The 50,059-nt window shown below is 62.0% G+C and carries 55 protein-coding genes and 1 other RNA gene (1 of these 56 cut by a window edge); 28 read left to right on the top strand and 28 right to left on the bottom strand.

Annotation, left to right across the window (positions count from 1 at the left end; genetic code table 11):
- Positions 1-215: 215 nt before the first annotated feature.
- The 6 genes from GVL52_RS21855 to GVL52_RS21830 all read right to left on the bottom strand — a co-directional run bounded on the left by GVL52_RS21855 (position 216) and on the right by GVL52_RS21830 (position 7,047).
- Positions 216-1,430 (bottom strand): alpha/beta hydrolase, encoded by a 1,215-nt coding sequence (locus GVL52_RS21855; protein ID WP_160011028.1) that lies wholly within the window; start codon positions 1,428-1,430, stop codon positions 216-218.
- Positions 1,431-1,596: 166 nt separating this feature from the next.
- Positions 1,597-2,580, bottom strand: coding sequence for an ABC transporter ATP-binding protein (locus GVL52_RS21850; protein ID WP_160011026.1), 984 nt, complete (start codon positions 2,578-2,580; stop codon positions 1,597-1,599).
- On the bottom strand, positions 2,573-3,580 hold the full coding sequence (locus tag GVL52_RS21845; RefSeq protein WP_160011024.1) for an ABC transporter ATP-binding protein: 1,008 nt from the start codon (positions 3,578-3,580) through the stop codon (positions 2,573-2,575). Before GVL52_RS21845 ends, GVL52_RS21850 begins: the two co-directional genes overlap by 8 nt.
- A 1-nt stretch (position 3,581) precedes the next feature.
- A complete protein-coding gene (locus GVL52_RS21840; RefSeq protein ID WP_160011022.1) occupies positions 3,582-4,499 on the bottom strand; it encodes an ABC transporter permease in 918 nt (305 codons plus the stop codon).
- Positions 4,496-5,419 (bottom strand): ABC transporter permease subunit, encoded by a 924-nt coding sequence (locus tag GVL52_RS21835; protein WP_160011020.1) that lies wholly within the window; start codon positions 5,417-5,419, stop codon positions 4,496-4,498. Before GVL52_RS21835 ends, GVL52_RS21840 begins: the two co-directional genes overlap by 4 nt.
- 47 nt (positions 5,420-5,466) lie before the next feature.
- Entirely contained in the window at positions 5,467-7,047 is a 1,581-nt protein-coding gene (locus GVL52_RS21830) for a peptide ABC transporter substrate-binding protein (protein ID WP_160011018.1), read from the bottom strand.
- Between the two features lie 489 nt (positions 7,048-7,536).
- Here GVL52_RS21830 and GVL52_RS21825 point away from each other — a divergent pair, with 489 nt between their 5' ends.
- Positions 7,537-7,992, top strand: coding sequence for a GFA family protein (locus GVL52_RS21825; protein ID WP_160011016.1), 456 nt, complete (start codon positions 7,537-7,539; stop codon positions 7,990-7,992).
- Here the strand turns inward: GVL52_RS21825 and GVL52_RS21820 are convergent.
- From GVL52_RS21820 to lepA, 3 genes are read right to left on the bottom strand one after another with little or no spacing between them, the layout of a single operon-like run.
- On the bottom strand, positions 7,989-8,282 hold the full coding sequence (locus GVL52_RS21820) for a CcdB family protein (RefSeq protein ID WP_160011014.1): 294 nt from the start codon (positions 8,280-8,282) through the stop codon (positions 7,989-7,991). The two genes, GVL52_RS21825 and GVL52_RS21820, sit on opposite strands and share 4 nt — an antisense overlap.
- Complete coding sequence (locus GVL52_RS21815; RefSeq protein ID WP_160011012.1) at positions 8,282-8,512, bottom strand: type II toxin-antitoxin system CcdA family antitoxin; 231 nt, start codon at positions 8,510-8,512, stop codon at positions 8,282-8,284. The genes GVL52_RS21820 and GVL52_RS21815 overlap by 1 nt, the downstream gene beginning before the upstream one ends.
- A 56-nt stretch (positions 8,513-8,568) precedes the next feature.
- Positions 8,569-10,404, bottom strand: coding sequence for a translation elongation factor 4 (lepA, locus tag GVL52_RS21810; RefSeq protein WP_160011010.1), 1,836 nt, complete (start codon positions 10,402-10,404; stop codon positions 8,569-8,571).
- A gap of 139 nt (positions 10,405-10,543) precedes the next feature.
- Here lepA and GVL52_RS21805 point away from each other — a divergent pair, with 139 nt between their 5' ends.
- Positions 10,544-11,110 (top strand): helix-turn-helix domain-containing protein, encoded by a 567-nt coding sequence (locus GVL52_RS21805; protein ID WP_160011008.1) that lies wholly within the window; start codon positions 10,544-10,546, stop codon positions 11,108-11,110.
- Between the two features lie 19 nt (positions 11,111-11,129).
- The gene (locus GVL52_RS21795; RefSeq protein WP_160011006.1) at positions 11,130-11,648 is read left to right on the top strand and encodes a GNAT family N-acetyltransferase; all 519 of its coding nucleotides are present in this window, start codon (positions 11,130-11,132) and stop codon (positions 11,646-11,648) included.
- Positions 11,649-11,676: 28 nt separating this feature from the next.
- Here GVL52_RS21795 and GVL52_RS21790 read toward each other — a convergent pair whose 3' ends face one another.
- Positions 11,677-12,144, bottom strand: a complete 468-nt coding sequence (locus tag GVL52_RS21790; protein ID WP_160011004.1) for a group III truncated hemoglobin — start codon at positions 12,142-12,144, stop codon at positions 11,677-11,679.
- A 158-nt stretch (positions 12,145-12,302) separates the two neighbouring features.
- Here GVL52_RS21790 and GVL52_RS30460 point away from each other — a divergent pair, with 158 nt between their 5' ends.
- The 4 genes from GVL52_RS30460 to GVL52_RS21770 are packed head-to-tail and all read left to right on the top strand — an operon-like array spanning position 12,303 to position 15,005.
- The gene (locus GVL52_RS30460) at positions 12,303-12,563 is read left to right on the top strand and encodes a hypothetical protein (protein WP_200847876.1); all 261 of its coding nucleotides are present in this window, start codon (positions 12,303-12,305) and stop codon (positions 12,561-12,563) included.
- A gap of 29 nt (positions 12,564-12,592) precedes the next feature.
- Complete coding sequence (recF, locus tag GVL52_RS21780) at positions 12,593-13,717, top strand: DNA replication/repair protein RecF (protein ID WP_160011002.1); 1,125 nt, start codon at positions 12,593-12,595, stop codon at positions 13,715-13,717.
- Positions 13,714-14,535: a molybdopterin-synthase adenylyltransferase MoeB gene (locus tag GVL52_RS21775; RefSeq protein WP_160011000.1), complete on the top strand. Its 822-nt coding sequence runs from the start codon at positions 13,714-13,716 to the stop codon at positions 14,533-14,535. The genes recF and GVL52_RS21775 overlap by 4 nt, the downstream gene beginning before the upstream one ends.
- The gene (locus GVL52_RS21770; protein ID WP_160010998.1) at positions 14,532-15,005 is read left to right on the top strand and encodes a GNAT family N-acetyltransferase; all 474 of its coding nucleotides are present in this window, start codon (positions 14,532-14,534) and stop codon (positions 15,003-15,005) included. Before GVL52_RS21775 ends, GVL52_RS21770 begins: the two co-directional genes overlap by 4 nt.
- Here the strand turns inward: GVL52_RS21770 and GVL52_RS21765 are convergent.
- Positions 15,002-16,003, bottom strand: a complete 1,002-nt coding sequence (locus tag GVL52_RS21765) for a D-glycerate dehydrogenase (RefSeq protein ID WP_160010996.1) — start codon at positions 16,001-16,003, stop codon at positions 15,002-15,004. The genes GVL52_RS21770 and GVL52_RS21765 overlap by 4 nt on opposite strands.
- A 182-nt stretch (positions 16,004-16,185) precedes the next feature.
- Here GVL52_RS21765 and GVL52_RS21760 point away from each other — a divergent pair, with 182 nt between their 5' ends.
- Entirely contained in the window at positions 16,186-16,725 is a 540-nt protein-coding gene (locus GVL52_RS21760) for an SH3 domain-containing protein (protein WP_160010994.1), read from the top strand.
- Between the two features lie 25 nt (positions 16,726-16,750).
- Here the strand turns inward: GVL52_RS21760 and GVL52_RS21755 are convergent, their stop codons facing one another.
- Positions 16,751-17,743 carry an adenosine kinase gene (locus GVL52_RS21755; RefSeq protein WP_160010993.1) on the bottom strand — a complete coding sequence of 331 codons (993 nt, stop codon included), beginning with the start codon at positions 17,741-17,743 and terminating at the stop codon, positions 16,751-16,753.
- A 73-nt stretch (positions 17,744-17,816) separates the two neighbouring features.
- Here GVL52_RS21755 and GVL52_RS31210 point away from each other — a divergent pair, with 73 nt between their 5' ends.
- Both GVL52_RS31210 and GVL52_RS21750 read left to right on the top strand, forming a co-directional pair.
- Entirely contained in the window at positions 17,817-17,942 is a 126-nt protein-coding gene (locus tag GVL52_RS31210; RefSeq protein WP_280179114.1) for a hypothetical protein, read from the top strand.
- 217 nt (positions 17,943-18,159) lie between these two features.
- Positions 18,160-19,107: an AEC family transporter gene (locus GVL52_RS21750; RefSeq protein WP_160010991.1), complete on the top strand. Its 948-nt coding sequence runs from the start codon at positions 18,160-18,162 to the stop codon at positions 19,105-19,107.
- Between the two features lie 60 nt (positions 19,108-19,167).
- Here the strand turns inward: GVL52_RS21750 and GVL52_RS21745 are convergent, their stop codons facing one another.
- Positions 19,168-19,740, bottom strand: a complete 573-nt coding sequence (locus GVL52_RS21745) for a cytochrome c family protein (protein WP_160010989.1) — start codon at positions 19,738-19,740, stop codon at positions 19,168-19,170.
- A 156-nt stretch (positions 19,741-19,896) separates the two neighbouring features.
- Between GVL52_RS21745 and GVL52_RS21740 the strand changes: the two genes are divergently transcribed.
- Together GVL52_RS21740 and GVL52_RS21735 are read left to right on the top strand one after the other, a co-directional pair.
- On the top strand, positions 19,897-20,652 hold the full coding sequence (locus GVL52_RS21740) for a 3-deoxy-manno-octulosonate cytidylyltransferase (protein ID WP_160010987.1): 756 nt from the start codon (positions 19,897-19,899) through the stop codon (positions 20,650-20,652).
- A gap of 10 nt (positions 20,653-20,662) precedes the next feature.
- The gene (locus GVL52_RS21735) at positions 20,663-21,523 is read left to right on the top strand and encodes a prephenate dehydratase (RefSeq protein WP_160010985.1); all 861 of its coding nucleotides are present in this window, start codon (positions 20,663-20,665) and stop codon (positions 21,521-21,523) included.
- A 34-nt stretch (positions 21,524-21,557) separates the two neighbouring features.
- Here GVL52_RS21735 and GVL52_RS21730 read toward each other — a convergent pair whose 3' ends face one another.
- From GVL52_RS21730 to GVL52_RS21710, 5 genes are all read right to left on the bottom strand, one after another.
- Complete coding sequence (locus GVL52_RS21730) at positions 21,558-21,926, bottom strand: VOC family protein (protein ID WP_160010983.1); 369 nt, start codon at positions 21,924-21,926, stop codon at positions 21,558-21,560.
- Between the two features lie 104 nt (positions 21,927-22,030).
- The gene (locus tag GVL52_RS21725) at positions 22,031-22,255 is read right to left on the bottom strand and encodes a hypothetical protein (RefSeq protein WP_160010981.1); all 225 of its coding nucleotides are present in this window, start codon (positions 22,253-22,255) and stop codon (positions 22,031-22,033) included.
- Between the two features lie 52 nt (positions 22,256-22,307).
- Complete coding sequence (locus tag GVL52_RS21720; RefSeq protein WP_160010979.1) at positions 22,308-23,012, bottom strand: YafY family protein; 705 nt, start codon at positions 23,010-23,012, stop codon at positions 22,308-22,310.
- A 9-nt stretch (positions 23,013-23,021) separates the two neighbouring features.
- Positions 23,022-23,984: an NAD(+) diphosphatase gene (nudC, locus tag GVL52_RS21715; protein ID WP_160010977.1), complete on the bottom strand. Its 963-nt coding sequence runs from the start codon at positions 23,982-23,984 to the stop codon at positions 23,022-23,024.
- The gene (locus tag GVL52_RS21710; RefSeq protein WP_160010975.1) at positions 23,981-24,391 is read right to left on the bottom strand and encodes an HIT domain-containing protein; all 411 of its coding nucleotides are present in this window, start codon (positions 24,389-24,391) and stop codon (positions 23,981-23,983) included. The genes nudC and GVL52_RS21710 overlap by 4 nt, the downstream gene beginning before the upstream one ends.
- 89 nt (positions 24,392-24,480) lie before the next feature.
- On the opposite strand from GVL52_RS21710, the gene ffs reads away from it, so the two are divergent.
- The 3 genes from ffs to GVL52_RS21695 all read left to right on the top strand — a co-directional run bounded on the left by ffs (position 24,481) and on the right by GVL52_RS21695 (position 26,847).
- Positions 24,481-24,577, top strand: an RNA gene (gene ffs / locus GVL52_RS21705) — signal recognition particle sRNA small type.
- Positions 24,578-24,623: 46 nt separating this feature from the next.
- Positions 24,624-26,501 (top strand): DNA polymerase III subunit gamma/tau, encoded by a 1,878-nt coding sequence (locus GVL52_RS21700; RefSeq protein WP_160010973.1) that lies wholly within the window; start codon positions 24,624-24,626, stop codon positions 26,499-26,501.
- Positions 26,502-26,523: 22 nt separating this feature from the next.
- On the top strand, positions 26,524-26,847 hold the full coding sequence (locus tag GVL52_RS21695; protein WP_160010971.1) for a YbaB/EbfC family nucleoid-associated protein: 324 nt from the start codon (positions 26,524-26,526) through the stop codon (positions 26,845-26,847).
- Between the two features lie 67 nt (positions 26,848-26,914).
- Here GVL52_RS21695 and GVL52_RS21690 read toward each other — a convergent pair whose 3' ends face one another.
- Both GVL52_RS21690 and GVL52_RS21685 read right to left on the bottom strand, forming a co-directional pair.
- The gene (locus GVL52_RS21690) at positions 26,915-27,445 is read right to left on the bottom strand and encodes a DUF992 domain-containing protein (protein ID WP_160010969.1); all 531 of its coding nucleotides are present in this window, start codon (positions 27,443-27,445) and stop codon (positions 26,915-26,917) included.
- 83 nt (positions 27,446-27,528) lie between these two features.
- Entirely contained in the window at positions 27,529-28,011 is a 483-nt protein-coding gene (locus GVL52_RS21685) for an Lrp/AsnC family transcriptional regulator (RefSeq protein ID WP_160010968.1), read from the bottom strand.
- A gap of 113 nt (positions 28,012-28,124) precedes the next feature.
- Between GVL52_RS21685 and GVL52_RS21680 the strand changes: the two genes are divergently transcribed.
- Positions 28,125-28,661, top strand: a complete 537-nt coding sequence (locus tag GVL52_RS21680) for an alpha/beta hydrolase (RefSeq protein WP_160010967.1) — start codon at positions 28,125-28,127, stop codon at positions 28,659-28,661.
- Here GVL52_RS21680 and GVL52_RS21675 read toward each other — a convergent pair.
- Positions 28,658-29,275: an MOSC domain-containing protein gene (locus tag GVL52_RS21675; RefSeq protein WP_160010966.1), complete on the bottom strand. Its 618-nt coding sequence runs from the start codon at positions 29,273-29,275 to the stop codon at positions 28,658-28,660. The genes GVL52_RS21680 and GVL52_RS21675 overlap by 4 nt on opposite strands.
- 57 nt (positions 29,276-29,332) lie before the next feature.
- Here GVL52_RS21675 and recR point away from each other — a divergent pair, with 57 nt between their 5' ends.
- Together recR and GVL52_RS21665 are read left to right on the top strand one after the other, a co-directional pair.
- Positions 29,333-29,938, top strand: a complete 606-nt coding sequence (gene recR, locus GVL52_RS21670; RefSeq protein WP_160010965.1) for a recombination mediator RecR — start codon at positions 29,333-29,335, stop codon at positions 29,936-29,938.
- A 13-nt stretch (positions 29,939-29,951) separates the two neighbouring features.
- The gene (locus tag GVL52_RS21665; RefSeq protein ID WP_244619249.1) at positions 29,952-31,379 is read left to right on the top strand and encodes a lytic murein transglycosylase; all 1,428 of its coding nucleotides are present in this window, start codon (positions 29,952-29,954) and stop codon (positions 31,377-31,379) included.
- A gap of 22 nt (positions 31,380-31,401) precedes the next feature.
- Here GVL52_RS21665 and GVL52_RS21660 read toward each other — a convergent pair whose 3' ends face one another.
- A complete protein-coding gene (locus GVL52_RS21660) occupies positions 31,402-33,069 on the bottom strand; it encodes an MFS transporter (protein WP_200847875.1) in 1,668 nt (555 codons plus the stop codon).
- A gap of 200 nt (positions 33,070-33,269) precedes the next feature.
- Here GVL52_RS21660 and rimP point away from each other — a divergent pair, with 200 nt between their 5' ends.
- From rimP to GVL52_RS21615, 9 genes are all read left to right on the top strand, one after another.
- A complete protein-coding gene (gene rimP, locus GVL52_RS21655; protein WP_160010963.1) occupies positions 33,270-33,875 on the top strand; it encodes a ribosome maturation factor RimP in 606 nt (201 codons plus the stop codon).
- Between the two features lie 61 nt (positions 33,876-33,936).
- Positions 33,937-35,541 carry a transcription termination factor NusA gene (nusA, locus tag GVL52_RS21650; RefSeq protein WP_160010962.1) on the top strand — a complete coding sequence of 535 codons (1,605 nt, stop codon included), beginning with the start codon at positions 33,937-33,939 and terminating at the stop codon, positions 35,539-35,541.
- Entirely contained in the window at positions 35,541-36,230 is a 690-nt protein-coding gene (locus tag GVL52_RS21645) for an RNA-binding protein (RefSeq protein WP_160010961.1), read from the top strand. Before nusA ends, GVL52_RS21645 begins: the two co-directional genes overlap by 1 nt.
- A gap of 102 nt (positions 36,231-36,332) precedes the next feature.
- Positions 36,333-39,092, top strand: coding sequence for a translation initiation factor IF-2 (infB, locus tag GVL52_RS21640; RefSeq protein ID WP_160010960.1), 2,760 nt, complete (start codon positions 36,333-36,335; stop codon positions 39,090-39,092).
- 74 nt (positions 39,093-39,166) lie between these two features.
- The gene (gene rbfA, locus GVL52_RS21635; protein WP_160010958.1) at positions 39,167-39,577 is read left to right on the top strand and encodes a 30S ribosome-binding factor RbfA; all 411 of its coding nucleotides are present in this window, start codon (positions 39,167-39,169) and stop codon (positions 39,575-39,577) included.
- 9 nt (positions 39,578-39,586) lie between these two features.
- On the top strand, positions 39,587-40,519 hold the full coding sequence (truB, locus tag GVL52_RS21630; RefSeq protein WP_160010956.1) for a tRNA pseudouridine(55) synthase TruB: 933 nt from the start codon (positions 39,587-39,589) through the stop codon (positions 40,517-40,519).
- Between the two features lie 166 nt (positions 40,520-40,685).
- Positions 40,686-40,955 (top strand): 30S ribosomal protein S15, encoded by a 270-nt coding sequence (rpsO, locus tag GVL52_RS21625; protein ID WP_047454019.1) that lies wholly within the window; start codon positions 40,686-40,688, stop codon positions 40,953-40,955.
- A 334-nt stretch (positions 40,956-41,289) separates the two neighbouring features.
- Positions 41,290-43,428: a polyribonucleotide nucleotidyltransferase gene (gene pnp / locus GVL52_RS21620; RefSeq protein WP_160010954.1), complete on the top strand. Its 2,139-nt coding sequence runs from the start codon at positions 41,290-41,292 to the stop codon at positions 43,426-43,428.
- A gap of 75 nt (positions 43,429-43,503) precedes the next feature.
- Positions 43,504-44,520, top strand: coding sequence for a class I SAM-dependent methyltransferase (locus tag GVL52_RS21615; RefSeq protein WP_160010952.1), 1,017 nt, complete (start codon positions 43,504-43,506; stop codon positions 44,518-44,520).
- Between the two features lie 170 nt (positions 44,521-44,690).
- Here the strand turns inward: GVL52_RS21615 and GVL52_RS21610 are convergent, their stop codons facing one another.
- The 5 genes from GVL52_RS21610 to fabA form a co-directional block, all read right to left on the bottom strand.
- Positions 44,691-44,933, bottom strand: coding sequence for a hypothetical protein (locus tag GVL52_RS21610; RefSeq protein WP_160010950.1), 243 nt, complete (start codon positions 44,931-44,933; stop codon positions 44,691-44,693).
- Positions 44,934-44,993: 60 nt separating this feature from the next.
- A complete protein-coding gene (locus GVL52_RS21605; RefSeq protein ID WP_244619248.1) occupies positions 44,994-46,220 on the bottom strand; it encodes a S8 family serine peptidase in 1,227 nt (408 codons plus the stop codon).
- Between the two features lie 108 nt (positions 46,221-46,328).
- Complete coding sequence (fabI, locus tag GVL52_RS21600) at positions 46,329-47,135, bottom strand: enoyl-ACP reductase FabI (protein WP_160010948.1); 807 nt, start codon at positions 47,133-47,135, stop codon at positions 46,329-46,331.
- A 4-nt stretch (positions 47,136-47,139) separates the two neighbouring features.
- Positions 47,140-48,363 carry a beta-ketoacyl-ACP synthase I gene (gene fabB, locus GVL52_RS21595; protein WP_160010947.1) on the bottom strand — a complete coding sequence of 408 codons (1,224 nt, stop codon included), beginning with the start codon at positions 48,361-48,363 and terminating at the stop codon, positions 47,140-47,142.
- A 60-nt stretch (positions 48,364-48,423) separates the two neighbouring features.
- Complete coding sequence (fabA, locus tag GVL52_RS21590) at positions 48,424-48,939, bottom strand: 3-hydroxyacyl-[acyl-carrier-protein] dehydratase FabA (protein ID WP_160010945.1); 516 nt, start codon at positions 48,937-48,939, stop codon at positions 48,424-48,426.
- A 300-nt stretch (positions 48,940-49,239) separates the two neighbouring features.
- Here fabA and irrA point away from each other — a divergent pair, with 300 nt between their 5' ends.
- On the top strand, positions 49,240-49,659 hold the full coding sequence (irrA, locus tag GVL52_RS21585) for an iron response transcriptional regulator IrrA (protein WP_160010943.1): 420 nt from the start codon (positions 49,240-49,242) through the stop codon (positions 49,657-49,659).
- Between the two features lies 1 nt (position 49,660).
- Here the strand turns inward: irrA and GVL52_RS21580 are convergent, their stop codons facing one another.
- Positions 49,661-50,059, bottom strand: partial view of a trimeric intracellular cation channel family protein gene (locus tag GVL52_RS21580; RefSeq protein ID WP_160010941.1) — the 3' portion only. It continues 237 nt past the right edge of the window; 399 of the gene's 636 nt are visible here — the last part of the coding sequence; the start codon falls outside the window, past its right edge; it ends in the stop codon at positions 49,661-49,663.

The following is a 50,059-nucleotide window of genomic DNA, read 5'->3' as shown; positions in this document are numbered from 1 at the left end:
GGCCTGCACGGGAACCAACGCGATACACCCATGGCCGTGCTTCGGGGCGTGGGTATGACGAGACCAAAGTCGTTGGTCGTTGACACGGGGCGTTCGGTCGAAGTGGCTGCATCAGGTTCAGCGATTGGCAGACATCCTCCGACTTGAGGCAAGCTTTTCTCTCGCTCCTTACGCTCACGCACCGATCACAGGCGCAAGCCCAACCCGCCGCCCTGCTATTGCGTCAGCGATTGCTGCTTGAGGTCGCCCTGCAGCGTCGCGTCGGCCGCAACCGGCTTCTTGTGCTTGACCAGCGGCTGTTCGATGATCGTCGCAGGTGCGGCAACCGCTGTTGCGGCGACGGTACCGAGGGTGGTGACGGTGCCACCGACCACGGCGGTAATGCTCTGGCCAAGCGAAACATTCTGGTCCGTCAGCGGTTGGCCGGTCATCAGTCGCTGTCCTATCAACTGGACAATCTCCGGGCTTTCGGCGAATTTTCCGTGGTTGAGGCTGTCGTTGCTTTTGACTTTCGTCAGGTCGATCGCGGTGATCCCTGCCTCTTCGAGCTTGGTGCGATAGGGCTCGACCGTCGGATTGATTGCACCGAGGCGCGACACCTTGCCGGTGATGAAGCTGGAGAAGGCGAGCGCCCGGTCATCCTGCGACACGAAGATGGTGAACTTCGGTCGTGGCACTCCCATTTCGGCATATTGCTTGGCGAACACCTGGATGTCGATGTCGGGCGACGCCAGGATGACGTCGCGGATCTTGGGGTTCAGGTGCCCATCGCGGATGCCCATCTGCCTCAGCGATTCCATCGTCAGCCACGTTCCCATCGAGTGGGCAAGCACGGTGATGTCCTTGACGGCCGGATCGTCCACCAAAGTGCGCAACGTCTGTTCCAGCGCGGTGCGCGAATAGTTGGTGCTTTCCTTGTCGTATTCATAGGCGGTCAGCTGTGCCCGCGACGGCCAGGTGAACAGGATCGGCGTCGCGTCCATGCCGCTGTCGCTGACGATCTGCGCCAGCCGGAAGACGGAATCCTCGTATTTGTTGTTGAAGCCGTGGACGAAGACCAGCGCATGACCATCCTTCATGTGCTGGCGCAACCATGTGCGTCCCTCCGGCAGCTTCTCGATCTGCTGCACCTTGGTGACGGCAAAATCGGTCGCCGGGTTCGGTGGCAGCCGCTTCGGCCATTGCACGGTGCCTGATGCGCGATTCGGCGGAAGGGAAACCTCGACATGGGTGAGATAAGGTTTCGGGCTGCGTTCCCCGGTAAACAGCGTCGCGGCATCCCCCGATGGCTGCCGCGTCGTGGCGACCAGCATATCGACGCGCGTCGTCTTCGGCGTTGCCGCCGTCAGCGCCACTGGCGTCATCACCCCGCTCGGATGGCCGCAGCCTGTCAGAACCAACAGCACGGCAACGAGAAAACGTCTTTGCATGAAGGCTCCCAAGGCTTGATGAACGCACCATAGAGCAACTTCATGCGGTGTGAAGTCATATAATTACAGGCTAATGTTGTGGCCGCGAGAATCCTTGCGACGTGTGTCGCAGCCACAACCAATGTTTATGCGCGCACGATGAAAGTCCGTCGGTGCCTGTCGGCCGTCAGCTTTCGATGTGATAGCAGGCAGCACTTTGTCCCGGGCGCACCAGCTCTGTCGGCGGCATCTCGGTGCGACAGATATCGGTCGCCTTCCAGCAGCGCGGCGAGAACACGCAACCCTGCGGCGGGTTCAGCGGCGACGGCGGATCGCCCTGCAGCCGGATGCGCTGGCGGGTGCGCGCCAGTTTCGGGTCCGGGATCGGGGCCGCCGAAAACAGCGCCTGCGTATAGGGATGCGCCGGCTTGTCGAACACCGTGGCGCAGTCGCCCGCCTCGACCACCTTGCCGAGATAGAGCACCAGCACATCGTCGGAGATCAGCCGCACGACGGAGAGATCATGGCTGATGAAGATCAGCGTTAATCCGAACTCCTTGCGCAATTTCCGCAGCAGCGTGATCACCTGGCCCTGGATCGACACGTCGAGCGCCGACACCGGCTCGTCGCAGATGATCAGCTTTGGCCGGGTGATCACCGCCCGCGCAATGCCGATGCGCTGCGCCTGGCCGCCCGAGAACTCATGCGGATAGCGGTTGATCATCTCCGGCACCAGCCCGACCGCCGCCATGATTTCCTGAACGCGCTCGGTGCGCTGTTTGCGGTTGAGCTTCGGTTCGAACACCGTCAGCGGTTCGGCGATGATGTCGCCAACCGTCATGCGCGGATCGAGCGAGGCGATCGGGTCCTGGAAGATGATCTGCATGTCGCGCCGGGCTGCCCGCATCTCCTCGTCGGAGAGATCGAGCAGGTTGCGGCCCTGCCAGAGGATGCGGCCCTGCTGCGATTTCAGCAGCCGCAGGATCGAGCGTCCGAGCGTGGATTTGCCGCAGCCGCTCTCGCCGACGATGCCAAGCGTGCGGCCCTCGCTGAGATCGAAGCTGACATTGTTGACGGCCGTCAGCTTCAGCGGTGGCTTGAAGAAGCCCTTGGCGGGGATTTCGAACTGGGTCGTCAGGTTCTCGACCCGGAGAAGCGATCGATCAGCCATGGATCAAAACCTCCTCGAGGCGTGGGAATGCATGGAAACAGGCTGCCAGATGCCGCGGAGCCTGCATGTCGAGACGCGGAGCGGCGTCGATGCAGTCGTTCTGCACCAGCGGACAGCGCGGCGAAAAGCTGCAGCCTTTAGGCAGATGTTGCAGGTTCGGCGGTCGTCCGGGAATGACGGCGAGCTGATCGACGTCCTGGTCGGGGCGCGGGATCGAGGCGTGCAGCGCCGCGGTATAGGGGTGCGCCGGGCTTTCGAACAGCTCGTCGACAGGCGCCTCCTCGACGATCCGTCCGGCATACATCACTGCCACCCGGTCGGCGAGGCCGGCAACCACGCCGAGATCGTGGGTGATCATGACAAGTGCCGTGTTCATCTCCGCCGTCAGGTCGTTGAAGAGATCAAGGATCTGCGCCTGGATGGTGACGTCGAGCGCCGTCGTCGGCTCGTCGGCGATCAAGAGCTTCGGCTTGGTGAGCAGCGCCATGGCAATGACGATGCGCTGGCGCATGCCGCCGGAGAGCTCATGCGGGTAGAGATTGAAACGCCGCGTCGGGTCGGGAATGCCGACCCGCTTCAGCATGTCGAGCGCTTCGGCAGACGCGGCGCGGGCGGTAAAGCCGCGGTGCACCTCGAGCTGCTCGGTCAGCTGGCGGGAGATCCGGAGAGACGGGTTGAGCGCGGTCATCGGGTCCTGGAACACCATGGCCATGTCCTTGCCGCGCACCTGGTCGAGCGCGCGTGGTTTCAGCGCCAGCACGTCGCGGCCTTCGAGCAGCGCCTGGCCGCTGGTCTGGCCGTTCTTTGCCAGCAATCCCATCACCCCGAGAAAGGTCTGGCTCTTGCCGGAGCCGGATTCGCCGACGATGGCGATGCGTTCGCCGCGCTTGACGGTCAGGTTCATGTTGGACACCGCCTTCACCGCGCCATCGGGCGTGCGGAAGGTGATCGAATAGTCCCTCAATTCCAGAAGGGTGTCGTTCTTCGTGTCTGGGTTCATCTCAGCGATCCCTTGGGTCGAATGCATCGCGCAGGCCATCGCCGATGAACAACAGGCTCATCAGCAGGGCAACGAGGAAGCTGGCCGGGAAGATCAGCAGCCAGGGCATGTTTTCCATGGCGCTTGTCCCCTCGGCAATCAGCGTGCCGAGCGAGGTCAGCGGCTCCTGAACACCGAAGCCGAGATAGGAGAGGAAGCTCTCCGTGGCGATGATCTCAGGCACGGTGAGTGCTGCAAAGATCACCACCGGTCCGACGAGGTTCGGGATGATATGCTTGAGAATGATCTTGAACGGCCGCTGGCCGGAGGCCCGCGCCGCCTCGATGAATTCGCGCTGCTTGATCGACAGCGTCTGCCCGCGGACGATACGCGCCATCGTCAGCCATTCCAGCGCACCGATCGCCGCAAACAGCAGGTAGACGTTGCGGCCGAAGACCACCATCAGCAGGATGACGAACAGGATATAGGGAAGCGCATACATGATATCGACGAAGCGCATCATGATGGCATCCAGCTTGCCGCCGATATAGCCGGAGACGGCGCCATAGAGCACGCCGATGATCACCGAGACGAGCGTCGCGGTTGCAGCGACGGCGAGCGAGACGCGTGTGCCGTAGAGCACGCGGGCCAGCAGGTCGCGGCCGTTCGGATCTGTCCCGAAATAGTGGCCGCTGGCAAAGTCCGGCGGCGCCCGGAAGGCTTCCCAATCCGGTTCTTCATAGTCGAAGGGGATCAGGTAGGGGCCGATCACGGCGACGAGAATGAGCAGCACGAGCACGACGATGGCAACCACCGCCGCTTTGTTGCGCGACAGGCGGCGCAGCGCATCGCCGGTCAGCGACCGGCTCTTGTGCGACAGCCCTTCGGCTTCCAGAAGCTCGGCCGCCAGAAGCTCCCGTTTTGCAGGATTGAGGATCATCGGTTTCTCACTTTCGGATCGAGCCACGCATAGGCGATATCGACGAGAAGGTTCAGGAACACGATCAGCACCATGTAGAAGATGACCGTGCCGAGAACCATGCCGTAGTCGCGGTTCAGCGCTGCGTTGATGAAATAGCGGCCGATGCCGGGCAATCCGAAGATGCTCTCGACAACCAGCGAGCCGGTGAGAAGGTAGCTTGCTGCCGGTCCGAGATAGGAAACGACCGGCATCATCGCGGGCTTCAGCGCATGACGCATCACGGTCAGCCGCGGGCCGATGCCCTTGGCCTTGGCCGTGCGGATATAGTTCTGGCCCATCACCTCGATCATCGAGCCGCGGGTCATCCGCGAGATGCGGCCCGCATGTGGCAGCGCCAGCACCACCACCGGGATCACCAGATAACGGATCGATCCATCGCCCCATCCGCCGACGGGAAACCAGCCGAGATGAATGCCGAACACCAGCTGCAGGATCGGCGCGATCAGGAAGTTCGGCAGAACCAGACCGATCAGGATGAGGAAACCAAGGAGATAATCGGGCGCTTTATTCTGGTAAAGCGCCCCAAGACAGCCGACGGTCACGCCAATGATGATGGCCAGCAGGAAGGCCGCACCGCCGATCGTGAACGTGTAGGGCAGACCGAGCATGATCTGCTGGGTCACGTCGAAATCCTGGTTGGCGAAGGACGGGCCAAGGTCACCCTTCAGCACGTCGAACATGTAGATAAAATACTGTTCGATCAGCGGCTTGTCGAGATTGTAGTGGGCCGCAAGGTTCTTCAGGATCACCGGCGGCAATGGCCGTTCGCCATCGAAGGGGCCGCCGGGAGCAAGGCGCAAGACAAAAAAGCTGAGCGTCACGGCGATCCACAGAACGGGAATCGTCGAAAGCAGGCGACGGAGTGCATATTTGATCATGTTCGTGGACCAGCCCTTCCCTCAAGGCGAGGGAAGGGCCGATATCCCTATTCTTTGACCGACAGCCAGCGCGTGCGATGGATGTCCTGGATATTGTCCACGAAGCCCTGAACCTTCGGCGAAACCACGTTCTTGGAAACGTAGTAGTAGAGCGGGATCGCCGCACTGTCGTCGAGAGCCAGCTGCTCGGCCTTCTTGAAGATCTCGGCGCGCTTCTTCAGATCGGTCTCGGCATTGCCGTCCTTGATCATCTTGTCGTAGTCGGCATTGCTCCAGCGGCCGTAGTTCATCGATACGCCGGAGACCAGCAGACCGAGGAAGTTGTCGGGATCGTTATAGTCCGCGATCCAGCCGGCACGGCCGATTTCCACCTGTCCGCGCTGCATCTCGTCGTAATGCACCTTGGTTTCGGTGTTGTAGAGTTCGATCTGTACGCCAAGCGGCTTCCACATCGAGGCGATCGCCACGGCGACGCGCTTGTGGTTGTCGTTGGTGTTATAACGAAGCTGCGCCTTCAGCGGATGGTCAGGACCGAAACCGGCTTCCTTCAGAAGCTTCTTCGCCTCTTCGAGCTTTTCTTTGTAGGGCATGTCCTTCCAGCTGACATAGGCAGGATCGCCATAGTTCGCCGTGCCCGGCGGAACCCACGAATAGGCTGGCAGTTCGCCGGTGCCGAGGATCTTCGGACCGATAACCTCGCGGTTGACGGCCATGGAGAGCGCCTGGCGCACGCGCTTGTCGTTGAACGGCGGCTTCTGGGCGTTCAGCACGTAGTAGTAGCTGGCCAGGTACGGCGTGACGTGCGCCTGACCCGGCAGGTTGGTCTTCATCCATTCATACTGGTCGGTCGGGAAGTCCGTCATGATGTCGAACTCGCCGGCGCGGTAGCGCTTCAGCGCGGCTTCCTGGTCTTCCAGCGTGAAGAACTTGACGCCATCGATCTTCACATCCTTGGCGTCATAATACTGGTCGTTCTTGACTGTGGTGACCGATGCGCCCGGAATCCAGTCGGTCGGCTTATAGGGACCGTTGGTGACGATGTTGCCGATCTTCACCCAGTCATTGCCCTTCGCCTCGACCACGTGCTTCGGCAGCGGGTAGGCGGTGTAGTGCATCAGCGAATTGATGAAATAGGGGGTCGGGTTCTCAAGGGTGATCTCGAGTGTCTTGGCGTCGATCGCCTTGACGCCGAGCTGGCTGAAATCGGTGATTTCGCCCTTGTTGATCTTTTCCGCGTTCTTGATGGTGAACTGCAGATAGGCATATTCGGCGGCATTCTTCGGATCGAGCAGGCGCTGGAAGGAGAACACGAAATCTTCTGCCGTCACCGGCTGGCCATCCGACCACTTGATGCCGTCGCGCAGCTTGAAGGTATAGACCTTGCCGTCAGGCGAGATCGTCCAGCTCTCGGCCTGGCCGGGGATCGGATCGTCCTTCGGATCTTCGGTCACCAGGCCTTCGAAAATATCCCCCGCAATGCGATTCTCGTAGTCGCTGGAAAGCTTCTGCGGATCGAGCGACTGCGGATCGCCACCATTGTGAATATTCAATGTCGCGGCATGTGCCGAAACGGCCAGCAGCGAGCCAAGCACTGCAGAGGCCAAAAATTTCTTCGTGAGAAAATTCATGGGGGGGCCCACCTTTCTAGGCGTTTATCGCCTTTTATATCTCGTCGTTCCCATATTTGACCTGTTACGTACAAGTCAATGCGCAACCTAGCGTAAAGGTTTGCCGTTGCAACCCCCAAAACGAAATCCCCAGCTTGGCAGTGGATACATAGCGAAAAACGCCTGATTTAGCCGGATAAGCGCGAATGCAGGCCCTCTAATGCAAGTCGGGATTGGATCGCCTTGCCAAGGCTCAACGCTATTGCCCGCAGGATGAAATCAATCTTCGGTTGATCCCCGGCCAGGTCCTCCAATCGTTTGGAAGTGGGCGCGAGCGACGCTGTTTATGTCGCATTTTCAACGGGTAGTGCCGGCCATCAGCTATCGGAAACAGCGCTTGTTGGTTGTGTCGGAATTGTGAGTCCCTTGGACAGCATTCGCTCGGCCCTCTGCCGCTCTTTTCCTGGAGCAAAGCCACGCTATTATCCTTGCTGAACAGAGGAGGTCGTCATGAGTGTTTTGAATATGCCTGCCGAAGGTGGATGCCGCTGCGGACGCATCCGGTTGAAGGTCAGTGCCAAGCCGCTGCTGACCATGGCCTGCCATTGCACCGGATGCCAGACGATGTCGTCAAGCGCCTACTCGCTGAGCGTCGCCATCCCGGCGGAAGGCTTCGACATCACGCAAGGCGAACCGGTGATCGGCGGCCTGCACGGCCCATCCCACCACTATTTCTGCGCCTATTGCATGACCTGGATGTTCACCCGCACGGAAGGCATGGAGTTCTTCGTCAACCTCCGCCCGACCATGCTTGACGACCCGCGCTGGTTCACGCCGTTCATCGAGACCTGGACCGGCGAAAAGCTTCCGTTTGCCGAGACCGGCGCCGTTCACAGCTTCCAGGGTTTGCCTGTGATGGCGGACTACGAAGGACTGATCAAGGAATACATGGCGAAGACGGCCTAAAAGCCGAGGAACAGGAAATCCAGGGCAGCGGCAATCTCGTCGGCTTTTGAGGTAAGGTCGACCGCAGACGGGCCGATGTCAGCGACCGGGACCGACGCCATGCGCTCGGTAGATAGCAGGTACCGAGTCCCGTTGACCACAACGATCGGATTGAGCTTCGACATGACGTTCACGACGCGACTGGCATCAGTGAGTGGAATCATAACGCGCGTGTCGAGCCGATCCAACAGATTGGATTGAACGTCGAGAGCATAGCCCCGGTCGATGTGATGGACGTGGAAGCGCGCCACTAGAACTGCCGGTATTTGGCGAGCGGCAGCCCATGCTTCGCGACGTCGGCGTTCGCCTCTGCAATCGCCTCGGCATTCTCCAGCAGCCAAAGCCGCTCGCGCTCGCTCTTGATCGCGCGCGCAATCCCCTCTTCGGCAGCTCTTGAGATATTGACGTTGAGTTCGCGCGCCTGCGACACGAGTTCGCTGTCCAAAGACAGGTTGGCGGCCTTGCGACGGGACTGAGGCATGATCGATCTCCTGATATGCGCAAATCATATGCGCATATCAGGCCGAAGAAAACAGCCTATTCGTCGCTCATTTTCAGCGCTGCGATGAACGCTTCCTGGGGGATTTCCACCTTGCCGAACTGGCGCATGCGCTTCTTGCCGGCCTTCTGCTTGTCGAGCAGCTTGCGCTTGCGTGAGGCGTCGCCGCCGTAGCACTTCGCCGTCACGTCCTTGCGCATGGCAGAGATCGTTTCCCGGGCAATGACGTTGCCGCCGATCGCCGCCTGGATCGGGATCTTGAACATGTGCCGCGGGATCAGGTCCTTCAGCTTCTCGCACATGTCGCGACCGCGCTTTTCGGCGGCAGACCGGTGCACCAGCATCGACAGCGCATCGACCGGCTCGCCGTTGACCATGATCGACATCTTGACGAGGTTGCCCTCGCGATAGGTGTCGAGATGGTAGTCGAACGAAGCATAGCCCTTGGAGATCGACTTCAGGCGGTCGTAGAAATCGAACACCACTTCGTTGAGCGGCAATTCGTAGGTCAGCATGGCGCGCTTGCCAACATAGGTCAGTTCGGTCTGGACGCCGCGGCGATCCTGACAGAGCTTGAGAATGCCGCCGAGATAATCATCAGGCGTCAGGATCGTCGCCTTGATCCAAGGCTCGTGAATTTCCGAAATACGCACGACATCGGGCATGTCAGCCGGATTGTGCAACTCGCGCTCGGTTCCATCCGTCATCTGCAGCTTGTAGACAACCGAAGGAGCGGTCGCGATCAGGTCGAGATCGAACTCGCGCTCGAGGCGTTCCTGGATGATTTCGAGATGCAGCAGGCCGAGGAAGCCGCAACGGAAACCGAAGCCGAGTGCGGCGGAAGATTCCATTTCGAACGAGAACGACGCGTCGTTGAGGCGCAGCTTGCCCATCGCAGCGCGCAGGTCTTCGAAGTCGGCCGCATCGACGGGGAAGAGGCCACAGAAGACCACTGGCTGGGCCGGCTTGAAGCCCGGCAGCGCCTTCGCCGTCGGCTTCTTGTCTTCGGTAATGGTATCGCCGACGCGGGTGTCGGCCACTTCCTTGATCGAGCCGGTGAAGAAGCCGATCTCGCCCGGGCCGAGGCTTTCGACGGCCAGCATCTTCGGGGTGAGAACGCCGACGCGCTCCACCTGATACTTGGCATCGGTGCCCATCATCCGGATCGTCTGGCCCTTGGTCAGCACGCCATCGAGGATGCGCACCAGAACCATGACGCCGAGATAGGTGTCGTACCAGCTATCGACCAGCAGCGCCTTCAGCGGTCCGGTCTCGCCGGCCTCGCTCTTCGGCGCCGGCAGCTGGTGCACGATCGCTTCCAGGACATCGGGAATGCCGAGGCCGGTCTTTGCCGAAATCAGCACGGCCTGGCTGGCATCGATGCCGATCACTTCCTCGATCTGCTCGCGGATGCGGTCTGGCTCGGCGGCCGGCAGGTCGATCTTGTTGAGAACGGTGACGATCTCGTGGTTGTTGTCGATTGCCTGGTAGACGTTGGCCAGCGTCTGCGCTTCCACACCCTGTGAGGCATCGACGACCAGCAGCGATCCCTCACAGGCCGACAGCGAGCGCGAGACTTCGTAGGCGAAGTCGACGTGTCCGGGCGTGTCGATCAGGTTGAGAATATAGGTCTCGCCGTTGTTGGCCTTGTAGTGCAGGCGAACGGTCTGTGCCTTGATGGTGATGCCGCGCTCGCGCTCGATATCCATCGAATCCAGCACCTGTTCCGACATGTCGCGCTCGGCAAGGCCACCGGTCGACTGGATCAGACGGTCGGCCAGCGTCGACTTGCCGTGGTCGATATGGGCCACGATCGAGAAGTTGCGGATATGGTCGAGGGGCGTGCGGTTCGGATTGGTGCTCATGCGCGCCATATAGCAGCGCATCCACTTGCCGCAAAGCGGAAAAGCAGGGTTTCGTTTACGATAAGTGGCGATCGCAGGACACAAAAATTGCCCTTGATTCCAATAGTGAAGCATGTATTTCTATTATAGTAGAAATTTGGATCGGATGATGGAACAGGCACTCGATACGGCGATCGGCATCCGCATCCGCAAGCTGCGCATCTCAAGGAACCTGACGCTGGATCATCTGGCATCGGCCTCCGGCGTCAGCCGCGCGATGATCTCCCGCATCGAGCGCGGCGAAGCCAGCCCCACCGCCTCGCTACTGGCCAGGGTCTGTGCCGCCCTCGGCCTGTCGTTGTCGGCCTTCTTCGCCGAGGAAGGCGAGGTCTCGCCGCTGTCGCGCCGCCAGGACCAGCAGGTCTGGCGCGATCCCGAGACCGGTTATCTCAGGCGCTCCGTCTCCCCATCAGGCACCCAATCCGATGTCGATATCGTCGATGTCGAATTTCCCGCCGGCGCCCGCGTCAGCTTCCCGCCGCATGCGGCAAGCCACGGCATGACCCAGCACATCTGGCTGTTCGACGGCGAGTTGGAAATGACCACTGGCGAAACGGTCCATCGCCTGGCGCCCGGCGATTGCCTGTTCATGCCGGTCGCCGAAGGCCACGCCTTCCACAATCCCGGCAACACGCCGGCCCGCTACTGCGTCGTCCTCGACCGGCGCGGACGATAATCCCCTGCAGGAGAAACCCATGACAACCATCCGCCTCCTCGACGCGCCGCACGCCCGCGCCGCCATCCCCGATCTCTGCGATATCCTGATCGATTGCGTCAACGGCGGCGCCTCGGTCGGCTTCATGCAGCCATACGGCGCCACTGATGCCGAGCCATACTGGCAATCCGTCGCCGAAAACGTCGCGACCGGCGCCCCCCTGCTTTTCGCTGCCGAAGTGGATGGCAGCATCGTCGGCACCGTGCAGATCGGCGCCGCCCAGTCACCGAACCAGCCACACCGCGCCGACCTGAAAAAACTGCTGGTTCACAGCGCGGCCCGCGGCAAAGGCCTGGCGCGGTTGTTGATGCAGGCCGCCGAACGCGAAGCCGCCAGCCGTGGCAAAACCATCCTTGTGCTCGACACGGCAACCGGCAGCGATGCCGAGGCGATCTATCCTCGCCTCGGCTGGGAGCGCGTCGGCGTCATCCCGGATTATGCCCTATGGCCACAGGGCGGCCTCTGCGGCACCACCCTCTTCTACAAGCGCATCGCCTGAACGACGCGGAAATAGCAAACCCGCCGTTTCAGGCAGGCTTGCGCTGCGGGTCGTCGAGCGCCGGATTGTAGAACAGCGACAGTGTCAGGCTACGCGCGATCCGCTCGGCGGTTGCCATGAACCACACCTTGGCTTCGGCACTCGGGGCGATATCGTCGAGCGTCTCTGAAAACAGCGCCAGCCACTGCGGAAACAGCCCGGGCGTCAGGTCGCTGACACCGGTATGCGCCTGCACCGGCTTGCCGCCATAGGCGCCGCTGCGAAAAGCGATAGAAGACCAGAAGCGCTTCATCGTCGCCATATGCTCCGGCCACCGGCCCGACAACTTTGCGTCGAACACCGGCCCAAGCTCCGGATGCGCCAGCACGCGGCCGTAAAACGTCTCGACCAGCCGATCGACAAACGCCTCATCGACCCCCATCGCCTTCATCTGAGCTTCCGCCCGCGCCCGGATATCAGCCGCATGCGCCGCCCGACCCTGTATCTCTGTGTCCATCGTCAGTTCCATTTGGTCGCACTGTGCAACAGGTACAGATATAGGCGCTTGCGCGCTCCGGCGGAAGCCGCGATCAGTCATGATGGGATCACGGGTTTTCGGGCGGCGTGGGGCTTTGGTACGTCGGGTGTTTGGCGTGTGTATCGAGGTGTTTTACCGTGAAAGCCCCCTCTGCCCTGCCGGGCATCTCCCCCACAGGTGGGGAGATTGGCTGGGCGGCCCCGCTCGGTTCGATCGTCATTGTTTGGGGAGACGCGCCCTACGGGTCGATCTCCTCCCTTGGGGGAGATGTCTGGCAGGACAAGGGTGTGCGCCACACGCTAGAACGCCAAAGACTGGCACCGGCAACACGGCACAACACCCCCCACCAGCCCATCACCGCTACCCCCGCCCTTGCCATCCGCCGCCGCAGCGCTTAGCTCTCAGCCATCACGAATCCGGATAAAGCATGCCGCACAAGGTCTCCCTGTCCCGCCTGAAGCTCACCGACTTTCGCAATTATGCGACAGCCGGTCTGCAGCTCGATGGTCGGCATGTGGTGCTGACCGGCGACAATGGCGCCGGCAAGACCAATCTGATGGAGGCTGTCTCCTTCCTCTCGCCCGGCCGCGGCATGCGCCGCGCCACCTATGGCGATGTCACCCGCGTCGGCGCCCATGCCGGCTTCTCGATCTTTGCCGAGCTCGACGGCATGGAAGGCGAGGTCGAGATCGGCACCGGGGTCGACACCACCGATGACAACGTCTCGCGGCGCCTGCGCATCAACGGCACGCCGGCCAGGACCGCCGATGAACTCACCGATCATCTGCGCCTGCTCTGGCTGACGCCCTCGATGGACGGCCTGTTCACCGGTGGCTCGTCGGAACGCCGCCGCTTTTTCGATCGCCTGGTGCTGTCGCTCGACCCTGCCCATGGCCGTCGCGCCAGCGATTTCGAGCGCGCCATGCGCAGCCGCAACAAGTTGCTCGACGAGCGCCGCTTCGATCCCTCATGGCTGTCGGGCATCGAGGCGCAGATGGCGAGCCTCGGCGTCGCCATGGCGATGGCCCGCCAGGAAATGCTGGGCCTGCTCGTCCGCCTGATCGAGGAAACCCGCGAAACCTCGCCCTTTCCCTCCGCCTCGCTCGATTTAGCCGGCTTCCTGGATGGCCAGTTTGACCGCCCGGCCGTCGATCTCGAGGACGAATACGCAGCGCAGCTGGCCGAAAGCCGCTACCGCGATGCCGCTGCCGGCCGCACGCTGGATGGCCCGCACCGCGCCGACCTGCTGGTGCGTCACCGCGACAAGCGCATGGAAGCCGCCCGTTGTTCGACCGGCGAGCAGAAGGCACTGCTGGTCGGGCTGATCATGGCGCATGCCCGCCTCGTCGCCAATCTCACCGAGCACGCGCCGATCCTGCTGCTCGACGAGATCGCCGCCCATCTCGACGAGAACAGGCGCGCCGCCCTGTTCGACCTGATCGACGCGCTCGGCGGCCAGGCCTTCATGACCGGCACCGACCGCTCGATGTTTGCAGCGCTCGGTGACCGGGCGCAGTTTTTCACCGTTGCCGATGGAAAGATTTTCGAATGACCGACACTTTCCCCGCCGCCGAAGGCCATGCTAGCATCGCGCCCATGGAACCGTTGAGCCCGGAAGAAATCGCCCGCTACCAGCGCCACATCCTGCTTCCCGAGATCGGCGGTGCCGGTCAGCAGAAGCTGAAGGCGGCGCGTGTGCTGGTAATTGGTGCCGGTGGCCTCGGCGCCCCGGTGCTGCAATATCTGGCCGCCGCCGGTGTCGGCACCATCGGCATCGCCGATGACGACCGCGTCTCGCTGTCCAACCTGCAGCGCCAGGTGATCCATGATTCCGGCACGATCGGCGAGCTGAAGACCGAAAGTGCCGCCTTCGCCATCGCCCGTCTCAATCCGCATGTGCGGGTGATCCGCTTCGAGGAGCGCTTCTCGCCCGATTCGGCCCGCCGCCATCTCTCCGGTTTCGATCTGGTGATCGATGGCTCCGACAATTTCGACACCCGCTATACCGCAGCCGACGCGGCAGAGGCAGCGCAGCTGCCGCTGGTCACAGGCGCCGTCGGCCGCTTCGATGGCTCCGTCACCGTGCTGAAGCCTTATGAGGCCGCCGCCGATGGCACGCTCAACCCGACCTACCGCGATCTCTTCCCGGAAAAGCCGCCAGCCGGTCTGATCCCCGTCTGCGCCGAAACCGGCGTCATCGGCGCGCTCACCGGTGTCATCGGCACGCTGATGGCGATGGAGGCGATCAAGGTGATCACCGGAACCGGCGAACCGCTGGTCGGCCGGCTGATGCTCTACGATGCGCTGTCGGCACGCTTCGACACCATCCGCTACAAGCGCCGCCGCCCGAAGCCGTCGCCTGCAGCATGACCATCCTCCGCCTCGATCCCGGCTTTGCCCGCTGGGAGGATCTGCTGGCGCTGATCCTGTCATCCTTCGCCTACATGAACGACCGGATCGACCCGCCATCCTCGGCGCTCGGCCTGACCGCAGCCTCGCTCGCCAAAAAGGCCGAGGCCGAAATCGCCTATGCGGCGCTGGACGGTCAAACTCTGCTCGGCTGTATCTTCCTGCGGCCCGAAGCTGATTGTCTCTATGTCGGCAAGCTGGCAATTGCACCGGCTGCCCAGGGCCGCGGCGTCGGCAGGCAATTGCTTGCCGTCGCAGAACAGACGGCACGCTCGCTTGCCCTGCCGGCACTCAGGCTGGAAACCCGCATCGAGCTTACCGAAAACCATGCCGTCTTCGGCCGCTGGGGTTTCGTCAAAACAGCCGAAAACGCCCATCCGGGCTTCGACAGAACGACCTCGATCGAGATGCGCAAGCAGGTTTCGGATTAGCGCCCCGGCAGCACCCGGTTCGGCGGACGGTGGCCGTCGATGAAGGCGCGGATGTTGATGATTACCTTGTCGCCCATGTCGATCCGGCCCTCGATCGTCGCCGAGCTCATATGCGGCAGAAGCACCACCTTGCCGTCATTGGCGAGCTTGATCAGCTTCGGATTGATCGCCGGCTCGTTCTCGAACACGTCGAGCCCGGCCCCGGCCAGCTTGCCCTCGCGCAGGCTCTTGATCAGCGCCGCCTCGTCGATGACGTCGCCGCGGGCGGTATTCACCAGATAGGCGGTCGGCTGCAGCAGCGCCAGCCGCCGCGCCGACAGCAGGTGGAAGGTCGCCGGTGTCGATGGGCAGTTGACCGAGACGATATCGACACGCGCCAGCATCTGGTCGAGGCTTTCCCAGTAGGTCGCCTCCAGCTCGTCTTCCGTCGCAGCGGTGACCGGCTTGCGGTTATGATAATGGATGGCCAGCCCGAACGCCTTGGCGCGGCGGGCAACGGCGGTGCCGATTCGGCCCATGCCGACAATGCCGATGCGCTTGCCGTGAATGCGCCGCCCGAGCATCCAGGTCGGCGACCATCCGGCCCATTCGCCGGGCCGGTCGGTCAGCACCCGCGCACCTTCGCCGAGCCGCCGGGGCACGGCGAGAATCAGCGCCATGGTCATGTCGGCGGTGTCTTCGGTCAGCACATTCGGCGTGTTGGTGACGGTAATGCCCTTGCGCGCCGCCGCCTCGACATCGATATGGTCGGTGCCGTTGGAAAAACTGGCGATCAGCTTCAGCTGCGGTCCGGCTTCTTCGAGCAGCGCCGCATCGATCCGGTCGGTCACTGTCGGCACCAGCACATCGGCGCGTTTCATCGCCGCCGCCAGTTCAGCCGCCGAGCGTGGCGTGTCGTCGATGTTGAGTTCCGCGTCGAACAGCTCGCGCATCCGCGTCTCGACGGCATCCGGCAGCTTGCGGGTAATGTAGACCTTCGGTTTTTTCTTTGTCGTCATGTCCGCCGGGGCTGCCTTGTTCAGAGGTCCTTAACCAAGACGCGGGATAATTTTCCCGTTCCGGGCAATTTCTACCAGACCCGCACGCGAAGACAAACAAAACTCGTCGAGCGTGTGGTCGAATGTCGAAGCCCGGAAATCAGGCAGCAGAACTGTCTGGATCAGAGCGAACGGAAGTCGTCATGCGTAGCACAGTCCTGAAATCATGCCTCGCCCTCGCGTTGGGCTTTGTGCTTTCGGCAGCAACCGCCGAGCTGGGCCATGCCCAGGCGGCAAAAGGCCCGAGCGGCCTGCCCCTGCCGCGTTTCGTCACCCTGAAGTCGAAGCGCGTCAACCTGCGCATCGGCCCCGGCACGGATTATGCCGCATCGTGGATGTATCTGAAAGCCGGCCTGCCGGTCGAGATCATCCAAGAATACGACAACTGGCGCCAGGTTCGCGATGCCGATGGCACCGAGGGCTGGGTCAACCAGTCGCTGCTCTCGGGTTCGCGCGCTGCCATTGCCGCCCCGTGGATGAAGGGCAAGGGCAAGAGCGTCTTCGTCAACATGCGCCGCGAAGCGCTGCCTTCTGCATCCGTCGTCGCCAAGCTCGAGCCGGGCGTGACGATGAATATCGGCGAATGCAACGGCAACTGGTGCTTCGCCAAGATCGACGGCGCCGAAGGTTGGGTGGCGCAGTCGGAAATCTGGGGTGCCTATCCCGGCGAGGCCTTCAAGTAAGCCACGCCTCCCGCCAAGCGAGCTCTTACGTAAGGCTCGCCTGCTTTCCGGCTTCGGCAAGCGATGTCATCGGCCGCGGTCCGATCTGCTGGATGACGATGCCGGCAGCCAGGCAGCCGAGCTTGCCGCAATCCTCAAGTGTTCGGCCCTGCGTGTATCCATAGAGGAAGCCGGCAGCAAACAGATCGCCGGCGCCTGTCGTATCCACCAGTTCCTTGATGTCGATCGCATCGACATGATAGCGCTCGCTACCCTTCAGAATAACCGCACCCTCTTCGCTCATCGTCACGGCGGCGATCTTGCAGTCCTTGGCAATCTGCACCAGCGCGTCTTCGAAATCCTCGGTCTCGTAGAGCGCCAGGGCTTCCTGCCGGTTGGCGAACACGATATCGACCGTGCCGGAGCGCATCAGGTCGAGAAACTCGTCGCGGTAACGACCGACGCAAAAACTGTCGGAGAGCGTCATCGACACTTCACGGCCGTTCTCGTGGGCGATGCGGGCGCAATCGCGGATCGCTTCCTTGGCGCGCGGCGGATCCCAGAGATAGCCCTCGAAATAGGTAACCTTCGACTGCGCCACGACCTCGGGCTCGACGTCTTCAGGTCCGAGCTCGACGCAGGCGCCGAGATAGGTGTTCATCGAGCGCTCGCCATCTTCGGTGACGAAGATCATCGAGCGGGCCGTCGGCGGAAACGTGCCCTTCGGCTGCGTCTGGTAGTGTACGCCCTGCGCCCGGATGTCATGCGCGAAGATCTCGCCAAGCTGGTCTTCGGCCACCTTGCCGAAATAGGCCGCCTTGCCGCCGAAGCTGGCAATGCCGGCTGCCGTGTTGCCGGCGCTGCCACCGGACGCCTCGAGCGCCGGGCCCATGTGATTGTAGAGCAGCTGGGCACGCTCGGCGTCGATCAGGTTCATCGCTGCCTTGGTGATCTTGTGATCAACGAGGAACTGGTCGTCGCAACGCGCAATGATATCGACGATAGCGTTGCCGACAGTCAGAACATCGAATTTGGTCATGAAATGGGAGATCCCGGTTGTGATGATAGCCGGTAGTCGGTCTTAGCGAATTTTCGCCGCATGGGAAGCAGAAATGCCGGATCTGCGGCACTTCATTTCGCAGAAATGCCTTGCCGACGTCATCGGCATGTCATTTTCGCCGACTATATCTGCTGTCAACAAGATCGGCATGGGCAGCCCGGGAGCTGCAGCCGATTGAGAAGGGAATGTTACCCTTCGACGATACCGGAGCGACGCTGACCACGGATGTACTGGCAGCATGGCCGACCGGCAATCCGGCAGGACCGGATGCGGAAAAGCGGGCATTGCCCGCTTTTTTTGCTTTCGCAACAAACCGATACCGTCATTCATATTTGTCAGTTCCGCTGGTTTGCTGTTAGACCTTTGCTATTCCATGCAATAGGCAGCCCTCCCTGATGTCAGCCATCATTCTCGACGTTCTTCCCATCTTCGTGATGATCCTGATCGGCTGGCTGATCGTCAAGGTGGGGCTGATGAAGGCTGAGGTTGGCGATGCGCTGAGCGACTTCGTCTTCAAGATTGCCGTTCCCCTGCTGCTGTTTCGCACCATCGCCGAGGCGGACTTTCAGGGCGCATCCCCCTTCCGGCTGTGGATCGCCTATTTCTCCGGCGTTGCCGTGACCTGGACAGCGGCGCACTTTGCCGCAACCCGGTTCTTCGGCCGTGACGACCGCATCGGCGTGCTCGCCGGCGTCTCCTCGGCCTTCGCCAACACCATCTTCATCGGCCTGCCGCTGGTCCAGCGCACGGTCGGCGACAAGGGCCTCGTGCCGCTGTCGATCCTGATCGCCGTGCATCTGCCTGTCATGATGATCGTCGGCACCATCCTGATGGAGCGTGCCGAACACAAGATTGTCGGCGGGCAGGGGCGCAGCGTTGCCAAGGTGATTCGCCAGATCGCCATCAATCTCGTCCGCAATCCGCTGGTCATCGGCCTTGCCGGCGGTGCGGTCATGCACCTGCTCGGCCTGAAGATGCCGGCGCCGGTCGAATCGATCGTCGATCAGATTGCCGGTGTGGCTGGGCCGGTGGCGCTGATTTCGCTCGGCATGGCCCTGCAGCAATACGGTATCTCCGGCAATGTCGGCATCGCCAGCGTCACCTCGACCTTCAAGCTGATGCTGTTGCCCGCCTGTGTCTGGACCACCAGCCACCTCGTCGGGCTGGAGAGCGACTGGACCGCGGCGCTGGTGCTGATCTCGGCGGTGCCCACAGGTGTCAACGCCTGGCTGATCGCCAACCGCTTCGGTGTCGGCCACAGCCTGGCCGCCTCGACCATCACGGTCACGACGGCGTTCGGCGCCATCACCGTATCCCTCTGGGCCTATCTGCTCGGCCCCTGATTTCAAAGGAAAAGCCCGGCTTGGGGCCGGGCTTGGATTGTTTCCAGTCGATCGATCAAATCACTGCGTGGCAGCATCTGGTGCATTCGGATCCGGCAGCGGCACCGGCGAATCAGCCAGCGTGTGCAAATAGAGGATCACGTTGGCACGATCCGTATCCTTCTGCAGGCCGGCAAAGCCCATCGCCGTCCCGGCAATGTACTTTTTCGGTGCTGCCAGGAAGTGGTTCAGGTGGTCAAACGTCCACTTTTCGCTTGCCCCCTTGGAGAAGTCCTTCATGGCCGAAGAATAGGCGAAGGCCTCATGCGAGGCGATCGGACGATCTACGACACCAAAGAGGCCCGGCCCGACTTTGTTCGGTCCCCCTTTGGTGCCGTCATGACAGGCCTGACACTTCTTGAAAACCGTTTCGCCGGCCTTGGCATCGGCCTTGGCCAGCAGCTGCGCGATCGGCACGGCCGCAGCCGGTGCAGCGGCACCATCGGCGGCGGATGCCTCCTCTGCAACAATCGCAAAGCCCTCTTTCTCCGGATTTTCGGAATGAAAGATGCTTTCCGAGGCAATGGATACCGACATCAGGACGAAAACCGTCCCGAGCAGCGCTCCCACCGCCATATTCATGTATGAATTCATCTGTGCTGCTCCCCCCACAGCCGGCAGACATAAAACCGGCCTGTCTCTTGAAATCGAGCAAAACCTATGTCTTTTGGCTAATTCTTGCAACAGTCGAACACGTCTGCAGCATGAGACGTTTTGACACCTTTCTGCCCGGAAATGAAGGCCCGAACAATGACTAATCCAAATCTGGACAACGTGCTTGTCCTTATTCCGGCGCGCATGGCATCGACCCGGCTGCCGGGCAAGCCGCTTGCCGATATTTGCGGTCAGCCGATGATCGTTCAGGTGGCGCTGCGGGCGAGGGAGGCCGAGATCGGCCGTGTCGTCGTTGCCGTCGACGATCAGGAAGTCTTTGACGTCGTTGCAAAAGCAGGCTTCGAGGTGATCATGACCCGCAAGGATCACCAATCCGGCTCGGACCGCATCTACGAAGCGCTGCTGAAGGCAGACCCAGAAGGCCGCGCCGAATTCATCGTCAACGTCCAGGGCGACCTGCCGACGATCGAGCCGGAAACGGTGCGTGCATCGCTGCGACCGCTTCAGGACCCGGCCGTCGATATCGCCACCTTGACCATCGCCATCGACGACGAGGCCGACAAGACCGCGCCCCATATCGTCAAGATCGTCGGCGCGCCGCTCTCCGAAACACGCATGCGTGCCCTCTATTTCACCAGGGCGACCGCGCCTTACGGCGAAGGCCCGCTCTACCACCACATTGGTCTCTACGCCTATCGCCGCGCCGCGTTGGAACGCTTCGTCTCGCTTGGTCCATCGACGCTGGAAAAGCGCGAATCGCTGGAGCAGCTGCGCGCGCTCGAAGCCGGCATGCGCATCGATGTCGAGATCGTTGACACTGTTCCGCTCGGTGTCGATACTCCCGCCGACCTTGAAAAAGCGCGGCGCATTCTTTCCGCACAATCGAAATGATGGATCTCCCATGAACGTCAAGACCAACAGGATCTCCTTCCAGGGAGACTTCGGCGCGAATTCGGACATGGCCTGCCGCGACATGTTTCCGACCATGGAGCCCTTGCCCTGCCAGACGTTCGAAGACGCTTTTGTCGCGCTTGAAAGCGGCGAAGCCGACCTGGCGATGATCCCGATCGAAAACACCATCGCCGGCCGCGTCGCCGATATCCATCACCTGCTGCCGGAATCGCGTCTCCACATCATCGGCGAATACTTCATGCCGATCCGTTTCCAGCTGATGGTGCTGCCCGGCGTCACCAAGGACGAGATCCGCACCGTTCACAGCCACATCCACGCGCTCGGCCAGTGCCGCAAGATCGTCCGAGCCAATGGCTGGAAGGCCGTTGTTGCCGGCGACACCGCCGGTGCCGCAAAGCTTGTGCAGGAAACCGGCGACCGCTCGATGGCGGCCTTGGCACCGCGCCTTGCCGCCGATCTATACAAGCTTGATATCATTGCGGAAAATGTAGAGGACACGGAAAACAACGTGACCCGCTTCGTTGTCCTGTCACGCGATGAACTCTGGGCTCATCGCGCATCCGATGAAGAAAAGCTGGTCACCACCTTCGTCTTCAACGTCCGCAACATCCCGGCAGCGCTTTACAAGGCACTCGGCGGCTTCGCCACCGACGGCATCAACATGACCAAGCTGGAGAGCTACCAGCTGGGCGGCAAGTTCGTCGCCACCCAGTTCTATGCCGATATCGAAGGCCATCCAAACGACGCAAACGTCCGTCGCGCCTTGGAGGAACTGCGGTTCTTCTCCGAAAAAGTCCGCATTCTCGGTGTCTACAAGGGCCACCCGATGCGCGGCCAGCTGCAGAAGTGATCAAGGGCGCCAGTGGCGCCCTTTCGGTTTCAGTCTATTTATCCGGCTCACAAACCCGCAGCCGGTGGCCATCGGGATCAAGAACGACAAACGTCGGCCCGAAATCCAGATCGGTGAGATCCTGGGCGATCGGCAGGTGCCGGCTGCGCCAGTCCTGATAGAGGTTCGAAACACCATTCTCGCCCGGCACCATGAAGGCGATCTCGGCGCGGCTGCCGATCGCCGATGGCTGCGGCGCCACCTTGCTCAATCGCCAGAGCCCCAGCGTAAAGCCGCCGTCGAGCGCGAAGGCGACGAAATTCGGTGCCGACGCCACCGGCTCGCGGCCGAGCAGGCCCTTGTAGAATGCCGCACTTTCGGCAGGGTCCCTCACGTAAAGGATGATGAGGTTCGGACTGTTCATGATGGTATCCCTCTTGGTGTGAAACAGGCGCAGAGATGCAAGCGCCGTTGCGCTCATCGGCAACGGCGGAGTGAATGTCTGGTCTCGATGGTGGGTGGCCCGGGCTATCGTCCGCGGTCGCGGCTGTTCCAATCGACAAAGCCGATGTCGCGTCGCAAACTTTCCGACATCGCTTGCGGATCGAGACGCGGCGCACCGCTGCGCGCCATGCTGCGCGAGGCGTTCTGCATCATCCGCAGCATCAGCGATTGCGGGTAACCGGCATCCTGAGAGGTCTCATCGACAAGTCGGTTGCCGCGCGTCGTCTGGGTGGCGTTCAGGCTCGTCATATCAGGTCCTCCTGTTTGGATGAGACCGATAGTAGCGCGACATGCTGTCAGTTTATGGCAGTAGTATTTGTTGCTCCCGCGGAGCGATTTCCCGTTCGTGCCACTCCTGCAGCAGCACTGCACGGCGCCGGGGATAGCGCACCTCCTGCGGTGCCATTTCGACGATGCGGTCGGTGCGGAAATGGCGGTAATCCTGTCGCAGCTCGCACCACGCCACCACCATCCTGACCTGTTCGAGGTAGCTGATCGCAAACGGCCAGACGTTGCGGATCGACACCGCGCCGCTCTCGTCGGTGTAGGTCAGCTTCAGCACCCGCTCGCCGCGGATCGCCTTTCGGATCACCCCGAGATCGGCCTTGCTGGCAATCGGCGGCCGCATGTGGATGATGAGCGGCGATGTCTCGATCTGGTCGCGGATCTCTGGCGGCAGCACGTCGGCGATCTTGGCGAGCGCATCGGCACCGGCCGCCGCCAGCCGTGGATCAGCCGCCCGTGCCACCCAGCGTGACCCGAGCACCAGCGCCTCGATCTCGTCCTGCGAAAACATCATCGGCGGCAACATGAAGCCGGGCTTCAGGATGTAGCCGAGGCCGGGTTCGCCCTCGATCAGCGCCCCCTGCGCCTGCAGGCTGGCAATGTCGCGGTAGAGCGTGCGAATGCTGACGCCGGTTTCCTCGGCCAAAACGGCGCCGCTCACCGGCCGCCGGTAGCGGCGTAGGGTCTGCAGCAATGTCAGCAGGCGTTCGGAGCGCGCCATGGCGAAAGCCTATCGGTCCTTCCACTCCACCCAGTCGCGCATCAGGCGGTGGGCAATGGCGCCCTTGGGTGGCGGCGCCTTGCCGTTGCTGGACGGGCGCTCAAGCATCTCGATGGTCTCCTCGCGGGTAAACCAGCGGCAGTCTTCCAGCTCCTGCTCGTCGCGCACGATGTCGTGCGACTTGGCCTCGGCATAGCAGCCGATCATCAGCGTATGCGGCATCGGCCAGGGCTGCGAGGCATGGTAGCGGATGCGTCCTGTCCGGATGCCCGATTCTTCCAGCGTTTCGCGCCGCACGGCGTTTTCGATCGTCTCGCCAGGCTCGACGAAACCGGCAAGACACGAATACATGCCGGGCGCGAAATGCGGGCTGCGGCCGAGCAGGCAGAGATCCCGCTCCTCGTCCACAACGAGCATGATGACGACAGGGTCGGTGCGCGGAAAGATCGTGTGTTCGCAGGCCGAGCAGATCCGCTTGTAGCCGCCGATATGGATGTCCATCGTCGCGCCGCAACGGCCACAGAATTTGTTGTCGCGGTTCCAGCGGATCAGGCTGGCGCCCTGGGCGAATTCGCCGAGCAGAACCTCGTCGATCAGCATCTCGCGGAACAGCGAGCGCCCGTCGGCTGGCTTGTAGTGGCTGGAAAGCTCATCCTCGGACACGCCGACCGGGACCGCAAGCCGCGGCTCGCCGGTCTTGCGATAGCCGAGCAGGATCGTCTCGTCCCAGTTCGGCTGCAGATCCTTCAATTCGTAGCGGGCAAACAGCGGATCGAGCACCTGGCCGTCATGCTTCAGAACAAGCTTGTCGCCGGTAAACGCAAAGATATGCGTGCCGTCCTTGGCCAGCGCCTCGTCCACCGAGCTCTCATTGCGATGCTCGGAATCGCGGATCAGGTCGTTGGCGGCAAAGGCTGTCAGGTTGCTGGGTTCCGGATGCGGTACATCCGAATCGAAAAGCGAACGGCTCATGATGAAAGGGCTTCCCGCATCGTCTCTATGAATTCATCTCGTTTGGCATCCTCGTAGGCTTCCGCGGTGCCGTATCCCCACACGGGACCCGGCCAGTTGGCATCGCCTTCGAAGCGCGCAATGACATGAACATGAAGCTGGCGGACGATATTGCCAAGAGCTGCGATGTTGATTTTTGTCGCCCCGGTCACCTTCTTCAGTGCCGCCGCTGCCATCTCGGTCTCGAAGGTCAGCATCACCTGGTCGAGGGGCGTCAGCTCGAAAATCTCGGTGATCCCGGCCCGTTGCGGCACCAGCACCAGCCACGGCCAGCGACAGTCCTTCGACATCCTGATGTCGCAGAGGCTCGTTCGCATGATGCTCACGCTGTCATTGGCCAGCCGGTGGTCGAGTTTGAAGACGTCCAACGGGTATTCCTCCAGAGTTTTCCAAAGGCTAGCAGTTTTTTTTGGGCTTGGCTTGCTTTTGATCGCGATATTGCCGATATGTGCCTCCGGGAGGTTGGTGGTGGACGAGCCACTCGCCAACCGGGTCAGGTCCGGAAGGAAGCAGCCCTAACGAGCCAGGCACGGGTCATCGTGCCAGCCTCCCACCCTTCTCTCCATCCTTTGCCCGGGAGCCCGGGCGCTAAGCAGGGCGATGAGCGACACCGAGCGACAATCAAAAGATGCCGCCTCGACGGGCACCGGATACCGGGTGCTGGCACGCAAATACCGCCCCAAGGATTTCACGGATCTGATGGTCGGCCAGGAGCCGATGGTCCAGACTCTGACCAACGCCTTCGAGACCGGTCGCATTGCCCAGGCCTACATGCTGACCGGCGTCCGCGGCGTCGGCAAGACCACGACGGCCCGTATTCTGGCGCGTGCGCTGAACTACAAGACAGCTGAAATCGACAAGCCGACGATCGACCTGCGCATCCCCGGCGAGCACTGCCAGGCGATCATGGAAGGTCGCCATGTCGACGTGATCGAGATGGATGCCGCCTCGCACACCGGTATCGATGACATCAGAGAGATCATCGAGCAGGTGCGCTACCGCCCGGTGTCGGCGCGCTACAAAGTCTACATCATCGACGAAGTGCACATGCTCTCGACCCAGGCCTTCAACGGCCTGTTGAAGACGCTCGAAGAGCCGCCCGAGCATGTGAAATTCATCTTCGCCACCACCGAAATCCGCAAGGTGCCGATCACCGTCCTGTCGCGCTGCCAGCGCTTCGACCTGCGCCGCATCAGCGCGTCGGATCTGGTCGGCCTGTTCACCACGATCGCGTCGAAGGAAGGCATCGAAGCCGAACCCGACGCACTGGCGATGATTGCTCGCGCTGCCGAAGGCTCGGCCCGCGACGGCCTCTCGCTGCTCGACCAGGCGATTGCCCATGGCGGCGGTGCCGTCATGGCCGAATCGGTGCGCGGCATGCTCGGCCTTGCCGATCGTGCCCGCATCGTCGATCTGTTCCAGCATGTCATCAAGGGTGATGTCGCCGCCGCCCTTGGCGAGTTCGAAAGCCAGTACGAGGCCGGCGCCAATCCCGTTGCCGTGCTCACCGATCTCGCCGATTTCACCCATCTGGTGACCCGGCTGAAATATGTGCCCGATGCCGCCAACGATCCGTCGCTGAGCGAAATCGAGCGCACCAAGGGCGCCGAGTTCGCACAGGGCGTTGCGGTCACCGCGCTGTCGCGCATCTGGCAGATGCTGCTGAAGGGCATCCCGGAAGCCGAAGCCTCCTCGCGTCCGGCCGGTGCCGCCGAAATGGTGCTGATCCGTCTGGCACACGCCGCCCACCTGCCGGCCCCCGAAGATGCCGCCCGTCGTCTCGCGGAATTCTCCGAAAACAACGGCGGCGCTCGCGCGCCGGCGCCAACAGGCAATGGCGGCGGTGGCGGAGCCACGGTCAGCTATCAGGGCAACGTCATGGCGCGCGCCACCGAGGCAGCGCCGGCTCGCCCGCAAACCTCCGGCCCGGTCGCCATGCTGCGCGCCGTCCCCAGTTCCGATCCGCACAATATCCCGGTCGGCCGCACCGAGACCCGGCCGGCTGAAGCGCCGAAGCCGCTGGTGTCGGTCAATTCGGTCAGCGACATCGTCAATCTCGCCGCTGAAAAGCGCGATGCCAAGATCAAGGCGCTGGTCCGCACCTTCGTTCGTCCCGTGCGCGTCGAACCCGGCCGCCTCGACGTCAACCTGACCGATGGCGCCCCGCCGACGCTGCTCAACGAACTGGCGGTCAAGCTCAAGGACTGGACCGGCATCCACTGGATCGTCAGTCTCAGCCGCGATGCCGGCCAGCCGACCATGGTCGAGGCCGAGGCCCGCGCCAAGGAACAGCAGGTCAGCGATGCCCGCCAGGACCCTGATGTCGCCGCGATCCTCGCGCAGTTTCCGGGTGCCAAGATCATCGACGTCCGCGTCCGGGCGCCGGAACCGGAAGAACAGGAAGGCCCCGTCCAGGCGGCGGCCGTTGCCGAATCCGAAGAGGGCGATATCCTGCCCGGCGACGATATAGAATTCTGACAGACCAAGAAGGAGCAAGACGATGCGCGACATCATGGGCATGATGGGCAAAGTCAAGGAAATGCAGGCCAAGATGGAGCAGATGCAGGCGGAAATCGCCGAGCTCACGGCCGAAGGCAAGTCCGGCGGCGGTCTGGTGACCGTTGTCGTTACCGGCAAGGGCGAGATGCAGAGCCTGAAGATCGATCCGTCGCTGTTCAAGGAAGACGACGTCGAGATCCTCGAAGACCTGATCGTTGCCGCCCACAAGGACGCCAAGGACAAGGCCGACGCCGTTGCCGCCGAAAAGACCAAGGCGCTGACCGCAGGCCTGCCGATCCCGCCCGGCTTCAAGATGCCGTTCTGATCGAGCGCCGTGCGCAAATGCCAAAGCGCCGGCCCGAAAGCCGGCGCATCGATCGCGTTCCGCTGATTTACTTCGTGTGCTTCTGCGTATGATGCTTGGCCGGCTTGGCCTTCATCGGCGGCTCGAAGGTCAGCTTCAGATTGGCGATGCCGGCCGCGATATTCAGGCCTGATGTGCCCTCCACCGAGAGCGGCTGCAACGCCACCGATCCTTCGAGCCCACCGGCCAGCGCATTGGCGCCGAGCCCGAGGCCGACGGTCGCATTGGCCGCGACGCCGGAATAGCTGCCCTGCAGCACGCCTTCAGGGCGGTTGGCCGGCGCATAGACATACCAGATCAGCGTTCCGCCTTTCAGCACGCCGATATCGACGCCGATCTTGGTGATCGCGCCGCGGTAATGCTCGACATGCCCCGGAGACGACGGGGTAAACACGCAATCGACATCCCGCTTGGAGCCGATGATCATCCCGATCCCCGCCGATATATCGCAGGTCAGGGAACCGGCATGGACGCTGGTCGCCGCTGCCGATCCGGCCGGAAAGAACGTCGTCGCAGCCGAAACAGCCAGGGCGGCAGTGGTGAGTTTGAAGATGGACATGCGAGCCTCCTTCTCGTTGCACTCCGTTCCCGGAAAACTAGGGATCTCGCGCCCATCAGCAAGTGATCATCCTCTTAAATACTTCAGGCCCGTGTCTTCGCCGCCCGCAGGACGTCCCGGCCGATCGGCTTGGCCGGCTCGCTGCGCAACACCAGTGAGGTCGTCACCGCGCCATAGCGCGCAATGCTGTCGACGATCGTCTCCAGCGCCGATGGCGTCGGCACCAGCACCTTGAGAATGAAGCAGTCCTCGCCGGTCAGCCGCAGCACTTCGATCACCTCGGGCATCTCGGAAAACTGCTTCAGGCAGGTGCGGATATGCTCATGCGTCGTGCGCAGCCGGATCACCGCCATCATCCCGAGACCGAGTGCCGCCGCATTGATCCGCGCCCCGTAACCCTCGATGATCCCGCGCTCCTCCAGCCGCTTCAGCCGCTCGGAGGCGGCCGGTTGCGACAGCCCGACCTGTCGCCCGAGTTCCGACACCGAGATGCGGCCATCGGCCTGCATGATCTCGATGATCAGCATGTCGGTCGGATCAAGCGACCGTTCGATTATGTCTGCCATTCGCATGCACCTTCAATTCATCGGTTGCAGGGTAACTTACCCGATGGATTCCCATGTTGCTCGACTGAGATCTCGCGCAATTCTGTGCACGACGCAACAGCAGGGGAAATGCCATGAGAGAGATCATCACGCTGCCGGGGATCGGTGGTTCGGGCGAGGCGCATTGGCAGTCGCGATGGGAGGCACGCGAGCCCCGCATGCGCCGGTTTTCGCCATCGAGCTGGGACTTGCCGGATCTCGACGACTGGATCGAAGCGATTGATCGCGAGGTCCAGAAATCGGCAACGCCGCCGCTCTTGGTCGCCCACAGCCTGTCCTGCCTGCTGGTCCCGCATTGGTCCGCACGCACCGAACGAGTGGTCGCAGGCGCATTGCTGGTTGCACCACCAGACCCCAGCTCACCTGCGTTTCCGGCCGAGGCCTCAGGCTTTGCCGATCCACCTATTCAGGCGTTGCCGTTTCCCTCCATGATCATCGCAAGCAGCAATGATCCTTACAGCTCGCTCAGCTATGCCCGGTCGCTAGCAGATCACTGGGGCAGCGCCTTCATCGACATCGGCGCCCACGGCCACCTCAACGGCAGCAGCGGCCTCGGCGATTGGTCGCAGGGCAGGGCGGCGCTTGCAGCCTTCGAGGCAGGCCTCGGCTAGACCTGCGCCTTGAGGCCGGCGCGCAGCTTGTAGTGGATCGGGGCGGCGAGATAGCGGGCCCGATCCTCCGGCGACAGTCGCTTGCCGAACGTCGCCATCATCTCCGGCATCGTCACCCGCGCACCTTGAAATCGCTGTAGCGCGACCGCTTCACCTGCCGTCACCGTGCCACCCTGGATCACCCGGCAATAGAGACCGGGGCGTCCGGCCTGCGTGTAGCGCTTGACGAATTTCGGATCGCCCATGCGGGCTGAAAACGTCGCGCAGGGAATGCGCGCGCAGGTTACCTCCAGAACAACATCGCCGGCTATCAACCGATCGCCGACCGCAACCTCGGTATTGTCGAGCCCCTCGATCACCAGGTTCTCGCCGAACGTGCCCGGTTCGATCGTCCGCCCGAGTGTGGCCGACCACCAGTCCAGCGTAAGCGATCCCTCGACATAGACGGCCTGATCGACGCCGCCATGGTGCTTGCGATTGCAGATCGCGTCGCCGACCAGCCCTTCGGCATCGACGAGCACGCTGCCGGTCAGCGGGTGTTTGTAGATGCCGGTCTTGTAGCTCTTGCCCGGCAGCTTTTCAGCATTGCCGATGCAGACGGCGAGGATTTTCATGCGATCGGCCGTCCTTGGCTGTTTCCGTTTTGGTAACATATGGGCTAATAACCGCACATGGCAAAGCGAGTCACCGGTCCCGAAATCGAAAAACTGATCCAGCTCCTGGCAAAGGTGCCGGGTCTCGGCCCGCGCTCCGCAAGGCGTGCCGCCCTGCACCTGATCAAGAAGAAGGATCAGTTGCTTGGGCCGCTGTCGAATGCGATGGGCGAGGCCTATGACAAGGTCAAGATCTGCTCGCGCTGCGGCAATGTCGATACCTCCGATCCCTGCACAGTCTGCACCGACGACCGCCGCGACCAGTCGCTGATCATCGTCGTCGAGGACGTCTCCGATCTCTGGGCGCTGGAACGTGCCGCGGCGCTGAATGCCGCATACCACGTCCTCGGCGGCACGCTGTCACCGCTCGATGGCGTCGGCCCCGATGATCTCAACATCCGCGGCCTGATCGAGCGCGTCAGCGCCGGCGGCATCAAGGAACTGATCATCGCCGTCAATGCCACCGTGGAGGGGCAGACAACAGCACACTATATAACCGACCAGCTGGCCGGCCTGGATATCAGGATCACCCGGCTGGCGCATGGCGTGCCCGTCGGCGGCGAACTCGATTATCTCGACGAGGGCACGCTGACGGCAGCGCTCCGGGCGCGAACGGCAATATGAGGGACAATTGACCATGGGCAATCGCAATCTTCCCCTTCTCCCCGCCGGGGAGAAGGTGCCCGAAGGGCGGATGAGGGGGCTGATTGGCAGAACGCTTATTGCCCTTCGCTTTTACTCAGGGCGTTCTTCGCATGCGCTCAGAGCCCCCCTCATCGCCTCGCTATGCTCGGCACGTCTCCCCGTCGGGGCGAAGAGGGAGCGCGCCGCGGGCTTCGCAGCTCTTGTCATCGCCCTCACGAGCCTGCCTGTTGTCGCCCACGCCGCCCCCTCCAAGGCCGACGTCGAAGCGCAGTTCGAACGCTGGGTACAGGCCGATCTCTGGCCGGAAGCGCAAAAGAGCGGCATTTCCGAAAAAACCTTCAAGGCCGCCTTTGCAGGCGTCGAACTTGACTGGTCGCTCAACGATCTCGCCCCTCCTGGTTTCCCCAAGCCGAAGGAACAGAAACAGACGCAGGCCGAATTCTCGTCGCCGGCGCCGTATTTCAACGACGATCGCCTGAAGCGTCTCGCCGTCACCGGCCGCGGCTTTGCCTCGCAATATGCCTCGACGCTGAAGAAGATCGAGAAGACCTACGGCGTGCCCGGCTCGATCGTGCTGGCCATCTGGGGTCGCGAGACCGGCTTTGGCGCCGCCAAGATCCCCAATTCTGGCATCGAGGTGCTGGCCACCAAGGCCTTCATGTCGACCCGCAAGGAGATGTTCCGCACCGAACTGATTGCCGGCCTGCACATCATCGACGGCGGCGATGTCACCGCCGCCGATTTCAAGGGCTCGTCGGCGGGCGCTCTCGGCCAGCCGCAGTTCATGCCGACCAGCTACCTGAAATATGCCGTCGATTTTGATGGCGACGGCCATCGCAACATCTGGACCTCGGTCCCCGACACGCTGGCCTCCATCGCCAATTTCCTCGTCAAGAAGGGCTGGCAGCGCGACCGCAGCTGGGGTTACGAGGTCACGATCCCTGCTGCGGTCTCCTGCGCCCAGGAAGGCCCCGATCTCGGCAAGCCGATCGCCCACTGGGCCTCGCTCGGCATCGATCGGATATCAGGCAAGGCCTTCCCGTCCGACGAGAACAACGCCACCGGCATAATGATGGTGCCGGCCGGCCGCGACGGCCCGGAATTCCTGGTGACGCCGAATTTCTACACCATCAAGGAATACAACAACTCCGACCTCTACGCCCTCTACATCGGCAATCTGGCGGACCGCATCGCCTATGGCTCCGGCTCATTCCAGGGCCCGTGGGGCGATGTCGGCAAGATGCTGCGCTCCGACGTCGCCACCATGCAGAAGGCGCTGGAGAAAAAGGGCTATGACGTCGGCGGCTCCGACGGCCTGCCGGGCTACAAGACCCGCCGCTCGATCGGCCAGTGGCAGCAAAAGAACGGCATGAAGCCGACCTGCTATCCAGAAGCCCACATGATCGGCAAGCTGAAATAGTTTTGGAGACCTGCGATCGATCTCAGTGATGCAGATCGATCGGCGCCTTGAAGAACACGTCGTCATTCGGCGGAATGGCCTGCCGCTCGATCATCCGGTGCACATGCGGCGCAGTCTCGCCCCGGTGCAGGGCCCGCAGCCGATCGGTATTCTCGCCGTCCACCTGCGTCCGTCGCTGGTTGTGCCGGATATACTCGACCCAGGTCGGCGTATGATAGGTCTCCGTCCAGCTCCCCGGCTTCTCCAGGTCGCGCATCAGCGCCCAGTTGCGGGCGCCGTCGCGGATCCGGATCCGGCGGCGCTCGCCCATCAGCGCCATGAACTCCGGGAGGTCCCTGTCGTCTATTTCGTAATCCACCTGGATCACCACCGGCCCGCTGCGTGGCGTGATGTCGAGGCTGAGCGACGGTTCGGTGAACCGGTTGAGCGGATCGAGATTGAGCGAGGCGAAGGCCGGCATCGCGAATTTCAGGCCGATGACGATGCCGAACAGCATGACGATCGCCGACAGCAACAGCGCATTGGCAACGCCAAAGCGATCGGCGGCGATACCCCAGATCCAGCTGCCGCCGGCAATGCCGCCGAAGGTCACGGTCTGGTAGAGCGACAGCGCCCGGCCGACCACCCAGCGCGGCGTCGATAGCTGCACGATGGTGTTGAACAGCGACAGCGCCAGCACCCAGCAGCCGCCCGAGATCACCAGCCCGGCGCAGGTCAGCGCCGAATAGGGGCTAAGCGCGGCAATCGCTGCACTCAGCGCAAAGCCTGCAAACGACAGCCGCACGATCGTCTCGCTGGAGAATTTTTCCCGCAGCCGCGCATTCAAAACGGCGCCGCCAATCGCGCCGATGCCGAACGAGCCGAGCATCAGGCCGTAGGTCAGCGGCCCGCCGACCACCAGTTCCAGTGCCACGATCGGCAGAAGTGCCAGGATCGAGCTGGCGCTGATGCCGAAGATCAGGCCGCGCAACATCACCTTCTGCAGGTTCGGCGACATCGAGATATAGCGAAGCCCGGCGAAGATGGCGCTGCCCAGCGCCTCGCGCGGCAATGTCGAGACCGGGAAGGCCGGCTTCCAGCGTATCAGCGCATAGATCAGCGCAAAGTAGCTTAGCGTATTGACGGCGAAGGCGGCCGCCGCCCCTGCCGCTGCCACGATGATGCCGCCGAGCGCCGGGCCGACGCTGCGGGTGATGTTGAAACCGACGCTGTTCAGCGTCACCGCCGCCGGCAGATCGGCACGCGGCACCATGTCGCCGACCGACGCCTGCCACGACGGATTATTGAGCGCCGTGCCGCAGCCGAGCAGGAAGGTGAAGAACAACAGCAGCCACGGCGACAGCAGCTCCAGATAGGCAAAGACGCTGAGCAGCGCCGAGACGACAAGCATGAAACACTGCGCCGTGAGCATCACCCGCCGCCGGTCGAAACTGTCGGCAAGCGCACCCGAGACCAGCGAGAACAGCATGATCGGCAGCGCGGTGGAGGTCTGCACCAGCGCCACCATGTCGCCCGAAGTGGTGATCATGGTCATCATCCACGCCGCACCCACCGCCTGGATCAACCCGCCGAAGTTCGATGCGATGCTGGCAAACCAGATGGTGCGGTAGGTCTCGTGCCTGAGTGGTGCTAATGTCGAAGAAGTATATGCCACGATCTCTCCCGCCGATGCACTGCGCTTTGCTGTCATGCTATATAAGGCCAATGGCGATCATGGCTACAGTTCAGCCGCCTCCTTCGCGTGCTTGCCGACGGAGCTTGCAATTTCACGGAAACGGGCCTATATGGCTCTCAAATCTTGATCGTCTTGATGAAGAGTGGGCCGCAAGGACCCGCTCTTTTTTATTACCTCGATCACCCCAAATGCATGAAATTGCTAGGAGCCATCGCTTGTCGGATACGACGAACGCAGACAACACACCTGAGCCGCGGCTGATCACGGAGACCGGCCTCGACCAGCGCCTTGCCGACATCATCGAGCCAGTGCTTGTCGATATCGGCTTCCGCCTGGTGCGCGTGCGCATGCTCAACCAGAACGGCGCCACCATGCAGATCATGGCCGAGCGCAACGATGGAACGATGGACGTCGAAGGCTGCGAAGAGGTCTCGGTTGCCGTTTCTCCTGTGCTCGATGTGGAAGATCCGATCGATAAAGAGTATCATCTGGAAGTGTCTTCACCAGGCATCGACCGGCCGATGGTGCGCAAGTCCGATTTCGTGCGCTGGACGGGACACCTTGTGAAGTGCGAAACGTCGATCATGGTCGGCAATCGCAAGCGCTTCCGTGGCAAGATCGTTGCCACCGATACCGACGGCTTTACGCTGGAGCGCGACCAGGTTTCCGAGGGCGAAGAACAGACCATCGTTATTCCGTTCACGGCACTTGCCGACGCGAAACTCATTCTGACCGACGATCTGATCCGTGATGCACTGCGCGCCGACAAGCTGGCGAAGGCAGAGGCCGCGAACCAGAACGAAGCGGAAGACGAAGAATAAACCGATCAACTTGTGGCGCCGGGGAAAGGGAACCCTGAACGCCTAGACGGAGAGAAAAGACATGGCAGTCAGTGCGAACCGGCTCGAACTTCTGCAGATCGCAGATGCAGTGGCGCGCGAAAAGGTCATCGACCGCGAGATCGTGCTTGCCGCAATGGCAGATGCGATCCAGAAGGCCGCGCGCTCGCGCTACGGCACTGAATCCAACATCCGCGCAGACATCAACCCGAAGACCGGTGAAATCCGCCTTCAGCGTCTGCTCGAAGTTGTCGAACTGGCCGAAGACTATTCGACCCAGATCCCGCTCGAACTGGCCCGCGACCGCAACCCGGATGCAGCCCTTGGCGATTTCATCGCCGACCCGCTTCCGCCGATGGATTTCGGCCGTATCGCTGCCCAGTCCGCCAAGCAGGTGATCGTCCAGAAGGTTCGCGAAGCTGAGCGTGATCGCCAGTTCGACGAGTTCAAGGATCGCGTCGGCGAAATCGTCAACGGCACCGTCAAGCGCGTCGAATATGGCAACGTCATCGTCGATCTCGGCCGTGGCGAAGGCATCATCCGCCGCGACGAAATGATCCCGCGCGAAAACGTCCGCTACGGCGATCGCGTCCGCGCCTATGTCTACGACGTTCGTCGCGAACAGCGTGGCCCCCAGATTTTCCTGTCGCGTACCCATCCGCAGTTCATGGTCAAGCTCTTCACCATGGAAGTGCCTGAAATCTACGACGGCATCATCCAGGTGAAGTCGGTTGCCCGTGACCCGGGTTCGCGCGCCAAGATCGCCGTCATCTCGAACGACTCGTCGATCGATCCGGTCGGCGCCTGCGTCGGTATGCGCGGTTCGCGCGTTCAGGCCGTTGTCGGCGAGCTTCAGGGCGAAAAGATCGACATCATTCCATGGTCGCAGGACCCGGCGACCTTCGTCGTCAATGCCCTGCAGCCGGCTGAAGTCGCCAAGGTCGTTCTCGATGAGGACGCAGAGCGCATCGAAGTCGTGGTTCCGGACGAACAGCTGTCGCTGGCCATCGGCCGCCGCGGTCAGAACGTTCGCCTGGCGTCGCAGCTGACCGGCTGGGACATCGACATCATGACGGAAGCCGAGGAATCCGAGCGCCGCCAGAAGGAATTCAACGAGCGCACCAACCTGTTCATGGACTCGCTCGACGTTGACGAAATGGTCGGCCAGGTTCTGGCCTCCGAAGGCTTCGCGGCTGTCGAGGAACTGGCCTACGTCGAACTCGACGAAATCGCCTCGATCGACGGTTTCGACGAAGACACGGCCCAGGAAATCCAGACCCGTGCCCGCGAATATCTCGAAAAGCTCGAAGCCGAGATGGACGAGAAGCGCAAGGCACTCGGCGTTTCCGACGACCTGCGCCAGATCGAGGGCATCACTGCCCAGATGATGGTCGCGCTCGGCGAAGACGGCATCAAGACGATGGAAGACTTTGCCGGTTGCGCCGCTGACGATCTCGTCGGCTGGAGCGAACGCAAGAACGGCGAGACCAAGAAGTTCGAAGGTCTGTTCTCCAAGTTCGACGTCTCGCGCGTCGAAGCCGAACAGATGGTTGTCCAGGCCCGCCTCGCGGTTGGTTGGATCACCGAGGAAGACCTCCCGAAGGAAGCGGAAGCTGAAGAAGCTCCCGAGGCCGAGCAGGAAGTTTAATGTCTGCGCGTGAGCCTACCGTTTCTCCTGAAGACGATGATCTTGCGGGATATAACGAGAATGGTCGCATGTGCATCGTGACGCGCGAAAGCGGATCGCCGGATGAGCTGATCCGCTTCGTGGCCGCTCCCGATGGGACGGTGGTTGCCGATCTGAAGCGCCAGCTTCCGGGACGCGGCTGCTGGGTGAAGATCGACCGCGCTATGGTCGACAAGGCAGTGGCGAAGAAGCTCTTCGCCCGTGCCTTGAAAGCGGATGTGAAGGCGGCCGCCGATCTCGGCGAGACCGTCGAAAAGCTGCTGATGCAGCAGCTGATGCAGATGATGAACATGGCCCGTAAGGCCGGGCAGTTCATCAGCGGCTCCTCGAAAGTGGATGCTGCGATCAGGAGTGGCGCTGCCATCGCTGTGTTTCATGCGACGGACGCGGCAGCCGACGGCGTGAGGAAAATCGATCAGGCCCGCAAGGCCTGGCATCTCGGAATGGAAACCGAGGAAGAAATACCTTCCTACCACCTCTTCTCGGAGAGCGAAATGGAAGGCCTGATGGGTCAGAACGCTTTTATCCATGCTGCAGTGCTTGCAGGGCAGGCGGGTGAAGGTGTAGTGAAGCGCGCAAAGATGCTCGAACAGTACCGCAATGGCGGTCAGTCCCGGGCAGCGGGCGGCGCTGGCCGGCAAAAACAATGACGCGGTCACCGGACTTGTCCGGTCCCCAGATCATTGATCGACACTATTTGATTGACAGGGCCTGATGACGTCATCGCTCCCTGTCCGAAGGAACGGGAACGAATGACCGATAGCAATGACGACAAGACACTGAACGGACCAGGCAAGAAGACTCTGACCCTGAAGCCGTCGGGCGTAAGCCAGGGCACCGTGCGCCAGGATATGGGCCGCGGACGCACCAAGGCGGTCGTTGTCGAGACCCGCAAGCGGCGCCCGATGCGCCCTGAAGACGAACAACGTCCGATCACACCCGTGGCCGCCGCCCCGGCAGCGCCCGTTCGTGCCGCCGAGCCGGCACCTGCCCCTGTTGCAGCGGCGCCGACACCGGCACCGGCGGCTCCGGCGCCTGTTCAGGCCCGCGCCCCGCAGCCACAGCAGCCGCAGCGCAATCATCAGCCAAGCGGCCAGCAGCACAACCGTCCCCAGCAGTCGCAGCCTTCGCGCCAGCAGGATCGTCCGCGTCCGGTGGTTCTGAACCATTTGTCGCCGGAAGAAATGGATGCACGCCGCCGGGCGCTCGCCATGGCTCAGGTTCGAGACGCCGAAGATGCGGTCCGCCGCGTTGAAGACGAAAAGCGCCGTGCAGCCGAAGAAATCGTTCGCCAGGCCGCTGAAGCGGAAGAAGCCAAGGTTCGCGCCGCAGAAGAAGCGGTTCGCGCCGCCGAAGCTGCTGCCGCTCCGCCGGCACCTGTCGCTCCCGTGGCCGAAGCGCCGCGCGCAGCCGCTGGTGCACCGGTCGTTCGCCGCGCCGATGGCGATGCGTCGCCCCGTCCGGCTGCTGGCGCTGCTGCTGCAGCACCAGGCGTTCGCCGTCGCGAAAACGAGCAGGAAGAACGTCCGGCACCGCGCGGCGCTCCAGCCCGTGGCCGCGTCGTTCGTCCGGAACCGGCAAAACCTGTTACCACCCGTCCGAAGACCGAAGATGAGCGCCGTCGCGGCAAGCTGACGATCGGCACCGCAGGCGTTGACGACGACGGCACAGCCCGTGGTCGCTCGATGGCCGCCATGCGCCGCCGCCAGGAAAAGTTCCGCCGCAGCCAGATGCAGGAAACCCGCGAAAAGGTCATTCGCGAAGTCATCCTGCCTGAGACCATCACCATTCAGGAACTGTCGCAGCGTATGTCTGAGCGCGCCGTCGACGTCATCAAGTACCTGATGAAGGAAGGCCAGATGATGAAGCCGGGCGACGTCATCGACGCCGACCTCGCAGAAATCATCGCCGGCGAATTCGGCCACAGCGTCAAGCGCGTCTCTGAATCCGACGTCGAACTCGGCATCTTCAACGTTGCCGATGACGCAGGTGAACTCGTCTCCCGTCCGCCGGTCGTCACCATCATGGGTCACGTCGACCACGGCAAGACCTCGCTGCTCGACGCCATCCGCAAGACCAGCGTTGTCTCCGGCGAAGCCGGTGGCATCACCCAGCATATCGGTGCCTACCAGGTCGAACAGAGCGGTCATAAGATCACCTTCATCGACACCCCCGGTCACGCCGCCTTCACGGCCATGCGTGCTCGTGGTGCCCAGGCAACCGACATCGCCATCCTGGTGGTCGCGGCCGACGACAGCGTCATGCCGCAGACGATTGAATCGATCAGCCACGCCAAGGCGGCCGGCGTTCCGATCATCGTCGCCATCAACAAGGTCGACAAGCACGAAGCTGATCCGCAGAAGGTTCGTAACCAGCTGCTGCAGCACGAAGTGTTCGTCGAATCCATGGGTGGTGAAGTCCTCGACGTCGAAGTGTCTGCCAAGACCGGCCTGAACCTGGACAAGCTTCTCGAAGCCGTCCTGCTGCAGTCTGAAATTCTGGACCTCAAGGCCAACCCGAACCGCACGGCGGAAGGCACGGTCATCGAAGCCCAGCTCGACCGCGGTCGTGGTGCGGTTGCCACCGTTCTCGTCCAGAACGGCACGCTGCGCCCGGGCCAGATCATCGTTGCCGGCGACGTCTGGGGCCGCGTTCGCGCCCTGGTCACCGACAAGGGCGATCACGTCAAGGAAGCGGGTCCCGCCATGCCGGTCGAAGTTCTCGGCCTGTCCGGTACGCCGGCAGCCGGTGACAAGTTCGCCGTCGTCGAAAACGAGAGCCGCGCCCGCGAGATCTCGGAATACCGTCAGCGCCTGGCGCGCGACAAGGCCGCTGCCCGTCAGTCTGGCCAGCGCGGTTCGCTGGAACAGATGATGACGCAGCTGCAGAGCGCCGGCGTGAAGGAATTCCCGCTGGTCATCAAGGGCGACGTGCAGGGCTCGATCGAAGCCATTGCCGGCGCACTCGACAAGCTCGGCACCGACGAGGTGCGTGCCCGCATCGTGCATTCTGGTGCCGGCGGCATCACGGAATCGGATATCTCGCTGGCCGAGGCATCCAACGCCGCGATCATCGGCTTCAACGTCCGTGCGAATTCGCAGGCGCGTTCGTTCGCCGAGCGCGAAGGCATCGAGATCCGCTACTACAACATCATCTACGACCTCGTGGATGACGTGAAGGCAGCGATGTCGGGTCTGCTCTCTCCGGAACGCCGCGAAACCTTCCTCGGCAATGCCGAAATCCTCGAGGTGTTCAACATCACGAAGACCGGCAAGGTTGCAGGTTGCCGCGTCGTCGAAGGCAAGGTCGAACGTGGTGCAGGCGTCCGCCTGGTGCGCGACAACGTCGTCATCCACGAAGGCAAGCTCAAGACGCTCAAGCGCTTCAAGGACGAAGTATCGGAAGTTCCGGTCGGTCAGGAGTGCGGTATGGCCTTCGAGAACTACGAAGACATCCGTGCCGGCGATACGATCGAATGCTTCCGCGTCGAGCATATCACCCGCACACTCTGATCGTGCGAGACTAGAAATGTGGACGGGCGCCGGATTATCCAGTCCGGCGCCCGAACCTTTTGAGGCAAAGAACAATGGCAACAAAACTCACCTCAGCACAACAGCAGCGTATGCTGCGCGTCGGCGAGCAGGTCCGCGCCGCGATCACCCAGGTCCTGCAGCGCGGCGAAGTGCGCGACGACCTGATCGAAAAGACCGTCATCTCGATTTCCGAAGTCCGCATGTCGACCGATCTGAAGGTCGCGACGGCTTTCGTGACGCCGCTCGGTGTCGAAGATCATGCCGCGATCATCGCGGCGCTGAACCGCCACGCCAAATACATTCGCGGCCGTCTCGGCCCGCAGCTCCGGCAGATGAAATACATGCCGGAAGTCCGTTTCCGCGACGATACGAGCTTCGACAACTACAAGAAGATCGACGAGTTGCTGCGCTCGCCCGAGGTCATGCGTGACCTTGAAGGCGGCGACACCGAAGAACAATCATAGAAGAGCCTTATGTCCAAACCACGTAAGCCCAAAGGCCGCCCGATCTCGGGCTGGCTTATCCTTGACAAGCCGGTCGATTTTGGCTCGACTGAAGCCGTCTCCAAGATCAAGTGGCTGTTCAAGGCGCAGAAGTGCGGCCATGCCGGTACGCTCGATCCGCTGGCCTCCGGCATGCTGCCTATCGCCCTTGGCGACGCCACCAAGACCGTGCCCTACGTCATGGACGGCCGCAAGATCTATGAATTCACCGTCACCTGGGGCGAAGAACGCGCCACCGACGATCTCGAGGGCGAAGTCACCCGGAGCTCCGACACGCGCCCGACCGAACAGCAGATCCGCGATCTGCTGCCTGAGTATACCGGCATCATCAGCCAGATCCCGCCGCAGTTCTCCGCCATCAAGATCGCCGGCGAGCGCGCTTACGATCTGGCTCGCGAAGGCGAAACCGTCGAGATCCCGTCGCGCGAAGTCGAGATCTTCCGCCTGACGCTGCTCGACTGCCCGGATGCAGACACCGCGCATTTCGAGGTCGAATGCGGCAAGGGCACCTATGTCCGGGCGCTGGCCCGCGATTTCGGTCGCGAATTCGGCTGCTACGGCCATATTTCGGATCTGCGCCGCAGCTTCGTCGCTCCGTTTGCCGAAGACAGCATGATCCCGCTCGCCGATCTCGTCGCCCTTGAGGAAATCGAGGATATAGACGAGCGCCTGGCAGCCCTCGATGCGCTGCTGATCGACACCAGCGAAGCACTGTCGTCACTGCCGCATCTCGTTGTCAACGACGACCAGGCCCACCGCCTGAAGATGGGCAATCCCATCCTCGTGCGCGGCCGTGACGCTCCGGTTGCCGAAAGCGAAGCCTATGCCACCGCCCGCGGCAAGCTGGTCGCCATCGGCGAAATCGGCCAGGGCGAGTTCCGCCCCAAGCGCGTCTTCGGCTGAGGCCGATGTCAGGCGGAGGCGTGCTCGGCATGCCTCTTCCCTTTGCTGCCCGAATGGTCTATAGGCAGCGCCAGCATTAGGCACGGCTTGAATGCATTCGCGGCCAAAGCTGGACGACATCCCGGCTTTTGGCGACCTTATATCCTCTCATCGAAAGGAACATACGATGTCGATTACTGCTGAGCGCAAGGCTGCTTTGATCAAGGAATACGCAACGGTTGAAGGCGACACCGGTTCGCCGGAAGTACAGGTTGCCATCCTGACCGAGCGTATCAACAACCTGACCGGCCACTTCAAGGACCACAAGAAGGATAACCATTCCCGCCGTGGTCTGCTGACGATGGTTTCCAGCCGCCGCTCGCTTCTTGACTACCTCAAGAAGAAGAACGAAGGCCGTTACACCAAGCTGATCGCCAGCCTGGGTATCCGCCGCTAAGGCTTTTGTCGGCGGGCGCTCCTTCAGGACGCCCGCCGCATTTCTTTCGGGGGAGTGTTTTCCCCGACCCCGCGATACGCAAGGAGGCGTGCGGGACTATCAGGCGGACCCGGATGGGCCGGATCTGCCAAAACCAAACCGTTGACCTGTCATGGGGCAGGATTGCCGGATGCTTTCGGCCAGGGCGCACACCTTGGCCCGGTTTCTGCGAAGAGACCGATGTTGCAAAGCCTCCCGTTGTCTTGCCCATGATGTGTCATCATTGATTGCGGTCGACTGCGCGCCGTGCCCTCTTTGGCAATGGCGCGTCTTCCCGCATTGAAGGACAAGACATATGTTTGACACCCATACCGTTGAAATTGAATGGGCAGGCCGCCCACTCAAGCTCGAAACCGGCAAGATCGCCCGCCAGGCTGACGGCGCCGTTCTCGCCACCTACGGCGAAACCGTTGTTCTCGCCACCGTCGTTTCGGCCAAGTCGCCGAAGCCGGGCCAGGACTTCTTCCCGCTGACCGTCAACTACCAGGAAAAGACCTACGCAGCCGGCAAGATCCCCGGCGGCTACTTCAAGCGCGAAGGTCGTCCGTCCGAGAAGGAAACGCTGGTTTCGCGTCTGATCGACCGTCCGATCCGCCCGCTGTTCCCGGAAGGCTACAAGAACGACACCCAGGTTGTCGTCACCGTCATCCAGCACGACCTTGAGAACGATCCTGACGTATTGTCGATGGTTGCCGCTTCCGCAGCGCTCACCCTTTCCGGCATTCCCTTCATGGGCCCGGTCGGCGGCGCACGCGTCGGCTACATCAACGGCGAATACGTTCTCAACCCGCATCTCGACGAGATGGAAGAATCGGTTCTGGACCTGGTTGTTGCCGGCACCCACGACGCCGTTCTGATGGTTGAATCCGAAGCCAAGGAACTCAACGAAGAAGTCATGCTCGGCGCTGTGATGTTCGGTCATCGCGGCTTCCAGCCGGTTCTCGACGCGATCATCAAGCTCGCCGAAGTTGCCGCCAAGGAGCCTCGCGATTTCCAGCCGGAAGATCATTCCGAGCTCGAAGCCGAAATGCTCAAGCACTTCGAAGCCGAACTGCGCGTCGCCTACAAGAACACCCAGAAGGCTGAACGCTACGCTGCCGTCGACGCCGTCAAGGCGAAGGTCAAGGCACACTTCTTCCCGGAAGGCGCAGAGCCGAAGTACACCGCCGAAGTCATCGGCGCGACCTTCAAGCACCTGCAGGCGAAGATCGTTCGCTGGAACATCCTCGACACCAAGAGCCGCATCGACGGCCGTGACCTGTCGACCGTTCGTGCCATTGTATCGGAAGTCGGCATCCTGCCACGCACCCACGGTTCGGCCCTGTTCACCCGCGGTGAAACACAGGCAATCGTTGTTGCCACGCTCGGCACCGGCGAAGACGAACAGTATGTCGATTCGCTCACCGGCATGTACAAGGAGCGCTTCCTGCTCCATTACAACTTCCCTCCCTACTCGGTTGGCGAAACCGGCCGCATGGGCTCCCCGGGTCGCCGCGAAATCGGCCACGGCAAGCTCGCATGGCGCGCTATCCGCCCGATGCTGCCGTCGGCTGACCAGTTCCCCTACACGCTGCGCGTCGTCTCCGAGATCACCGAGTCGAACGGCTCGTCCTCGATGGCAACCGTCTGCGGCACTTCGCTCGCTCTGATGGACGCAGGCGTTCCTTTGGCCAAGCCGGTTGCCGGTATTGCCATGGGCCTGATCCTCGAAGGCGAACGCTTTGCCGTTCTCTCCGACATCCTCGGCGACGAAGATCACCTCGGCGACATGGACTTCAAGGTTGCCGGCACTGCCGACGGCATCACCTCGCTGCAGATGGACATCAAGATCGCCGGTATCACCGAAGAGATCATGAAGGTTGCTCTGGAGCAGGCTCAGGGCGGTCGCAAGCACATCCTCGGCGAAATGGCCAACGCCATCACCGAAGGTCGCTCGCAGCTCGGCGAATTCGCACCACGCATCGAAGTGATGAACATCCCGGTCGACAAGATCCGTGAAGTTATCGGTTCGGGCGGCAAGGTCATCCGCGAAATCGTCGAAAAGACCGGCGCCAAGATCAACATCGAAGACGACGGCACCGTGAAGATCGCATCGTCGTCGGGCAAGGAAATCGAAGCGGCCCGCAAGTGGATCCACTCGATCGTTGCCGAGCCTGAGATCAACCAGATCTACGAAGGTACGGTCGTAAAGACCGCCGACTTCGGCGCATTCGTCAACTTCTTCGGCGCCCGCGACGGCCTCGTCCACATCTCGCAGCTCGCTTCGGATCGCGTTGCCAAGACCCAGGACGTCGTCAAGGAAGGCCAGAAGGTTTGGGTCAAGCTCCTCGGCTTCGACGAGCGCGGCAAGGTCCGCCTGTCGATGAAGGTTGTCGATCAGGCAACCGGCCAGGAAATCGCTGCCGACAAGAAGAAGGAAGAAGCAGCCGAGTAAGCTGCGCCTTCCGAAGACTTCATGGGCGCGGGAATCTTCTCGCGCCCTTTTTCTATTCGAGATCGAGATAAAACCATGACCAGCGAGACGCTGAAGACACTGTTCCACCCCTTTGTAAGCGGCACCGTCGAGGCGCCCGGCGAGGGCGAGCGCGTGCTTTTCCTTGGCGCCGAGGCAGGCTTCGCCCTGCCGGAGGGCTTTGCCGCCTCGCTGAGCGCCGTACAGGGCTTCAAGCCTTTGTACCGGCAGTTGCTCGCCCAGCGCATCGAGACCACGCCTGAGATCGAGGGTGAGGATTATGATGCCGTTCTGGTGCTCTGCAACAAGCACAAGGGCGAGAACGAGGCGAACGTCGCCACCGCGCTTGGTCGCGTTAAGGTGGGCGGTCTCGTCGTCGTCGCCGGCGGCAAGGAAGATGGCGTCCAGCCGCTGCGCAAGCGCATGGAAGCCTTCGGCCTGTCGATCGAGCACATGCCGAAGTACCACGGCGTCGCCTTCTGGTTCGGCGCACCCGAAGACAGCAGCGCGATCATCGCCAAGTTCGCCAAGCCGCCGGTGCGCGTCGATGGCCGCTTCCAGGCATCCGCCGGTATGTTCTCGCATGATCGCATCGATGACGGTTCGGAACTGCTCGCCTCGCGCCTGCCGGTCGATTTCACCGGCGACGTCGCTGATTTCGGCGCCGGCTGGGGTTATCTCTCGGTCGAGATGGCGGCACGTTCGCCAGGCGTCAGCCGTCTGGACCTCTACGAGGCCAACCATGCCGCTTTGGAGGCCGCCAAGGCCAACATGGGTGAGAACTGCCCGAACCTAGCCGCACGTTATTTCTGGCACGATCTGACGGGCGAGCCGGTCAAGGACAAGTATGACCTGATCATCATGAACCCGCCGTTCCACGAAGGCCATGCTGCAGAGCCTGCACTCGGCCAGGCGATGATCAAGATGGCAGCCTCATCGCTGCGCGGCGGCGGTCGCCTGCTGCTGGTCGCCAATCGCGGCATGCCCTACGAGCCTGTTCTGGCCGAACACTTCAAGGAAAGCGGCGAAACCTGCCGCAACGCCCGCTTCAAGGTCCTCTGGGCGAAGAAGTAAGGAAGCTGCTACAGTCATGTGGACGGGTTTGTTGGTTGAGCAAACCCGCCACCCACCGGGTTTTCCGGTGCCATATGACGCGCACAACAGCGATGCTGCGGCCAATGCAGAATAACGGTTCTTTGGATGTCAGTTCATCGGCCGAGCAACGGCCGAAGCGAAATCGCGTCCTACTGAGGAATGCCTTCCCGAAAGGGTGGCATTTGGATGTCGCGAGATTCACGAACTTCTTCGACGCCAGCGATATCGCGCAGCCGTCCCACAAGCGCCTCCTCGGCGCTGCCATAGATCGCGCCGATCTCCGGCAACACCCTGTCAACCTTGAAGCCTTGGCGTGAAATCGTCTCGGCGATCGCACTCGTCTCATCGAAGTGGTTGTCATCGATGACGACGGCGTAGCTGAGCCTGCTCATCATGTACCTCTTTCCGGCCGTCTATCAGCCACAAGGATATAGGCGCTTTTTAGCGGATCTTCAACTAACAGGATTTGACGGGGCGGTAACGAGGCCCACGCCGACGTCGCGTCGATTATGTGGCAATGGCCGTGCATTATTTCTTAACGCCTCTAACAGAGCCCGCCCGCGCATGCTGGCGTCGCTCTCCGCCCAAAGTGCCGCAACCCCCGCAACATGCGGGCAGGCCATGCTTGAGCCATCCATTATGCGGTAGAGGCGCGGACTTGGCGAGGACGAAAATATACCAACTCCAGGTGCGACCAGATCGATTTCTCCACCATCTGGATTAATACCGCCGTTGGAAAAGCTCGCCGGCTGGTAGAGCGCATCGACTGCGCCGACGGCCACAATGGAGGGCGCATTTGCGGGTGAGCTGACGGGCGCGATGGCGCCGAAAGTTCGGTTGCTGTCGTTGCCGGCCGCGGCGCAGACGAGGCTCCCGCTGTCGAGAGCAATGCGCCCTATGCGCTCGTAAATTCGGCTGTAGGACTCGCCCTGCCGCACTGGGCTTCCGAGCGACAGTGAAATCACAGCGCATTGCTGATTGATGGCCCAACTGATGCCGGCGATGATATCGCTCTCCGCGGCAAAGCCGGAATTGTTCAAGACCTTGCCGATATAGAGTTCCGCGTCGGGCGCGACGCCGTATCGCGGTGTGCCCGCCATCCGGGACTTCCCGGCCGCGGTCCCTGCGCAATGCGTACCATGCCCCTGCACGTCGTCAATCGTTTCCCCGGCAACGAAAGATCGGGTAACGATAGGACGCCCGACGAAATCTGGATGCGCAAGGTCTATTCCGGTGTCCAGGATCGCTATCTTGATCCCTTTGCCGGTAAAGGCGGATTGAAGTGCGTGGGTGGCTCCGATGCCCCAAGTCGCTTCGGCGGTGTCGCGAAACTCCTGCAGTCCGAATAGGTAGAACTCGGGGCGCGCTTCGGCGATCTCATCCCGTTGTCCCAATTCCGCCATTGCCGCAGCGATTTGTTGCCGTTTGCGAGGCACGACCACAGCCAGCTTGATGTCTTCGAAAAGGATTATGCCGCCGTCGGGCGCCGGGGGCACCATTTGTAGTTCGCTCATCACGGCGACGGAGACATCAGTGCCCGTATACTGCCTAAGCGCATCGACGCCCGATCCGATGGAGGCGTCCTCTTCAAGGCTCACCAGCCACGATCCAGTAAGCCGGGGACGCATGGCGTCGAGAAGCGGATCTGCTTTAGGTGCGGTCAACATTTGAGGTGTCATTTTGTCCCCCTTGGTGCATCAGGGGGACATTACAATTTTTGATATATATTACAATCAACCCAATCGAGGGTTGAGCCATCCCTCAGATTGAGCGAGGTTGCATTCCTTCTACGCGACGTCCGCCCCGCGCAACGCCTCGAGCGTCGGCATCGAGGTGATGTTGAATCCCGCATCGACGAAGTGGATTTCGCCGGTGACGCCAGCCGACATGTCGGAGAGCAGGTAGAGCGCCGAGTTGCCGACGTTGTCGATGGTCACGGTCTTGCGCAGCGGCGCGTTCTGCTGGTTCCACGACAGGATGGCGCGGGCGTCGGAAATGCCGGCGCCGGCAAGCGTGCGGATCGGGCCTGCGGAGATCGCGTTAACGCGAACACCCTTCGGGCCGTAATCGGCCGCCAGGTAGCGCACGGAGGCTTCCAGAGCCGCCTTGGCGACGCCCATGACGTTATAGTTCGGGATCACGCGGGTCGAGCCGTTATAGGTCAGCGTCAGCATCGAGCCGCCATCGGTCATCAGCGGCGCGCAGCGCTTGGCGATCTCGGTGAAGGAGAAGCAGGAGATCACCATCGTGCGGCTGAAATTGTCGCGCGTGGTGTCGGCGTAGAGGCCCTTCAGCTCGTTCTTGTCGGAAAAGCCGATGGCGTGAACGACGAAGTCGAGCTTGCCCCAGCGCTCCTTGATGGCGTCGATGGTGGCATCGACCGATGCGATATCCTCGACATCGCAAGGCAGGATGAAGTCGGAGCCGACCTCGGCCGCCAGCGGCCGGACGCGCTTGCCCAGGGCATCGCCCTGGTAGGTGAAGGCAAGCTCGGCGCCCTGTGCGGCCAGCGCCTTGGAAATGCCCCAGGCGATCGAATGGCTGTTCGCAACGCCCATGATAAGCCCGCGCTTACCCTGCATGATACCCGTCATATTATTATCCGTTATAGCGCTGGAAGACGAGGGTGGCGTTGGTGCCGCCGAAGCCGAAGGAGTTGGAAAGGGCGATGTCGATCTTGGCATCGTCGATGCGCTTGCGAACGATCGGCACGCCGTCGAATTCGGGGTCGAGTTCGGTGATGTGCGCGCTTTCGCCGATGAAACCGGCCTGCATCATCAGCAGCGAGTAGATCGATTCCTGCACGCCGGCGGCACCCAGCGAATGGCCGGTCAGCGACTTGGTCGACTGGATGTGCGGGATCTTGTTGCCGAACACTTCGCGGATCGCGCCGATTTCCTTGCTGTCGCCAACAGGGGTCGAGGTGCCGTGGGTGTTGACGTAGTCGACGTCGCCCTTCACCGTTGCCAGCGCCTGGCGCATGCAGCGGATCGCGCCTTCGCCTGATGGAGCGACCATGTCGTAACCATCCGACGTTGCGCCGTAACCGACGATTTCGGCATAGATCTTGGCGCCGCGGGCCTTGGCATGCTCGAGTTCTTCGAGAACCAGCACGCCGGCACCGCCAGCGATGACGAAGCCGTCACGGGTGGCGTCATAGGCGCGCGAAGCAGTCTCGGGCGTGTCGTTGTACTTTGAGGACATGGCGCCCATCGCGTCGAACAGGTTCGACATCGTCCAGTCGAGATCTTCGTGACCGCCGGCGAACATGATGTCCTGCTTGCCCCACTGGATCATCTCAGCAGCATTGCCGATGCAATGCGCCGAGGTCGAGCAGGCCGACGAGATCGAGTAGTTGACGCCGTAGATCTTGAACCAGGTGGCGAGCGTCGCCGATGCCGTGGACGACATCGCCTTCGGCACGGCAAACGGGCCGATGCGCTTCGGGCTGTTGTTCTTGATGGTGATTTCCGCGGCTTCGATCAGCGTGCGGGTGGACGGCCCGCCCGAGCCCATGATGATGCCGGTGCGCTCGTTGTTGCTGATGTCGCTCTCTTCGAGACCGGAATCGGCAATCGCCTGCTTCATCGCGACATGGTTCCAGGCGCCGCCCTGGGAGAGGAAGCGCATGGCGCGGCGATCGACCATATCGGTCGGATCGAGCGTCGGGCTGCCCCAGACCTGGCACTTGAAGCCATGCTCGGCGAAGTCGTTGGAAAAGGAAATGCCGGACTTGGCATCGCGCAGCGAGGCAGTGACCTCGGCGGCATCATTGCCGATCGAGGAAACAACGCCCAGACCCGTGACAACTACCCGTCTCATGTGTTTCCACCTTTTCGTTTCTTTTTAACTTGGAAAACCGGGCAAGCGTGCCCGGTGCAATCACTCGGCCTTGTCTTTTGACAGGCCGACGCGCAGGTCACTTGCCTGGTAGATGACTTCGCCGTCGGCCTTCAGCCAGCCGTCGGCGGTACCGAGCACGAGGCGCCCGCGCATGACGCGCTTGAAATCGATGCCGTACTCCAGCAGCTTCGTCGTTGGGCGGATCATGCCCTTGAACTTCACTTCGCCGGTCGACAGCGCCATGCCGCGGCCAGGTTCGCCGAGCCAGCCCAGGAAGAAGCCGGTCAGCTGCCACATGCCGTCGAGGCCAAGGCAGCCGGGCATGATCGGGTTGCCCTGGAAATGGCAGGGAAAATACCAGTCATCGGGCTTCACGTCGTATTCGGCGCGAATGTAGCCCTTGTCGAAGGTGCCGCCTGTTTCGGAAATGTCGGTAATGCGGTGGACCATCAGCATCGGCGGGAGCGGCAACTGCGCATTGCCCGGGCCGAACAGTTCGCCGCGGCCACAGGCCAGGATTTCCTCGTAGTTGAAGCTGGATTGTTTCGTCGCCATGAAAACTCTAATTCCCCCCGCAACCTTGCCGATGGATGTGAACGTTTAGTCCAAGTTCAGCGGAAAATGAAGCATAAGCATGACTAGGCTTCATCCACCAATATGAACAGGCATATGCCCTATTTGGTGGTCGCATACAGGAAGGCCAAGGCCGCGGCCAGAGTTAATTGCGCCAAAAGCCCGATTTTGCGGCGCTTTGACACCTGTTGTCCCCATTGAAACTATTGAAAGCCTTCCGTGCAAAAGTTATATGGCTAAGGAAACCTGATTGCAGGATGCTAGATTAACCGGAGTTTGTTGATGGCGGCTGAAGCCCCTCTTACCATTGAAGCAAGGTTGCGAGGCGCCAGCCTCAGGCCGACGCGCCAGCGCGTCGCGCTCGGCGACCTGCTCTTTGCCAAGGGCGACCGTCACCTGACCGTCGAGGAACTGCACGAAGAAGCGGTGCAAGCCGGCGTTCCCGTGTCTCTGGCAACGGTCTACAACACGCTGCACCAGTTCACCGAGGCTGGCATGATCCGCGTTCTCGCGGTCGAAAGCGCCAAGACCTATTTCGACACCAATATCTCCGACCACCACCATTTCTTCGTCGAAGGCGACAATGACGTGCTCGATATTCCGGTGAGCAATCTGACGATCGCCAATCTGCCGGAGCCGCCCGAAGGCATGGAAATCGCCCATGTCGACGTGGTCATCCGCCTGCGCCCGAAGCAGCGCTGATCTACATCACGTCGTCTGGGTGCCGGCCGGGCTTGGCCTTGTAGGTCGGAAACGTCCATCCGTAATAGAGCGCGCCGCCGCGAACGGCAAAGGCCGCAAGCATGCCGACGGCCGATGCCGAATAGAGCGGCAGATCGAGCGCATTCGCCCCCGTAAAGATCCCGGCGCCCACCAATGCCGCAGTGATGTAGATCTCCGGCCGCAGCAGCACCGATGGCTCGTTGGCGAGCAGATCGCGCAAGATACCGCCGAATGAGGCCGTCAGCGTGCCGGTGACGATCGCGATCGTCGGCGAACCGCTGGCAGCCAGCCCCTTGGCAGCCCCCATCACGCAATAGGCAGACAGCCCCACGGCATCCAGCCAGATCAGCAACCGGTAGCGCGATTCGACCAGGTGGGC

Source organism: Rhizobium sp. 18055 (assembly GCF_902706285.1).
GTDB lineage: Bacteria > Pseudomonadota > Alphaproteobacteria > Rhizobiales > Rhizobiaceae > Rhizobium.
Note: the sequence above shows the minus strand (reverse complement) of the source record. Positions and strands in the feature narration are given on the sequence as shown.

Coding starts and splice junctions, on each gene's coding strand:
- GVL52_RS21645 (WP_160010961.1), top strand. CDS start 35,541: ATGTCTGCGCGTGAGCCTACCGTTTCTCCTGAAGACGATGATCTTGCG.
- GVL52_RS21805 (WP_160011008.1), top strand. CDS start 10,544: ATGGAACAGGCACTCGATACGGCGATCGGCATCCGCATCCGCAAGCTG.
- GVL52_RS21725 (WP_160010981.1), bottom strand. CDS start 22,255: ATGACGAGCCTGAACGCCACCCAGACGACGCGCGGCAACCGACTTGTC.
- GVL52_RS21825 (WP_160011016.1), top strand. CDS start 7,537: ATGAGTGTTTTGAATATGCCTGCCGAAGGTGGATGCCGCTGCGGACGC.
- GVL52_RS21775 (WP_160011000.1), top strand. CDS start 13,714: ATGACCGACACTTTCCCCGCCGCCGAAGGCCATGCTAGCATCGCGCCC.
- GVL52_RS21660 (WP_200847875.1), bottom strand. CDS start 33,069: ATGACAGCAAAGCGCAGTGCATCGGCGGGAGAGATCGTGGCATATACT.
- GVL52_RS21770 (WP_160010998.1), top strand. CDS start 14,532: ATGACCATCCTCCGCCTCGATCCCGGCTTTGCCCGCTGGGAGGATCTG.
- GVL52_RS21795 (WP_160011006.1), top strand. CDS start 11,130: ATGACAACCATCCGCCTCCTCGACGCGCCGCACGCCCGCGCCGCCATC.
- GVL52_RS21735 (WP_160010985.1), top strand. CDS start 20,663: ATGAACGTCAAGACCAACAGGATCTCCTTCCAGGGAGACTTCGGCGCG.
- nudC (WP_160010977.1), bottom strand. CDS start 23,984: ATGAGCCGTTCGCTTTTCGATTCGGATGTACCGCATCCGGAACCCAGC.
- GVL52_RS21815 (WP_160011012.1), bottom strand. CDS start 8,512: ATGCCTCAGTCCCGTCGCAAGGCCGCCAACCTGTCTTTGGACAGCGAA.
- GVL52_RS21740 (WP_160010987.1), top strand. CDS start 19,897: ATGACTAATCCAAATCTGGACAACGTGCTTGTCCTTATTCCGGCGCGC.
- infB (WP_160010960.1), top strand. CDS start 36,333: ATGACCGATAGCAATGACGACAAGACACTGAACGGACCAGGCAAGAAG.
- recR (WP_160010965.1), top strand. CDS start 29,333: ATGGCAAAGCGAGTCACCGGTCCCGAAATCGAAAAACTGATCCAGCTC.
- GVL52_RS21840 (WP_160011022.1), bottom strand. CDS start 4,499: ATGATCCTCAATCCTGCAAAACGGGAGCTTCTGGCGGCCGAGCTTCTG.
- GVL52_RS21695 (WP_160010971.1), top strand. CDS start 26,524: ATGCGCGACATCATGGGCATGATGGGCAAAGTCAAGGAAATGCAGGCC.
- recF (WP_160011002.1), top strand. CDS start 12,593: ATGCCGCACAAGGTCTCCCTGTCCCGCCTGAAGCTCACCGACTTTCGC.
- GVL52_RS21665 (WP_244619249.1), top strand. CDS start 29,952: ATGGGCAATCGCAATCTTCCCCTTCTCCCCGCCGGGGAGAAGGTGCCC.
- GVL52_RS21830 (WP_160011018.1), bottom strand. CDS start 7,047: ATGAATTTTCTCACGAAGAAATTTTTGGCCTCTGCAGTGCTTGGCTCG.
- GVL52_RS21700 (WP_160010973.1), top strand. CDS start 24,624: ATGAGCGACACCGAGCGACAATCAAAAGATGCCGCCTCGACGGGCACC.
- rpsO (WP_047454019.1), top strand. CDS start 40,686: ATGTCGATTACTGCTGAGCGCAAGGCTGCTTTGATCAAGGAATACGCA.
- GVL52_RS21685 (WP_160010968.1), bottom strand. CDS start 28,011: ATGGCAGACATAATCGAACGGTCGCTTGATCCGACCGACATGCTGATC.
- GVL52_RS21615 (WP_160010952.1), top strand. CDS start 43,504: ATGACCAGCGAGACGCTGAAGACACTGTTCCACCCCTTTGTAAGCGGC.
- GVL52_RS21605 (WP_244619248.1), bottom strand. CDS start 46,220: ATGACACCTCAAATGTTGACCGCACCTAAAGCAGATCCGCTTCTCGAC.
- GVL52_RS21730 (WP_160010983.1), bottom strand. CDS start 21,926: ATGAACAGTCCGAACCTCATCATCCTTTACGTGAGGGACCCTGCCGAA.
- fabB (WP_160010947.1), bottom strand. CDS start 48,363: ATGAGACGGGTAGTTGTCACGGGTCTGGGCGTTGTTTCCTCGATCGGC.
- lepA (WP_160011010.1), bottom strand. CDS start 10,404: ATGGCGCGCATGAGCACCAATCCGAACCGCACGCCCCTCGACCATATC.
- nusA (WP_160010962.1), top strand. CDS start 33,937: ATGGCAGTCAGTGCGAACCGGCTCGAACTTCTGCAGATCGCAGATGCA.
- truB (WP_160010956.1), top strand. CDS start 39,587: ATGTCCAAACCACGTAAGCCCAAAGGCCGCCCGATCTCGGGCTGGCTT.
- GVL52_RS21610 (WP_160010950.1), bottom strand. CDS start 44,933: ATGAGCAGGCTCAGCTACGCCGTCGTCATCGATGACAACCACTTCGAT.
- GVL52_RS21850 (WP_160011026.1), bottom strand. CDS start 2,580: ATGGCTGATCGATCGCTTCTCCGGGTCGAGAACCTGACGACCCAGTTC.
- fabI (WP_160010948.1), bottom strand. CDS start 47,135: ATGACGGGTATCATGCAGGGTAAGCGCGGGCTTATCATGGGCGTTGCG.
- GVL52_RS21790 (WP_160011004.1), bottom strand. CDS start 12,144: ATGGACACAGAGATACAGGGTCGGGCGGCGCATGCGGCTGATATCCGG.
- fabA (WP_160010945.1), bottom strand. CDS start 48,939: ATGGCGACGAAACAATCCAGCTTCAACTACGAGGAAATCCTGGCCTGT.
- GVL52_RS21690 (WP_160010969.1), bottom strand. CDS start 27,445: ATGTCCATCTTCAAACTCACCACTGCCGCCCTGGCTGTTTCGGCTGCG.
- GVL52_RS21845 (WP_160011024.1), bottom strand. CDS start 3,580: ATGAACCCAGACACGAAGAACGACACCCTTCTGGAATTGAGGGACTAT.
- pnp (WP_160010954.1), top strand. CDS start 41,290: ATGTTTGACACCCATACCGTTGAAATTGAATGGGCAGGCCGCCCACTC.
- GVL52_RS21755 (WP_160010993.1), bottom strand. CDS start 17,743: ATGACCAAATTCGATGTTCTGACTGTCGGCAACGCTATCGTCGATATC.
- GVL52_RS21720 (WP_160010979.1), bottom strand. CDS start 23,012: ATGGCGCGCTCCGAACGCCTGCTGACATTGCTGCAGACCCTACGCCGC.
- GVL52_RS21835 (WP_160011020.1), bottom strand. CDS start 5,419: ATGATCAAATATGCACTCCGTCGCCTGCTTTCGACGATTCCCGTTCTG.
- GVL52_RS21855 (WP_160011028.1), bottom strand. CDS start 1,430: ATGCAAAGACGTTTTCTCGTTGCCGTGCTGTTGGTTCTGACAGGCTGC.
- GVL52_RS21680 (WP_160010967.1), top strand. CDS start 28,125: ATGAGAGAGATCATCACGCTGCCGGGGATCGGTGGTTCGGGCGAGGCG.
- GVL52_RS21750 (WP_160010991.1), top strand. CDS start 18,160: ATGTCAGCCATCATTCTCGACGTTCTTCCCATCTTCGTGATGATCCTG.
- rbfA (WP_160010958.1), top strand. CDS start 39,167: ATGGCAACAAAACTCACCTCAGCACAACAGCAGCGTATGCTGCGCGTC.
- GVL52_RS21765 (WP_160010996.1), bottom strand. CDS start 16,003: ATGACGACAAAGAAAAAACCGAAGGTCTACATTACCCGCAAGCTGCCG.
- GVL52_RS21760 (WP_160010994.1), top strand. CDS start 16,186: ATGCGTAGCACAGTCCTGAAATCATGCCTCGCCCTCGCGTTGGGCTTT.
- GVL52_RS21675 (WP_160010966.1), bottom strand. CDS start 29,275: ATGAAAATCCTCGCCGTCTGCATCGGCAATGCTGAAAAGCTGCCGGGC.
- irrA (WP_160010943.1), top strand. CDS start 49,240: ATGGCGGCTGAAGCCCCTCTTACCATTGAAGCAAGGTTGCGAGGCGCC.
- GVL52_RS21745 (WP_160010989.1), bottom strand. CDS start 19,740: ATGAATTCATACATGAATATGGCGGTGGGAGCGCTGCTCGGGACGGTT.
- GVL52_RS31210 (WP_280179114.1), top strand. CDS start 17,817: ATGCCGGATCTGCGGCACTTCATTTCGCAGAAATGCCTTGCCGACGTC.